Origin of the sequence: Nocardia puris (assembly GCF_003315035.1) — a bacterium.
Lineage (GTDB): Bacteria > Actinomycetota > Actinomycetes > Mycobacteriales > Mycobacteriaceae > Nocardia > Nocardia puris.
This window is the reverse complement of the sequence record NZ_QNRE01000002.1, coordinates 395677-451777: the sequence shown is the minus strand read 5'-3', so window position 1 is coordinate 451777 and position 56101 is coordinate 395677. Positions and strand designations below refer to the sequence as shown.

The following is a 56101-nucleotide window of genomic DNA, read 5'->3' as shown; positions in this document are numbered from 1 at the left end:
ATAGATGCTGGCGAACATGATGAACGCGCCGGTGGGATGCAGGCTGAACGTGACGGGCAGCAGCAGCGCCACCGCCATGGCCGACCCGAGTCCGGGCAGCACGCCCACGGCGGTGCCGAGGACCGCGCCGATCACCAGCAGCGTCAGGTTCATCGGGGTGAGCACCCCGGCGAACCCCTCCATGAGCAGGGTCAGCTGGTCCATGACAGCGCTCCCGCGAAGATCCCGGCGGGCAGGGTGAGCCCGAGCGCCGCCGAGAAGGCCAACTGGATCACCGAGGCGACCAGCGCGGCGACGGCCAGATCGAAGACCGGCCTGCGGCTGCCGAAGACGTAGCAGATCGCCCAGAACAGGAAGGTGGCCGAGATCAGCCAGCCCGCCGGCACCAGGATCAGCACGAACACCACCAGTGCGCCCAGCGTCAGGCCGACGGTGCGCAGATCGGGCTCGGCGTCCGCGGCGGGTTGCGGAGCCGGCTCCTCGGCCCGGACGACGCGCATCTCACCGGTGTCGTCGAGGTGGCCCATGTCCTCCAGCATCAACGTCGACACCTCGGCCGACCCGTGTTCGCGGTCCGCGTGCTCGGGGTGGCGCAGCACCTGGACGGTGAGCAGCACCGCCAGGACATACAGGAATCCGGCGACCAGGATCGGGAAGAATCGCGGTCCCGGCGTCCCGGCTCCGTCGGGCACCTCCATCCGGATGGTCTCGACCGTCAGGAAGACGGCCAGTGCCAGCACGCCGGCGACGACGATCAGCTCGCTGTGCCTGCGCAGCCAGCCGGGGCGCGGGGGTGGCCCGACCCGGTCGGCCACGGCGGTGGTGGTCATAATCCCAGCTCCTCGATAATGGTGCGGATCCGGTCGGACTCCGTGGCGAGGAACGCCTCGAACTCGTCACCGGACATGTATTCGTCGGTCCAGTTGTTGCGCCGCAACGTGTCTCGCCATTCGTCGGTGTCCCGGTACTCCTCGACGATCGCGATCAGCTCGGCCCTGGTCTCGGCGTCGATGCCCGGCGGGGCGACCAGTCCGCGCCAGTTCGACATGGCGACGTCGGTGCCCGCCTGCCGGAACGTCGGGATGTCGACGTCGGGCAGGGGTTCGGCGGCGGAGAGGGCCAGCGCCCGCAACGCACCCGCCTCGATCTGATCGCGGAAGTCGTTGTAGCCGGAGATCCCCGCCACCGCGGTGTGCGAGAGCAGCGAGGTCACGGCCTCGCCGCCGCCGGCGTAGGCGAGGTAGTTGACGGCCTGCGGGTCGATGTTGGAGGACTGGGCGAGCAGACCGGTGAGCAGGTGGTCGATGCTGCCCAGCGAACCGCCCGCGATGGCGTGCCCACCCGGATCGCGCGCCCAGGCGGCCAGGAAATCGCCCAGCGACTGGAACGGCGAGTCGGCGGGCACCACGAGCACGTTGTAGTCGTCGGCGAGGCGGGCGATCGGCGTGGTGTCGGCGAGGGTGTCGCCCGAGCCGGACAGGATGGTGCCGCCGATCATCACGCTGCCGGTCACCAGCATCACGTCGTGGCGGTCGTGCATGCGGACGACCTGGCTGAGCCCGATGGTGCCCGCGGCGCCGGGCGCGTTCACCACCTGGACCATGTTGACCACGCCGTTGTCCCGCATCGCGTGCTGGGATTCGCGGGCGAACGAGTCCCAGCCACCACCGGGCGCGGCGGGCGCCACCAGAGTGAGCTTGGTTCTCGGGTTCGCCACCGTCCCGGCGCGGCTCGCGTCGAGGGCGGCCGAGGCGAACAGGGCCACGGTCACGACACCGAGGGCGACCGCGAGGATGCGGCGGTTCATCGGAGCCTCCTTTCCTGCCGTCGCGCGGGGCGGGTGCTGTCGGCGTCGAGCGGCGCTCATTACGATGACAGCGAAGAATGTGATGCAGAGCACGTCCGCTGTTTGTGCTCATAAGTGCACACGGCGAGCGGTCCGCCCGGTGCCGAGGAGGTGGGTGTCATGCCTCTGGCAGACAGGGTGCGCTCGCCGCGACTGCGCGGCGCGCTGATCCTGCTCGTGCAGTGCGGTGTGGTGCTCGCCTGCGTGGCGGCCACGACGCTGGCCGCGTCGGCGGTGCAGGAGCGCCACATCCGCACGGCCACCGAGGAACGCGTGCTGGCGGTGTCGCGCAGCCTCGCCGAACTCGATCAGGTGCGCGCCGCCCTCGGCTCCCCCGCCGCCGCGGCGGAACTGCAACCGCTGGCCGAGTTGATCCGGCAGGCGTCGCGGGTCGACTACGTGGTGGTCACCGACGCCGAGGGCATCCGGCTCACCCACCCCGATCCGGCCGAGCGCGGACGGCCCGTCTCCACGGACCCGTCGGCCGTGCTCGCGGGCGAGACGTTCCTCGGCACCGAGTCGGGCACCCTGGGGCCGACGCTGCGCGCCAAAGTGCCCGTATACCAATCCGATTCGCCGGGAGCCCCGGTAATCGGCATCGCGTCGGTGGGCATCCTGGAGTCCGAGATCGCGGCGGATCACGAGGAGAGCTTGTTCGCGCTGGTGCCATGGATCCTCGCCGCGCTCGCCGTCGGCTGCCTGGCCGCGGGGCTGCTGGCCCACCTGGTGAACCGCCGCGTGCGCCGCCTCGAGGACGAGGTGGTGGAGCTTTCGGTGCAGCGGCGGATCGCGCGGGCGCTGCGGGATCAGACCCACGAGTTCCGCACCCGCCTGCACATCATCTACGGACTGGTCGAGAGCGACGACGCCGCGGGCGCGCTCGCCTACATCGCCGACCTGGCGCCCGTCGCCCACACCGACGGCACCGGACCGGAGCTCGACGACGCCCGCGTGCGCGCGCTGCTCGACGCGGCCGCCGCCGAATTCGCCGAGCAGGGTGGACGTTTGGAGATCGACCCGCTCTCGGAGGTGGACCGGACCGGCATCGACGCCGACGACCTGACGGTGCTGTCCAACCTGGTGCGCAACGCCGTGGAGGCCGCCGGCCCGGACGGCATGGTCCGGGTGCGGATCCACGCCGACGGCACGGAGTTCGACCTCGTCGTCTCCGACAGCGGGCCCGGCATCCCCGACGACGCCATGCCCAGACTGTTCCGGCACGGGTTCACCACCAAACACCCCACCGACGAGGTGTCGTCGCGCGGCGTGGGGCTCGCACTCGTGCTGCGGATCGTCCGCCGCCGGGGCGGGCATATCGACGTCGGTTCGAGTGATCTGGGCGGGGCGCGGTTCGAGGTGCGGATGCCGGCCGGTGGAGCGCGGGACGCTGTGGAGTCGGCCGCGACGAAGGTGAGCACATGAGTGCGTGGGCGGGGTCAGCCGGTGGTTCGCGAGCGAGCGGCAGCCGCGCGGTTCGTGCCGGGGGGCGCGGCGCGGGCGGTGGAAAGGTGTGAGATGAGCGAGCGCTCGGTGCGTCGGCCCATGGTCGTCGAAGGGGAGCCTCCCGCCGAGTCGGACAGGCCCGTCTCGAGGCTCGGCGCGGGCGGCGGAAAGGTGTGGGCATGAACGACCAGCCGATCAGGACGCTGATCGTGGACGACGATCCGGCGGCGTGCCGCCTGCACGCCCGCTACGTCCAGGAGGAGCCGGGATTCACGGTGAGCGGGGCCGTGCACAGCGGTCCGGCGGCGATGGACGCGGTCTCCCGGGTCCCCGTCGATCTCGTGCTGCTCGACATCCACCTGCCCGAGTTCAGCGGGATCGAGGTGCTGCACCGGTTGCGCGCGGCGGCGGGCACGCCGATCGACGTCATCGTCATCTCCTCGGCCCGCGACCGGGTGACGGTGCGTCAGGCGCTGTCCGCCCAGGTCGCCGGGTATCTGGTGAAGCCGTTCAGCCGGGCGGTGTTCGCGGAGCGGTTGCGCGCCTACCGAGCCCAGCGTGCCCCGTTGGCGGCGACCAACGAGGACGCCTTCGGACAGCACGAGATCGACTCGCTGTGGAGCGGCCGGGCCACACCGCAGCGGACCGCCGAGGCCGCCCGAACCGAGACGCTGCCCAAAGGCCTGTCGGCGCCGACGATGGAGTTGATCGTCTCCGCCCTGCGCACCGCCCGGACGGCGACCGCCGCCGAAATCGCTTCGGCGGCGGGCACTTCCAGGGCGACGGCACGCCGCTACCTGGACTACTTGAATCAGCGCGGCACGGTCGACCTCTCCCACCGCTACGGCCGTCGCGGACGACCCGAACTCATCTACCGGCTCGCACCGCCCAGTTGAGCGATCACTCCTCGGGCGTCCGCCGGGCCGTGAGCCTGCGCAGCGCCGCCCGCAGCCCGGCCGACTCCTCCGGGCTGATCCGGTCGACGAAGTGGCTCAACACCAGATCCGATCGCCCCCCGGACCCCAGCGCTTCCAGCATCAGCCGGGCACTGTGTTCCTCGCGGGTGAGCGTCGGCCAGTAGCGGTATGCCTTGCCCGCCCGTTCGCGGGCGAGCCAGCCTTTGCGATGCAGGTTGTCCATGGTCGACATCACCGTGGTGTAGGCGATGTCGCGCTGGGCGGAGAGCTCCTCGAAAATCTCTCGCACCGTGGTGAACTCCGTGTCCCTGTCCCAGATGCGGTCCATGATGACCGCCTCCAGGTCTCCGAATCCACGCACCGCACCGACTCCCTCATCGTCGTCCGATCAACTGGGAAACCAGCGTACCGACAACCTTTTGTTCTACGTATCAGAACAGTAGATTCGGGGAACCGGCCCGGATGGCGGAGGAGTTCGCCGACCCATCACTTTGATCAACGCCCCGAGAGACGCCCCTCTTCACACCGGGACGGGTTCGTTCGCGCGCAGGAAGCGGCAGATGCGCGGGACCACCAGGTCGGCGCGGTGGAAGAACACCTCATGTCCCGTACCCGGATAGATCTCCACCTCCGCCCGCGGGACAAGCTCCAGCGCGCGATCGCGGCACTTCACCGGATCGCCCAGCACGGTGTCGGCCCCGAACACCGCGAGCATCGGCACCCGGATCGCGCCCAGTTCCTCATCGGTGAGCGGACGGGGCCACGGCAGGACCCGCTTGTACGGCACGGCCGCGAGCGCGGTGCGGCGCTCGTCCTCGGTGGGCGGACGATTCGGTGTCGCCCATTCGCCGAACTTGCGCATGTTCTTCTCGGTGGGCCGGATCCCGACGCGCATGATCCGCCACAGCACACCCATGCTCACTTTGCCGAAGCTCACCGCGGATTCGACCAGCGTCAGGCTCGCCAGGCGCGAGCTGCTGACGCCCGCCACCGACGCCTGCCAGCCGCCGTCGGAGTAGCCGAGCAGGTGCGCCCGCTCCACCCCGAGCCCTTCCAGCAGCTGGTCCACCCACTTCCCGAAGTCCGCCGCCTCGGTCAACGGCGCGGTCTGCACGCTCAAACCCGGCGTGCCGATCGTGTCGGGCGTGTAGACCACGCGATCGGCGGCGAGCCCCTCGATCACCGGCAACCAGCACGCCCCGTTCCCGCCCATCGGATGCAGCATCACCACGGGCGCCCCCGGCCCGCCCCCGGACTTGCGCACATGCGTCGGCCCATACGCCGTCGACACATCCATCTCCGTCGACTCCACCGGCCATTGCCGCGCCATCGCCTCGTACGCGTCGAGATACGCCCGCCGCTCCGCCTCGTTGCGGAACCCGCCCACCTTCGCCATGTTTCCTCCCTCACTTCTCTTGATGATATGAACGTACCACAAAAACTTCCGGCGAATAGACCCCGGCACCCACGGGATATTTCGCGTGAGCGCCGCATCGACACCCATCACGCCGATGCGCGCCCCACTTGTCGGACCTCGATGCGAACATATGTTCGTGTCCGATATCCGCCCCTCGCCCCGTCCGCGGATCGAGGCGCGCGCGGAGGCGTCGATCCTGCACGCGGATCTCGACTCGTTCTACGCGTCCGTCGAGCAGCGCGACGACCCCCGCCTGCGCGGGAAGCCCGTGATCGTGGGTGGCGGCGTGGTGCTCGCGGCCTCGTACGAGGCGAAGGCGTTCGGGGTGCGCACGCCGATGAACGGCAGGCAGGCGCGGCTCCTGTGCCCGCACGCGATCGTGGTGCCGCCGCGGATGGACGCCTACTCCGAGGCGAGCAAGGCGGTGTTCGAGATCTTCCGCGACACCACGCCGGTCGTGGAGGGCATCTCGATCGACGAGGCGTTCCTGGACGTCGGCGGATTGCGCCGTATCGCGGGCGAGCCGACGGAAATAGCCAAACGTTTGCGTGCCCGCGTACGACACGAGGCCGGATTACCCATCTCGGTCGGCATCGCCCGCACCAAGTTCCTGGCGAAGGTCGCCAGCGCGGTCGCCAAACCCGACGGCCTGCGCCTCGTCCCACCCGACGGCGAACTCGAGTTCCTGCACCCGTTGCCGGTCGAAAGACTCTGGGGCGTAGGCGAAGTCACGGCCGCGAAGCTGCACGAGTACGGCATCGCCCGGGTGGGCGAACTGGCCGCACTCGGCGAATCCGGGTTACGCGGCATCCTCGGACAGTCCGCGGCCCGCCATCTGCACGCCTTGTCCATGGCGCGCGACCCGCGCCGCGTCGAGACCGGGCGCCGACGCCGTTCGATCGGCGCGCAACGCGCACTCGGGCGCCGCCCCCACCCCGACGACGAACTCGAGGCCTACCTGCACGGCCTCATCGACCGCTTGGCCCGCCGGCTCCGCACCGCCGACCGCGTCTGCCGAACGGTGGTGCTGCGCTTGCGTTTCGACGATTTCACCCGCGCCACCCGCTCCCACACCCTGCCCGACGCCACCGACCACACCGACACCCTTCTCCGCACCGCCCGCCGCCTGCTCACCGACGCCCTCCCTCTCATCCACACCCGCGGCATCACCCTGATCGGCCTGTCCCTGACCAACCTCGCCGACACCGACCCCTACCAACTCACCCTCCCCCTCGACCGCCCCACCGACACCCTCGACACCACCCTCGACGACCTCCGCCGCCGCTTCGGCTCCACCGCCGTCACCCGCGCCACCCTCCTCCACCGCGGCGAAGGCCTCTCCGTCCCCCTCCTCCCGGATTGAGGCCATGACCAGCCGTTTCGCGGAGGCACGCCGGTACCGCGGGGCGTCGCGCTATGATGCTGCCGGGTTGCCAGGCGGGGGGATGCGCTCGTCTTCGGGAAACCGCGGGTGGCCCCGGTGCGATGGCGCCGCCCGTTCCGAGGAGGAATTGATGCCCTACGCCGTGCTCGGCCTGCTCACCCTGGCGCTGTGGGTGTACTGCCTGGTCGACATCATCACCTGCCCCGATGCGGGAATCCGGCACCTGCCGAAGATGGGGTGGATCGTGGTGGTCGTGTTGATCCCGACCGTCGGCGCCCTCCTGTGGTTGTTCGCGGGCCGTCCGCTGCGCGAGTCGCCCCCGAGCAATACCCGGTTCTCCGAGTACGACCGCCCCGGCCGCCACGTCGCCCAGAGCCCGGACGACGACGAAGCGTTCCTGCGCGGCCTGCGCGAACGCGCCGAACAGCAGCGCCGCGAAGCTCGCCGCCAGGAAGAGGAACGCCGCCGCGCGGAGGATGCACGCCGCGAGTCCGACGAAAACTGATCTCGCCGAGCGGCTGCGCCGCACTGGCCCGCGTTCCCGCACCGGGCGGCGGCTGAACCGGGCTCACTGCCCGTAAGACAGCCGCAGATCACCGAACAGCAGCGTGGTCATGCGCTTCGAGAATCACCGGCTCGATCCCATCCTCGAGCAGCACCAACCACGGACGGGCTCCGGCGCGCCTCGGGTACGCCAGCGACTCCCACACCACGCGAGGCGGAGCGGGCAACGTCCCCGCGCGCGAACCGAGTTCGATCAGGCCGGGATCCCCATCCCCTCGGCCAGCAGCGGCCACGACTTGTGCAGCGCCTCTTCCCAATACGGCCAGTAGTGCGTGCCGACGGGGTTGAACTGGTAGGTCGCGGGGATGTCGAGAGAGTCGAGGCGGTTCTTCAAGTTGGTGGTGCAGCCGTTCACGATCGCTTCGATGATCACGCCGAGGGCGAGGCTGGTGGGCCCGTCGCTGCCGGGGTAGGTGCCCAGGTAGTACTGGACGTCCTCGAGCAGCGGGATGCCGCTGCCCGTCGAGATGTAGAGCAGGGTGCCGCGCAGCTTCTCCGCGTTGATGACCGGATCGTTCTCCGCCCACACCGGGCTGTCCGGCGGACCGTACATATTCACGGTGTTGCCGCCCGCGCGCTGCTCGACCACCAGTTTCACGAACTGCTGGCCGAGCGGATCGGCGATCTGCGCGCAACCGCTGTACGCGCCGACGGCCTTGAAGAGTCCCGGTTTGGCCTCGGCCAGTTGCAGCACCGACGTGCCCGAGGTGGACAGACCGCTCAGCGCGTTGCGGCCGGTGGATCCCAGCTCGCGGTCCAGCAGGGGCGGAAGTTCCTCGGTGAAGAACGTCCGCCACTTGTTCACGCCGAGCACCGGGTCGGGCTGCAACCAGTCGGTGTAGTAGCTGGCGTAGCCGCCGATCGGCTGGACGACGTTGACGTGCTTGCCCGCCAGGAACTCCAACGCGTCGGTCTGCGCCGCCCAGCTCGCGTCGCTGAGACCGCCGTCGAGACCGTTGAGCAGGTAGAGATTCGGCGCCGGCGTCGACTCGTCGGCCGGACGCTGGATGTCGACATCGATCTCCTTGTCCATCGCCGCCGAGTACACCTTCAGGTGCCAGGTGCGCCCATCCTTGTCGATCGAGGTGATCTCGGACGCCTGCCGCGGCTGCGCCGCCGTGGTCCCGCCGACCAACATCATCGACAGTGCGGCGGTGAGTGCGATGGCAGCGACCCGGACAGGCCGGCCACGGCGCGCGGTGAGTTTCATCGGTCAAGCTCTCCCATCAGCGGGCCGTCCCCGGCCCCAGCTATCGGTACACACTCCATCGACCCCTCGAACCCTATGTCATCGACCATGAAGAATCCGTTACCCACCCCCGCGTAGGCTCGGCGGGTATGTCGGTGATGGCGGGGGCCGGCTACTCCGGGGCGACAGTGCGTTCCGCACCTTCTTTCTGGGTCGGCTGGTCTCGTCGACCGGGTCGGCCGTCGCGCCGATCGCGCAGTCCTTCGCGGTGCTCGAACTGACGCGATCCGCCACCTGGTTCGGCGTGGTGCTGGCGGTCGGCTTCCTGCCGCAGGTCCTGTTCGTGGTGGTCGGCGGGGTGGTGGCGGACCGGTTCCGGCGCGGCACCGTGATGGTGTGGTCGAACGCCGTATCCGCCTGCACGCAAGCACTTCTCGCGATACTGGTACTCACCGGGACCGCCCAGATCTGGCATATCGCCGCCGTGGCGGGTGTCGCGGGAACCGCAGCCGCGTTCTTCGGCCCGGCCGCCAACGGCGTGATCCCGCAACCTGTCGACCACCGCGACCTCCACGACGCGAACGCCTTGCTCCGGCTGAGCATGAATCTGGCCAAAGTGCTCGGACCCGGCATCGGCGGTGTCGCGGTCGCAGTCTTCGGTTCCGGATGGGTGATCGGCTGGGACGCACTCACTTTCGCCATCGCCGCACCCGCCGAGGACAAACCACGCACCGCCCTCGAACCGCACACAACTTCAGGCCCGCGAATCGATCAACGCACCCAGCCTGATCACCAACCCCCGAACCCACTCTTCAGGTAAGCCATCGCTCACGTTCGAAGGTCTCCCCGTGTCCTCGCAGTCCCTCCTCCCTCCGGCCTCGCCCGGATCCGACGAGTACGCGGGCGCCCTCCGCCGTCGACCACTACACAGCGCACGACCTCTGATCGCGCTGTCGCTCCTGCTGGCCGTGTCGACACTCTTCGCGATCGGCCTCGGCCCCTCCTCGGTGGCACCGTCCGACACCGTGCGCTATCTGTGGGCGGCGGTCACGGGCGGCAGTTTGCCGGTGGAGGAGGTGTCCCGCTACCAGATCATCTGGCAGATCCGAACTCCCCGAGTGCTTTTGGCGGCGGTGGTCGGTGCGGGGTTGAGCGCGGTCGGGGTGGCGATCCAGGCGCTCGTCCGCAATCCCCTCGCCGACCCCTACATTCTCGGGGTGTCGTCCGGTGGCGCGGTCGGCGCGGTAGCGGTGTCGCTGTTCGGGGCCCTCGCGGGGTTGGGCATCTACGCGGTCTCGGTCGGCGCGTTTCTCGGGGCGCTGGGCGCGACCGCGCTCGTCTACGCCGCCGCCTACGGCAGGACCGGGGTGACGCCCTTGCGGTTGGTGTTGACCGGCGTCGCCCTGGCGTTCGGGTTCCAGGCGGTCATGAGCGTGATGATCTATTTCGCGCCGCGTCGGTGCGATCCTGATGGTGTGGGTGGACCTGCTCGCCCGCACCCTGGTCGCACCGCGTGAACTGCCGCTCGGAGTGCTCACGGCCTTGCTCGGCGTTCCGGTGTTCATCGTGCTGATGCGCCGCCGCGGCTACGTCTTCGGCGGCATCTGATGGGGCGCGACGAGAAGGCCTCGAGCCTGTCGATCTCGGAGTTATCGGTGGTGCTCCAGGGCCGCCGTATCATCACCGACCTCGACCTCGACGTGCGCGCCGGCGAGATCATCGGCCTCGTCGGACCGAACGGCTCCGGCAAGTCCACGGTCCTGCGCTGCGTGTACCGGGCGCTCGAACCTTCCGGCGGGGTCGTGAGGGTCGGCAAGGACAACCTGCTCGACTTGTCACTGCGTGACTCGGCGCAACGCGTCGCCGCGCTGACCCAGCAGACCGGAACGGATTTCGACTTCACCGTCGGCGAAGTCGTCGCGCTGGGCCGCGCGCCGCACAAGCGCGGCAACGAACCTCTCACCACCCGCGAGCGCGAACTGTGCCGCAGCGCCATGGACTTGCTCGACATCGGCCACCTCGCCGACCGCGGCATCCTCGGCCTCTCGGGCGGGGAGCGCCAACGCGTGCTCATCGCCCGCGCCCTGGTCCAGGAGCCACAGGTGCTCATCCTCGACGAGCCCACCAACCACCTCGACATCCGCCATCAGATCGAACTGCTCGGCTTCCTGCGCACGACCGGCCTGACGGTGCTGATCGTTTTGCATGACCTGAATCTCGCCGCGGCCGTGTGTGATTCGCGAATTCCGTGCGGGCCGATGATGTTTCGACGGAAGGTCCAGCGCGGATGACGGTGTCGCGTCCACCCACCGGCAAACAACCGCTACCCGACCGGCGGATCATCGCAGCCCAGGGGCCGCTGCTGCTCGCGGCGGTCCTCGGGCTGTTTCCCTTCACGGTCTATTCGACCTATCTCGTGCCGATTTCCGACACCGTGGGCGCGGGCGAAGCGGCCGTCGGATTTCTGCGCGGCCTCGGCGGCATCACGGAGCTGTTCGTCGGCGTCGCCGCGGCCCCGCTGCTGGCCCGGTGGCCGAAAAGGCGCGTGAGCGCACTCGCGCTGATCACGCTCGCAATATCCGGCCTCGTCGCCACCACCGGCGTCTTCGCGGCGCTGATCGTGTTCTGCGCCGGTGTCGGACTGTCCACCGCCCTGCTGACCCCGGCGTTGCTCACGCAGGCGACCGAGTCCTACGACGATCCCGCGAACGCCGGCCGCACGGCCACCCTGGTGACCGCCACCCAATCGCTGGCGGCGGTGGCGGCCGGACCGGTGATCGGCATGCTGGGGCTCTGGCGCGGATGGCAGGGCACGCTCTGGATCACCGCCGCTCTCGCCGTAGTGCTCGCTACCTGGTTTCTCCGCGCCACTCCCCCGCCCACACCGCCAGCGACGAAGCAGTTGGGCTACCTGGAGGCATTCGACCGGCTCCGCGCGAGACCAGATCTCTTGGCGATCATCGCCATTGCCGCACTACGGACCACCTCGTTCATGGGCTATCTCGCCTTCCTCGCCGCCTTCTATCACGACCGATTCGACTTGAGCGCCCAAGCGTTCACGCTGATCTGGACGGTGAGCGGCAGCGCGTTCTTCGCGGGGAACTACCTCGCGGGCCGATGGTGCCGCGCGGGCGAAGCGCTCGGCGACCGCCCACGCGCCGTCCTCACCACCGGACTGCTCACCGCACTCCTCGCCGTCCTGGCCATCTTCCACATCACCGCCCTACCCGCCGCCGCGTTGGGCACGGCACTCCTCGGCTTCGCGCACGCGATCGTCGCCGCCCAGCTCACGACCCTCCTCGCGCATCGCGGCGGCGACCTCACCACCGTCGCCTTCGCCGTCAACACCGCCGGGATGAGCCTCGGAGTGTTCGTGGGTGCGGCGCTCGGCGGGGTCGGACTGGCGCTCGGCGGGCACACCGGGATCGCGATCGCGTTGGCCGTTCCGGTGGTGGTCGCGGTGGGATTGGTCGGTCGAGGGGTTCGGTCGGCGGAGTAGCGCTCCGTCCTGATGGCAGGCTGAGCCCGCCGAGGCCGACATCTTCACCCCGGTAGGAACGCGTCGGAACCGACTTCGGCCGGGTCCATGATGTGCGCCAGGAAGAGCCGCGTCGTCGGGGTGGGCGTGCTAGTGGTGATGGCGTGCCAGGGCCGCGCGAGGGGCGTTCCGGGAACCGGGATCACTTCGAGGGCGCCCGAGTCGAGATGGTCGGCGACAGCGTCGCTGTGGATCAACGTGACGCCCAATCCCTCTCGCGCAGCGGCGATTACGGCACCGTGCGAGCCGAGAGTCAGGGTCGGCGGGGTGATGTTGAGAGTGTCGAGCAGTGTGAGCGTCGCTTCGCGCGTGCCGGACCCGCGCCCCCGCAAGAGCCAGGTGGTGTGCAGCGGGTCGACGTGACGGTGCGGCGAACCGACGACCACGAGGTCGCTCGGTCGGCGCGCGCGGGTGACCAACCCTGCGTCGCGCGGTGGCCGCCCCGCGATGACGAGATCCGTTTCATGGTGCAGCAATTCGGCGAACAGCGTGTCGCGGGGGTGCACCGAGAGGCTGAGTTCCACGTCGGGGAACCGATTGCGGAACTTGGCGAGGGGACGCAGCAGCACCGACTCCCCCGCCGTCGCGACGACCCCGATGCGCAGCCGCCCGATCTCGGCCTGCCGCACGGCCGCTCGCGCCTCCTGCATGAGCCCGAGGATGCGACGGCAGTAGTCCGCGTAGACGCGCCCCGCCTCGGTGAGCGTGATCCCCCGGCCCGCCTTCGCGACCAGTTTCGCGCCGAGCTGTTTCTCCACGTGCGACACGGCCGCCGACACCGCGGCCTCGGTGATGTGCAGCTGGGTGGCGGCGCGCCGGATACTGCTGTGGCGGGCGACGGCCAGGAATGTTTCCATCCGCGACGCGCTCACCATACCCATCCGTCGACGGTAACAAACTTCGACATTCGGTTGAGCATTACCAGGAACAATCAAATTGTTTGTGGTCGCGGGCCCCGTCATCCTGGAATTCGCAAGGCGCACAACGCTCCAGGAGGAACGATGGCCGAAGAATCCGAACGGGACCGGTGGGATCCGGGCGTGCAGTCGTACGCGTCGATGGGGTACTACAACCCGGACTACGTGCCGTCGGACACCGATGTGCTCGCCGTGTTCCGGGTGACGCCCCAGCGCGGTGTCGACCCCATCGAGGCGGCGGCGGCCGTGGCGGGCGAATCCTCCACTGCCACATGGACGGTCGTGTGGACCGACCGCCTCACCGCGCACTCGAAGTACCAGGCCAAGTGCTACCGGGTGGACGAGGTGCCGGGCCGGCCCGGTGAGTATTTCGCCTACGTCGCCTACGACCTCGACCTGTTCGAGGAAGGGTCGATCACCAATCTCACCTCGTCGGTGATCGGAAATGTGTTCGGATTCAAACCGCTGCTCGCCTTGCGGCTGGAGGATATGCGCATTCCGGTGGCGTATGTCAAGACCTTCCAGGGTCCGCCGCACGGCACGGTGATGGAGCGCGAATACCTGAACAAGTACGGCAGGCCGCTGCTCGGCGCGACGGTGAAACCGAAACTCGGTCTCTCCGCCCGCAATTACGGCCGGGTGATCTACGAGGCGTGCAAGGGCGGCCTCGATTTCACCAAGGACGACGAGAACATCAACTCGCAACCGTTCATGCGCTGGCGCGACCGCTACCTGTTCGCGATGGAGGGCGTGAATCGCGCCACCGCCGAGACCGGCGAGATCAAGGGCCACTACCTCAACGTCACCGCCGCGACCATGGAGGACATGTACGAGCGGGCCGAGTTCGCCAAGGAACTCGGCAGCGTGGTGATCATGATGGACCTCACCGTCGGCTACACGGCGATGCAGTCCATGTCGCATTGGGCGCGCCGCAACGGCGTGCTGCTGCACCTGCACCGCGCCGGCCATTCGACGTTCACGCGCCAGAAGACGCACGGCGTGAGCTTCCGTGTGCTGGCCAAGTGGTGCCGGCTCATCGGTGTGGACCACCTGCACGCCGGCACGGTCGTCGGCAAGCTCGAGGGCGACCCCGCCACCACCAAGGGCTTCTATGACACGTTGCGGGAGCACCACATTCGTACCGAGCCCGCCAACGGCATCTTCTTCGATCAGGACTGGGCCAGCCTGCCCGGCGTGATGCCGGTGGCCTCCGGCGGCATCCACGCCGGGCAGATGCACCAGCTGCTCGACCTGTTCGGCGACGACGTGGTGTTGCAGTTCGGCGGCGGCACGATCGGCCACCCGCAGGGGATCGCGGCGGGCGCCGAGGCGAACCGGGTGGCGCTCGAGGCCGTGGTGCAGGCGCGCAACGAGGGCCGCGACCTGCTGAAGGAAGGCCCGGACGTGTTGCGCAAGGCCGCCGAGTTCTGCCGTCCGCTCGAGGTGGCGCTGTCCACGTGGGGCGACGTGACCTTCGACTACACCTCCACCGACGCGCCCGACGCGGTGCCGACGGCGAGCCGGTGAAAGGGGCCGAGATGTATCTGCGCCACGGAACGTTCTCCTACCTGCCCGAATTCACCGACGACGAGATCGCCGCCCAAGTGCGGTACGCGCTGCTCAACGGGTGGCCGGTCTCGATCGAGTACACCGACGACCCGCATCCGCGCAACGCGTACTGGGAGATGTGGGGGCTGCCGCTGTTCGATCTGGACGAACCCGACGGCGTGCTGGCCGAGATCAACGCCTGCCGAGCGACATTCCCGCGCCACTACGTGCGGGTGCTCGCCTACGACGCCAGCTACGGCAGGCAGACCACGGCGCTGAGCTTCCTGGTTCAACGCCCGCCCGAGGAGCCGGGTTTCGCGCTCACCCGCACCGAAGGACCGGACCGCCGGCAGACCTACGGCCTGCGCCCCTATGCCACCGATCGCCCACAGGGGCTGCGGTATGGCGGCTGAGGCCAACGGATTCCGTCTGCACCGGCCGGGAGGCGACTCCCGGCCGGTGCGGCCCTCCGCGCCCGAAAGCGCCACGGAGGAAACGATTCTCGGTGACGACGCGGTGCTCGACCTCTCCACCGACATCGCGCGACACGACGTGGAGGACACCCTCGCGCGCCTGGACGCCGAGCTGGTGGGCCTGGCGAATGTGAAACTGCGGGTGCGCGAGATCGCCGCGCTGCTGCTGATCGACCGCGCCCGCCAGCGTTTCGGGCTCAGCTCGACGCGACCCACCATGCACATGAGCTTCACCGGCGGGCCCGGCACCGGCAAGACCACGGTGGCGCTGCGCATGGCGCAGATGCTGCACGCGCTCGGCTACATCCGCAAACCCAAGGTGCACACCGTCACCCGCGACGATCTGGTGGGCCAGTTCATCGGCCATACCGCGCCGAAAACCAAAGAGGCGCTGGCGAAAGCGGCGGGCGGTGTGTTGTTCATCGATGAGGCGTACTACCTGTTCCGCCCGGAGAACGAGCGCGACTACGGGCAGGAGGTGATCGAGATCCTCTTGCAGGAGATGGAGAACGACCGCGCGAGCCTCGTCGTCATCTTCGCCGGCTACCCGGATCGCATGGAGACGTTCTTCTCGGCGAATCCGGGACTCTCCTCGCGCGTGGCGCACCATCTCGAATTCGCCGACTACACCCACGGCGAACTCATGGAGATCGCCGAATTGATGGTGGCGGGCGAGAATTTCCGGTTCGACGAGTCCGCCCGCGGCGCGTTCGCCGACTACCTCACGCTGCGTATGCAGCGGCCCCGGTTATCCAACGCGCGCAGCGTGCGGAACGCCTTGGACCGCTGCCGGTTACGGCAGGCCAAGCGCCTGCTGGAACTGGACCGCCCGCTCACCAAAGCGGACCTGATCACGCTGGTCGACCGGGATGTGTTCGGCAGCAGCGTATTCGAGACCTCCCAGCCGGACGGGCCGACCGAGAGAGCCCCCGCATGACCGGATGAGTTGAGTTATGCCCGAAGGATTGAAGACCCTCACCCGCTACACGATCGAAGAGGAGCACCGCCACCCCGGCTCGTCCGGGGAGTTCTCCGCGCTGGTGAATGTGGTGGCCACGGCGACGAAGATCGTGGCCAATCAGGTCACGCGCGGCGCGATCGCGGGGTCGCTGGGCACCATGTCGGAGCCGGACAACCTGCCGCCCACCGTGCACCGCCGGTTGGACGCCATCACCAACGACATCGTGGTCGCGGAAACCCAATGGACGGGTCATCTTTCGGCGCTGCTCTCGGAGCAGATGCCCAAGGTGCGGGCGGTGCCGCGGACCCATCGGCGCGGGAAGTACCTGCTGGCGTTCGACGCGCTGGACGGGTCGAGCAATATCGACGTGAACTTGCCGGTGGGGACGATCTTCAGCGTGCTGCGCGCGCCGGAGGAGTTGCTCGCAGAGGACGCGCGCGAGCCGGCGCCCCTGGACTTCCTGCAACCCGGCACCGAGCAGGTGTGTGCCGGATTCACCCTGTATGGGCCCGCGACGATGCTGGTGCTCACCACCGGCGACGGCGTGGACGGGTTCACGCTCGACCGCGAGATCGGCGCGTTCGTGCTCACCCACCCGAGGATGCGAATCCCCGAGGACACTTCGGGTTTCGCGATCAACGCCGCCAACGACCGGTTCTGGGAACGGCCGGTGCGCCGCTATGTGCACGAATGCCTCGACGGCGTGAACGGCCCGCGCGGACGGTATTTCAACATGCGCTGGGTGGCCTCGCTCGTCGCCGACACGTTCCACATCCTCACGCGCGGAGGGGTCTACCTCTATCCGCGCGATACCCGCCCGCCGGCACGTGCCGGGCGGGTATCGCTGCTCTACGGGGCGAATCCGATCGCGTTCATCGTCGAACAGGCCGGTGGCGCCGCCATCACCGGCAGCGAGCGCGTGCTCGAGCTGAAACCGGAAGACGTGCACCAGCGCGTGCCGCTGATCTTCGGCTCCCGCAACGAGGTCGAACGCATCGAGCGCTATCACCGGGAACCCGACGAAGGTCCCAGCTTCGACAGGTCCCTGTTCGGCACCCGGTCGCTGTTCCGGCCGGGCGGCCACTGAATTCCGTTGTCCGACAAGTGAGGAGGTGCGATGTCGGTCAAACACCCCGTGGTCGCGATCACCGGTTCGTCCGGTGCGGGCACGACCAGCGTCACCCGGACCTTTCAGGAGATCTTCCGCCGCGAAGGTATCAACGCCGCGATCGTCGAGGGGGATTCGTTCCATCGCTACGACCGCGACGAGATGAAACTCGCGATGGCCGAGGCGGAGCAGAACCGTAATTTCCGGTTCTCGCATTTCGGTGAGGAAGCGAATCTGCTGAAGGAATTGGAGACGCTGTTCCGCGACTACGGGGAAACCGGCGTCGGTATGGTGCGCCGTTACCTCCACAACGATCGCGAGGCGAAACCCTATGGACAGCCGGCGGGGACGTTCACCCCGTGGGAGGAACTGTCGCCGGGCAGCGACCTGCTGTTCTACGAGGGGCTGCACGGCGCGGCCGTGACGTCCACCGTGAACATCGCCGAGCACGCGGATCTCCTGGTGGGCGTGGTGCCCATCATCAACCTCGAATGGACGCAGAAGGTGATCCGCGACAAGACCGAACGCGGCTACTCCAGCGAGGCCGTCATCGACACCATCCTGCGCCGCATGCCCGACTACGTCACCTACATCTGCCCCCAATTCTCCCGCACCTACGTCAACTTCCAACGCGTGCCCACCGTCGACACCTCCAACCCCTTCATCGCCCGCACCATCCCCACCGCCGACGAAAGTTTCGTCGTCATCCGCTTCGCCGACCCGAAAGTAATCGACTTCCCGTACTTACTATCGATGCTCCACGACTCCTTCATGTCCCGCCCCAATTGCATCGTGGTGCCGGGCGGAAAGATGGAACTGGCCATGCAATTGATCTTCACACCGCTGATCCTGCGGTTGATGGACAAGAGACCCCGACAAGCGCGGTGAGTGTTCAGCACCGCCCGCCGTCCTGATCTTCCGCATCGCGAGCCATCGTGGCCTCCTGCCGGTCCCGCCGCCAGGAGGCCACCACCGCGGCACCGAGGCGGACGGCGCCGAACGGGATGGGGACCGCCGTTGGGTTCAGGCCCGCTGCTGGGCGCGAACCGTTCCACCGCCCGGGTTGGTCGCCGACCCTGCGGTGCGGGGCCAGGTCCAGGCGGACCTGATGATGAAGGCGAGAAGGATAACTTCCAGGACGATGCCGAGGCCGTAGAAGAGCACCCACGACTCGCCCAGCACGTTGAATACCGTGACGGGCACGTAGAGCGCGGCCACGACGAGGTTCGCGAGGCGGGTCACCCCGGCGGGCAGCGTCATCGACAGCACGATCATGAGGATCGGGACGGCCATGAGAATCAGTGCTGTGGTCGAAAAGGTCTGGGAGAGGTCGAATTCGAAGACTTTGCCGTCGAGGATTTCTTGGACGACGCCGGGTGTGAAGAAGTTGAGAATGTCCACGTAGGCGTACAGGAACATGAAGCTCGTCCACGCCGCGGCAATCTTGGCTCGCACCGGGATCGGCTGGTCGTCCAGTGTGGTGGGGTGAGGTGTTCTCATCATGGGCTCCTCGGTTGTGGGTAGGTCCACGATCGCCGAGTGCGGCGGCGGGCACACCGGCCCGGAGGCTGGATTTCTGCCGCCGATGGCATGACTCGCTCTAGTTCTTTCGGTGGGTACGCCGAGGCGCGCCGAACTCTAGGCTGGAGCGGTGGTCACTCTCCGGCGCCCCCTCTGGCATGAGCCGCGGCCCGCGGACGCCCCACCCGTCGGTCGGCTCGACTGGCTGCTGGTGGGCCTGTTCGCGGCCGCCGCCCTGCTCGAAGGAGTCCTTCGACCGGACGTGGAGTGGCGCCTCCTCGTGACCGTGCTCGCCCTCGCGGTGACGCCTGCCTTGCTCTGGCGGCGGGACCGCCCCCTGATGGCCGCCCTGGTCGGGTGGAGCCTCGCCGGGCTGCTCTCGGTCGTGCAGTTGGCCGCGCACACCGGGGACCTCGGCCTCCAGTCCATGATGGCCACCCTGATCCTGCTCTACTCCCTGGTGCGGTGGGGCTCGGGACGGGAAATCATCTTGGGGACGGCGTTCGTGACGGTCGTCACCGCGCTGGGGATGTACGCCGCCTCCTCGGGCTGGACCGACGTTTTCGGCGGGACCGTCCTGTTGCTGTTGTTCGTCGCTCTCGCGGCGGTGTTCCGCTTCCGCGCGGACCTCTGGCAACGTCAGCAGCGCGAGATCCGCAATCACGAGCGCGTGGCGCTGGCGCGCGAGCTGCACGACATCGTGGCCCACCACGTCTCGGCCATCGCGGTGCAGGCGCAGGCCGGTGGCGTGGTCGCCGGCACCCAGCCCGAGAAGGCCGCCGAGGTGCTGTCGGCGATCGAATCGGAGGCGTCGCGAACACTGGCGGAGATGAGGTCCATGGTGCGGGTGCTGCGTGCGGACGAAGGCGTCGACTACTCACCTCCCCCGGGTGTCGCGGACCTGCCCGCTCTGGCGCGCGCCGACGCGGCACCCACCGTCGAAGTCTCACTGGACAATTCGCTGACCCGGCTCGCGCGACCCGTCGACGCCGCGCTCTACCGGCTCGCGCAGGAATCGCTGACCAACGCCGTCCGTCACGCCCGGAGCGCGACTCGCGTCGCGATCGACGTGCGCCGCGAGGGCGACGCCGTCAGACTGCGTGTCATCGATGACGGGCAGACCGAACCGGGGCCTGCCCCCGAGCCCGGGTTCGGCCTGCTGGGCATGGCCGAACGCGCCCAGCTCCTCGGCGGATCACTCTCCGCGGGGCCGGGGCCCGAAGGTGGCTGGGTGGTCGAGGCCGTGCTGCCCGCGGAGGCACCGGCATGAGCATCCGCGTGGTCGTTGCCGACGATCAGGACTTGGTCCGGACCGGGCTGGTGATGATTCTCAGCGCGCAACCTGGAATCGAGGTCGTGGGCGAAGCGGCGGACGGGCTCGCGGCGCTCGACCTGGCGACCCGGCTGCGTCCCGATGTCCTGCTCGTCGACATTCGGATGCCCGGGCTCGACGGCGTAGAGGTGACGCGGCGGCTGGCCGGACCGGACGTGCTGGACCCAATGGCGGTCGTGGTGATAACCACCTTCGACCTCGATGAATACATCCTGGGCGCCCTGCGCGCCGGCGCCCGCGGGTTCCTGCTCAAAGACGCCGGACCGGAGCTGCTCGTGCAGGCCATCCACGCGGCGACCGACGGGGACGCCCTGATCGCCCCCAACGTCACCCGCCGACTACTGGCGACCTTCGCCGACCAAGCCCCGGCGGTACCGGTCCAGCCCATCGACCCACTCACCGAGCGCGAGGAGGAGGTACTCGCCCTGGTGGCCCGAGGCCGGACCAACGCCGAGATCGCCACCGAGCTCTTCGTCGGCCTGAGCACGGTCAAGTCCCACGTCGCCTCCCTGATGACCAAGCTCGGCGCCCGCAACCGCGTCGAGATCGCGATGTGGGCGCACGACACCCGCCGCGTACGAGCCGATTAGCGGGTGGCCCGTCTTCTACCCCGAACACGGCCGCCATTCGACATCGGCCGCTGCTTCTCAGCGACCGTGAGGCGAAGCCGTCGCCACCAACCCAGCTTCCCCGGCAGAAACCGAACACCTCCTCACGGTCTGCACCCGCGCCGCCAACCACCCGTCACTCACTCCCGATGTGGGACAACGGCTTACAACCTGGTGCGTTGATCACGCCACCACTCTCATGCCGGCCGCAATCCGGATCGCAACCCAGGTGGAATCCCCCGCCCCGCTGCTATCAGCAATCGAACACCTCGCCACCCACCTCGATTCCAGTACCGAAACCCTGACGAGGTTGCACGACGACATCCCGTACCCGACACAAGTACTCGCACCTGTCGCCGCCACCCTCACACAGGCGCTTGTTCAGCGATACCGGCGTCCACCCAAGGAGGTCAGCGCCTCAACAATCTCGCGGTCCGGTTGGGTGAGCTGGAACGCCGGGAGGACGGATCGGCCGCCGCCGAGGAAGCCCTCAGCATCTACCGCTCACTGGCCGAAAGACGGCCAGTGGTGTTCACAACCCATGTCGAGCGAGTCCAGCGAATCGTCGACTGGCTTAGCTCAAACCAAGATTGACCCCCACCACGCGATCTCACCGAACATGCCGCGCAGGGGGTGGGGGCGGACGTACCATCCCACCGTGGCTGACTCAACGCGCTCCACCGCCCTGCGGGTGCTGGTCTACAGCAACGACGCCGACACGCGGCAGCAAGTGATGGCCGCGTTGGGGAGGAACCCGCACCCCGAGCTCCCCTCTCTCGAGTACCTCGAGGTGGCGACCGCGCCGGTTGTCATCGAGCAGATGGATGCCGGGGCGATCGATCTCGCCATCTTGGATGGGGAGTCGGCGCCGGCCGGGGGGCTCGGGATCGCGAAGCAGTTGAAGGACGAGATCGCGGAGTGCCCGCCGATTCTGGTGCTCACCGGGCGGCCGGATGACGCGTGGCTGGCGTCGTGGTCGCGGGCCGAGGCGGCGGTGGCGCATCCGATCGATCCGATCCGGTTGACCGAGGCCGTCGTGACGCTGCTGCGCAGCCGTAGCGCCGCCTGATTCATAGCTTTCGCTCATCACCGAGAACAATGCGGCCACCGCCGCCAGCAGAGCGACCGATGAGCAAATCTCACCAACGCGCGGAATCCCCCGCCGCGCACACTCACGCGCGCCCAGCCGCCCGCACGACACGCGCCGGCAACTCATCGGTGACTCAGATACCCAGCGGTAACAACACCGCATAGCAGAACTCCAGCACAGCCCACGAATACGTCACGTGACACCGAAGCCCGATTAGCCCACTTCGGTCATGAATCGTAGTTCCGAATTCGATCAAACATCCGATCTCAAAGGCATCGGCGGCCCCGGCAACGGTTGTAATCTGTGCCGTAGCTCACACCGGCGCGTGTGCGACATCAGCCCGTCGCACCAGGCCGACGGGCCTGGCCGAGGCCACCGTCCACGCCGCCGCCACGGAGCTCCGTGCCCCAAGGAGGGGGAAGTGCTGTCGTGAACCTGGAATCGCCGACCCTGGTACTCGGCGCGATCGCCGCGGCGTTCGCGGTGTTCTCGCTCGTCATGGCCGCCCTGATCGGCCCCAAACGCTACAACCGCGCCAAACTCGAACCCTACGAATGCGGCATCGAGCCCACCCCGCACGCCGTCGCGGGCGGGCCGGGAAGTGTTACCGGACAGCGCTTTCCGGTGAAGTACTACCTCACGGCGATGTTGTTCATCATCTTCGACATCGAGATCGTGTTCCTCTACCCGTGGGCCGTGCACTTCGACGCGCTGGGGCTGTTCGGGCTCGCCGCCATGGCGCTGTTCATCTTCAACGTCTCCGTCGCCTACGCCTACGAGTGGCGCCGCGGCGGGCTCAGCTGGGACTGATCGCAATGAAACGCAGTCCGCGTCACGGGAGTTGGTCGTAATGGGTCTCGAGGAGAAACTGCCCAGCGGGTTCCTGCTGAGCACGGTGGAGGATTTCGCCGGCTACCTGCGCAAGGGGTCGCTGTGGCCGGCCACCTTCGGCCTGGCCTGCTGCGCGATCGAGATGATGGCCACCGGCGGTGGGCGTTTCGATATCGCGCGCTTCGGCATGGAGGCGTTCCGCGCGTCCCCGCGCCAGGCCGATCTGATGATCGTCGCCGGACGCGTGAGCCAGAAGATGGCGCCGGTGCTGCGGCAGGTCTACGACCAGATGACCGAGCCCAAATGGGTGCTGGCCATGGGGGTCTGCGCGTCCTCGGGCGGGATGTTCAACAACTACGCCATCGTGCAGGGCGTCGATCACGTGGTGCCGGTGGACATCTACTTGCCCGGCTGCCCGCCCCGCCCGGAGATGCTGCTGAACGCGATTCTGGCGCTGCACGCCAAGATTCAGGAGATGCCGCTCGGCGTGAACCGCGAGGAGGCCATCCGCGCCGCCGAGCAGGCCGCGCTCGACACCACCCCCACCATCCGGATGGAGGGTCTGCTGCGATGAGCGCCGACGCGAAAGACCAGGCCGCGACCGCGGGCCCGGAAGGCACCCCGCCCGAGACCGGCGGTGAGCTGATCGGCGTGCGGCGCGGCATGTTCGGCATCTCCGGCACCGGCGACACGTCCGGCTACGGCCGCCTGGTCCGCCCGGTCACGTTGCCGGGCAGCTCCCCCGAACCGTATGGCGGGTACTTCGACGAGGTCGTCGACGCGCTGCGCACGGCGCTGGCGGGCGCGGACACCGCGTTCGAGACCGCTCTGGAGAAGGTCGTGGTGTTCCGCGGCGAACTCACCCTGCACGTGCGGCGCGACCACCTCCAGGCGGTGGCGCGCGCGTTGCGTGACGACGCCGCACTGCGTTTCGAGCTCTGCCTCGGCGTGAACGGCGTGCACTACCCCGACGACACCGGCCGCGAACTGCACGCCGTCTACCACCTCATGTCGATCACGCACGGCCGCCGGGTGCGCGTGGAAGTGGCCGCGCCCGACGACGATCCGCACATCCCGTCGCTGTTCGACGTGTATCCGACCACCGACTGGCACGAACGCGAGACCTACGACTTCTTCGGCATCCTCTTCGACGGTCACCCGTCGCTGACCCGCATCACCATGCCGGACGACTGGCGCGGGCACCCCCAGCGCAAGGACTACCCGCTCGGCGGGATCCCGGTCGAATACAAGGGCGCGCGCATCCCGCCGCCCGACGAGCGGAGGGCGTACAGCTAGTGAACGACATCGACACCCAGCCCGGCGCGCGCACCACCGGCGCCGGGCCCGACCCCGCCATGACCGACTCGCGGGAGCCCGCCATGAACAGCTTCGAACCCACCGTCGTCACCGTCGGCGGTCAGGACTGGGACGCGGTCACCGAAACCCTCGGCACCGTCGGCGAAGAGCGCATCGTCGTCAACATGGGTCCGCAGCACCCGTCCACGCACGGCGTGCTGCGCCTCATCCTGGAGATCGAGGGCGAGACCGTCACCGAGGCCCGCTGCGGCATCGGCTACCTGCACACCGGCATCGAGAAGAACCTCGAGTTCCGCAACTGGACCCAGGGCGTCACGTTCGTGACCCGCATGGACTACCTGTCCCCGTTCTTCAACGAGACGGCGTTCTGCCTGGGCGTGGAGCGGCTGCTCGACATCACGGACCGGATTCCGGAGCGCGCCACCGTGATTCGCGTGATGCTGATGGAACTCAATCGCATCTCCTCGCATCTGGTGGCGCTGGCCACCGGCGGCATGGAACTGGGCGCGCTCACCCCGATGCTGTTCGGGTTCCGTGAACGCGAACTCATCCTCGACGTCTTCGAGACCATCACCGGTCTGCGCATGAACCACGCCTACGTCCGGCCGGGCGGTGTGGCGCAGGACCTGCCCGACGACGGCGTGCAGAAGGTGCGCGACCTGCTGGCACTGATGCCGAAACGCCTGCGGGACATGGAACATCTGCTCACCCAGAACCCCATCTGGAAGGCGCGCACCCAGGATATCGGCTACCTCGACCTCACCGGCTGCATGGCGCTCGGCATCACCGGCCCGGTGCTGCGCTCGGCGGGGCTGCCGCACGATCTGCGCAAGGCCCAGCCGTATTGCGGTTACGAGACCTACGAATTCGACATCCCCACCACCACGGGCTGCGACTGCTACGGCCGCTACCTGATCCGGGTGGAGGAGATGAAGGAGTCGCTCAAGATCGTCGAGCAGTGCCTGGACCGGTTGCGGCCGGGCCCGGTGATGATCGAGGACAAGAAGCTCGCCTGGCCCGCCGACCTGCAACTGGGCAAGGACGGCCTGGGCAACTCCCCCGCCCATATCGGACGCATCATGGGCACCTCGATGGAGGGGCTGATCCACCACTTCAAGCTCGTCACCGAGGGCATCCGCGTCCCGGCGGGGCAGGTGTATTCGGCGGTGGAGTCGCCGCGCGGCGAGCTGGGCGTGCACATGGTCAGCGACGGCGGCACCCGGCCCTACCGGGTGCACTTCCGCGATCCCTCGTTCACGAATCTGCAAGCGGTGGCGGCGATGTGCGAGGGCGGCATGGTCGCCGACGTCATCGCCTCCGTCGCGAGCATCGACCCGGTGATGGGTGGTGTGGACCGATGACGACAGCGGCACGCAGCGATACCACGGGCAACGGCGGCGGATCCCCGATCCTGCTGCGGCTGTCCACCCGGCCGGAACCGTATCCGCCGTTCGTGCGCGACCGGCTCGAGGCCGACGCACAGGAGATCATCGCCCGCTACCCGCACCCGCGCTCGGCGCTGCTGCCGCTGCTGCACCTGGTGCAGTCCGAAGAGGGGTTCGTCTCCGGCACCGGAATCGACTTCTGTGCCGAGCAATTGGGCCTCACCGGCGCGGAAGTCACGGCGGTGGCGACGTTCTACTCGATGTTCCGCCGCGCCCCCACCGGCGACTACCACGTGGGCGTCTGCACGAACACGCTGTGCGCGGTGATGGGCGGTGACGCGATTCTGCGGGCGCTGGAACAGTATCTGGGCATCCACCACGGCGAGACGACCGCCGACGGCGCGATCACCCTCGAGCACATCGAGTGCAACGCGGCCTGTGACTACGCCCCCGTGGTGATGGTCAATTGGGAGTTCTTCGACAACCAGACCCCTGATTCGGTGCGTGCCTTGGTCGACGCGCTGCGCGCCGGACAGCGGGTCACGCCCACGCGCGGCGCGCCGCTGTGCACGTTCCGGGAGACGGCGCGCATCCTCGCGGGCTTCCCCGACCCGCGCCCCGGCGCTCTCGACGGCGCGCCCGGCCCCGCCACGCTCGCCGGCCTCGAGGTCGCCAAGGAGCTCGATATGCGAGCGCCGCAACCGGATTCGGAGGGCCTGTGATGACCACCCTCACCCCGGTGCTGTCCCGCCACTGGGACGACCCCACGGCGTGGACCCTCGACACCTATCGCCGCAACGACGGCTACGAGGGCTTGCGCAAAGCGTTGCGCATGGACCCGGACCAGGTGATCCAGACCGTCAAGGACGCCGGGCTGCGCGGTCGCGGCGGCGCGGGCTTCCCGACCGGCATGAAGTGGGGGTTCATCCCGCAGGGTCCCGGCCCCGACGGCGCGGTGAAGCCGCACTACCTCGTGGTGAACGCCGACGAGTCCGAACCCGGTACGTGCAAAGACATTCCGCTCATGATGGCCACCCCGCACACACTGATCGAGGGGGTGATCATCGCCGCCTACGCGATCCGCGCGGCCACCGCGTTCATCTACGTGCGCGGTGAGGTGGTGCCGGTGCTGCGCCGCCTGCACGCGGCGGTCGCCGAGGCCTACGCGGCCGGATTCCTCGGCCGCGACATCCTCGGCTCCGGCTTCGATCTGGAACTCATCGTGCACGCCGGCGCGGGCGCCTACATCTGCGGTGAGGAGACGGCGCTGCTCGACTCGCTCGAGGGCCGCCGCGGCCAGCCCCGCCTGCGCCCACCGTTCCCCGCCGTCGCCGGCCTCTACGCCTGCCCGACGGTGGTGAACAACGTGGAGTCCATCGCGAGCGTGCCCGCGATCCTGCACCGCGGCACCGAGTGGTTCCGGTCCATGGGTAGCGAGAAATCACCCGGGTTCACGCTGTATTCGCTCTCGGGACACGTCGCCCGGCCGGGACAGTACGAGGCGCCGCTCGGCATCACGCTGCGCGAACTCCTGGGCTATGCGGGCGGAGTTCGCGCCGGGCACCGGGTGAAGTTCTGGACGCCGGGCGGGTCCTCCACACCGCTGTTCACCGAGGAGCACCTCGACGTGCCGCTGGACTACGAGGGCGTCGCGGGCGCGGGCTCCATGCTCGGCACCAAGGCGTTGCAGATCTTCGACGAGACCACCTGTGTGGTGCGCGCCGTGCTGCGCTGGACCGAGTTCTACGCCCACGAATCGTGCGGCAAATGCACGCCGTGCCGGGAGGGCACGTACTGGCTCGTGCAGTTGCTGAAGCGGGTCGAGCAGGGCCGGGGCACCGAATCGGATCTGGACAAGCTGCTCGACGTGAGCGACAGCATCAACGGCAAGTCGTTCTGCGCGCTGGGTGACGGTGCGGCGAGCCCGATTCTCTCCTCGCTGAAGCACTTCCGCGAGGAATACATCGACCATGTGCGCGGCGGAGGGTGTCCCTTCGATCACTCGCGCTCGACGGTCTGGGCCGAGGCAGGAGGGGTGCAGTGACCACGTCATCGCGCAACGAGCCCGTCGGGGTCACCGGAGGCTCGAAGGAACCCGCCCCCGTCGACATGGTGTCGCTCACCATCGACGGCGTCGCCGTCAGCGTGCCCGCCGGGACGCTGGTCATCCGCGCCGCCGAACTGATCGGCGTGCAGATCCCCCGCTTCTGCGACCACCCGCTGCTCGACCCGGTCGGCGCCTGCCGCCAGTGCCTGGTCGACGTGGAGGGCCAGCGCAAACCGGTCGCCTCCTGCACGCAGACCGTCGCCGAGGGCATGGTGGTGCGCACGCAGCTCACCTCTCCCATCGCCGAACGCGCGCAAGAGGGCGTGATGGAGCTGCTGCTCATCAATCACCCCCTCGACTGCCCGGTGTGTGACAAGGGCGGCGAGTGCCCGCTCCAGAACCAGGCCATGTCCACCGGTCGCCCCGAAACGCGTTTCGAGGGTGAGAAACGCAAGTACCCCAAGCCGATTCCGCTGTCGAGCGCCGTGCTGCTGGACCGCGAACGCTGCGTGCTGTGCGCGCGCTGCACGCGATTCTCCCAGCAGGTGGCCGGTGATCCGTTCATCGAGCTGATGGATCGCGGTGCGCTGGAACAGGTCGGCACCGCGCAGGCCGAGCCGTTCGACTCCTATTTCTCCGGCAACGCGGTGCAGATCTGCCCGGTGGGCGCGCTCACCGGCACCAGCTACCGGTTCCGCGCGCGCCCGTTCGATCTGGTGTCGAGTCCGAGCGTGTGCGAGCACTGCGCGTCGGGCTGCGCGCAGCGCACCGACCACCGGCGCGGCAAGGTCCTGCGCCGCCTCGCGGGCGACGACCCGCAGGTCAACGAGGAGTGGAACTGCGACAAGGGCCGCTGGGCGTTCACCTACGCCACCGAACGCGACCGCCTCGCCACCCCGCTGGTGCGCGGCTGGGACGGCGAACTGCACGCCGCGTCCTGGTCGGAGGCGCTGGCCGCGGCGGCCGAGGGCCTGGCGTCGGCATACGGCAGCGCGGGCGTGCTGGTCGGCGGACGGGTCACCGAGGAAGACGCCTACGCCTACGCGAAGTTCGCCCGAATCGCCCTGGGCAGCAACGACATCGACTTCCGCGTCCGGCCCCACTCCGCCGAGGAGGCCGACTTCCTGGCCTCCTGGGTCGCGGGACACGGCGTCACCGTCGACTACGACACGCTCGAGCGCGCGCCGATCGTACTGCTCGCCGGCCTGGAGCCGGAAGAGGAATCGCCGATCATCTACCTGCGGTTGCGCAAAGCCGCCCGCAAACGCGGCTTGCCCGTGTTCTCCCTCGCTCCCTACGCCTCGCGCGGGCTGGACCGCATGGCGGGCACGCTGCTCGCCGGCGCGCCCGGCGCGGAACCGCACCTCCTGGACGCGCTGCGCTCCGGCGAACCGGCCGACGACGAGTTCACCAAGGTGGGGCGACTGCTGCGCGAACCGGGTGCGGTGATCCTGGTCGGTGAGCGGATGGCGGGTGTGCCCGGCGCGCTGTCGGCCGCTGTCCGGCTCGCGGCCGACACCGGCGCGTCCCTCGCCTGGGTGCCGCGCCGGGCCGGTGAGCGTGGCGCGGTGGAGGCGGGTGCGCTCCCGGGCCTGCTTCCCGGTGGCCGCCCGGTCACCGATCCCCTTGCGCGACACCAGGTTCGCGAGGTGTGGAACGTCGACGACCTGCCCGCCGCGCCCGGACGCGACACCGCCGCGATCCTCGACGCGGCCCCCTCGCTCGGCGCGCTGGTCGTCGGCGGCGTCGACCTCGCCGATCTGCCCGATCCCGCCGCCGCCCTGGCCGCCGTCGACGCCGCCCGCTTCGTGGTGAGCCTGGAACTGCGCGAGAGCGCGGTCACCGCGCGCGCCGACGTGGTGTTCCCGGTGGCGAGCGCGATGGAGAAGTCCGGCACGTTCCGCACGTGGGAGGGCAGGCCGCGCCGTTTCGACGCCGCACTCGGCGCGTCCACGGTCCGCCGCCAAGCCGCCCCGCTCGCGGATCACCGTGTGCTGCACGCCATTGCCGACGAGATGCGAGTGCGCCTCGACCTCCCCGACGCCGCCGCCGCGCGTGCAGAGATGGCCGAACTCGGCGTGTGGGACGGGCAGCCCGTCGCCCCGCCCGCGCACCGCGCGCATCCGCTCACCCAGCCGCCGCCCGGCACCGCCGTGCTGGCCGGCTGGCGGATGCTGCTCGACAACGGCCGCATGCAGGACGGTGAACCCAACCTCGCCGGCATCGCCCGACCCCCGGTGGTGCGGCTGTCCCCCGCCACCGCCGCCGAAATCGGCGCCGCCACCGACGATCCCGTCACCGTGTCCTCCGAACGCGGCCAGATCACGCTGCCGCTGCTGATCACGGACATGCCCGACCGGGTGGTGTGGCTGCCGCTGAACTCGCCCGGCAGTTCGGTGCCCGAACAGCTCGCCACCCAGCCGGGCGGCGTCGTGCACGTGCGCCGCGCCGACGAGAGGATGAAGGAGCACCGCCATGAGTGATCCGGCTCTGTTCATCGCGCAGACCGCCGACCCCGACGGTCTCGCGCTCTTCGGGCACGACCCGTTCTGGCTGGTGCTGGTCAAGGCGCTCGCGGTGTTCGTGTTCCTGCTGATGATCCCGCTGTTCGCGGTGCTCATCGAACGAAAAGTCGTGGCGCGCATGCAGATGCGCATCGGCCCCAACCGGGTCGGGCCGTTCGGCATCCTCCAGAGCGTCGCCGACGGCGTGAAGATGGCGCTCAAAGAGGACATCGTCCCGGCCATCGTCGACAAGCCGATCTACATTCTCGCGCCGATCATCTCGGTGATCCCGGCGTTCATGGCGTTCGCGGTGATGCCGTTCGGCGGTGAGGTGTCGATCTTCGGGCACACCACCGCGCTGCAACTCACCGACCTGCCGGTCGCGGTGCTCTACATCCTGGCCATCACCTCCATCGGCGTGTACGGAATCGTGTTGGCGGGCTGGGCTTCCGGCTCCACCTACCCGCTGCTGGGCGGCCTGCGCTCCACGGCACAGGTGATCTCCTACGAGATCGCCATGGCGCTGTGCTTCGCGGCGGTGTTCCTGCACGCGGGCACCATGGCCACCTCGGGCATCGTGTCCGCGCAGGACCGCACGTGGTTCGTGTTCCTGCTGCTGCCCTCGTTCCTGATCTACTGCGTGTCGATGGTCGGCGAGACCAACCGCGCGCCGTTCGATCTGCCCGAGGCCGAGGGCGAACTCGTCGGCGGCTTCCACACCGAGTACTCGTCGCTGAAGTTCGCGATGTTCATGCTCGCCGAGTACGTCAACATGGCGACCGTGTCGGCGCTGGCCACCACGCTGTTCCTCGGCGGGTGGAGCGCGCCGTGGCCGTTCAACATGATTCCCGGCGCGGACGCCGGCTGGTGGGGCCTGTTCTGGTTCACCGCCAAGGTGTGGACGTTCCTGTTCGTGTTCATCTGGTTGCGCGGCACGCTGCCCCGCCTGCGCTACGACCAGTTCATGAATCTGGGCTGGAAGCTGTTGATCCCGGTATCGCTGCTGTGGGTGATGCTGGTGGCCACCGCGCGCCTGCTGCGCCAGGAGGGCTACGAGTGGGCCACCGGTGCGCAGATCGTGGCCGGCGCGGTGATCACCGCGCTCATGATCGGCATGTTCCTGCGCGCGGGCCGCCGCAAGGGCGCGCCCCCGCCACCGGAGGAACCGGCGCCCAAGGGCGTGTTCCTCGGCTTCCCGACGCCGCCGATCCCCGCCGACGCGCATCGCGTCGACAGTTCGAGTGGCAATCCGCTGGAACCGCTTTCGGGGTTCGCGGTCACCGCGGCGACGATGTTCAAGAAGCCCAACACCGAGTTCTATCCGGAGCAGAAGGTCCCCACCGCGCCCCGCTACCACGGCCGCCACCAGCTCAACCGCTACCCGGACGGGCTGGAGAAGTGCATCGGCTGCGAGCTGTGCGCGTGGGCGTGCCCGGCCGACGCCATCTTCGTGGAGGGCGCCGACAACACCGAGGAGGAACGCTTCTCCCCCGGTGAGCGGTATGGACGGGTCTACCAGATCAACTACCTGCGCTGCATCGGCTGCGGCCTGTGCATCGAGGCGTGCCCGACCCGCGCGCTCACCATGACCAACGAGTACGAGCTCGCCGACGACAACCGCGCCGACCTCATCTACGAGAAGGACCGGCTGCTCGCGCCGCTCGAGCCGGGCATGACCGCCCCGCCGCACGCCATGTATCCCGGCGCGACCGAGACGAACTACTACCTGGGTGAGATTCCGGACGGCGACGAGAGGCGCACCGCCGCGGCGGGCGCGGAAGGAGGTGCGCGGTGATGACCCTGCTGCTGGCCGCCGAACCGCTCACCACGACCTCCACCGCCGAGGCCGTGCAGTTCTGGGTGCTCGCCCCGTTGGCGGTGCTGGGTGCGCTCGGCATGGTGTTCTCCGCCAAGGCCGTGCATTCGGCACTGTGCCTGGCCGCCACCATGATCGCGCTCGCCGTGTTCTACATCGCCCAGGACGCGCTGTTCCTCGGCGTGGTGCAGATCGTGGTGTACACGGGCGCGGTGATGATGCTGTTCCTGTTCGTGCTCATGCTGGTCGGCGTCGACTCCGCCGAATCGCTGAAGGAGACCATCCGCGGCCAGCGCTTCGCGGCCGCGGCGGTGGGGCTCGGGTTCGGGCTGCTGTTCGTAGCCGGGATCGCGACGGGCGTGCGCAACTCCGGAATCGTCTTCCCCGCTTCGGGTTTCGCCGGACGCGACGTGATCGGCGAACTCGCGGAGCTGATCTTCGTGCAGTACGTGTGGGCGTTCGAACTCACCGGCGCGCTGCTGATCACCGCGACCATCGGCGCGATGATCCTCGCGCACCGCGAGCCGTTCGCCCCCCGCCCGACCCAGCGGGAACTCTCGCACCGCCGGTTCCGCGACGGCAACAGCCGCGCCACCCCGCTGCCCACCCCGGGCGTCTACGCCCGCCACAACGCGGTCGACGCGCCGGCCCGGCTGCCCGACGGCTCGTTCGAGGAGCACTCGGTGAGCACGATCCTGCGGCACCGCCGCACCCGGGCGCTCGAGGAGGCGGCCGTGCTCTCGGTCGGCTCCGGCGAGACCAACGGTCACGAGCCCGTCGACGAGGAAGGAAGCCGGTGAACCCCGAGAACTACCTGTTCCTCTCCGCGCTGCTGTTCACCATCGGCGCGGCCGGAGTGTTGTTGCGGCGCAACGCGATCGTGGTGTTCATGTGCGTGGAGCTGATGCTCAACGCGGTGAACCTCGCGTTCGTCACCTTCGCCAGGATGCACGCGAACCTCGACGGTCAGGTGTTCGCGTTCTTCACGATGGTGGTGGCCGCCGCCGAAGTCGTCGTCGGCCTGGCCATCATCATGACCATCTTCCGCGCCCGCCGCTCGACCTCGGTCGACGACGCCAACCTGCTGAAGTTCTGACGTGGATACGGCCATCCTCACCCTGCTGCCCGCCCTGCCGCTCGCCGGGGCGCTCGTCCTGCTGCTCACCGGCCGCTACGCCGACCGGTGGGGTCATCTGCTCGGCTGCGCCACCGCCCTGGCCTCCTTCGGCGTGGCGGTGTGGGCGTTCGCGGAGATGCTGGGCCGCGCCGGCGCCGACCGCGCCGTGCACGCCGACCTGTTCAGCTGGGTGCCCGTCGCCGGGCTCCAGGTCGACTTCGGACTCCAGCTCGACCAGCTGTCGATGTGTTTCGCGCTGCTGATCACCGGTGTCGGCTCGCTGATCCACATCTACTCGATCGGCTACATGAGCGACGACCCCGATCGCCGCCGGTTCTTCGCCTACCTCAACCTGTTCCTCGCGGCCATGCTGCTGCTGGTCCTGGCGAACAACTACCTGGTGCTCTACCTGGGGTGGGAGGGCGTCGGCCTGGCGTCGTACCTGCTGATCGGGTTCTGGTACCAAAAGCCTTCCGCCGCAACGGCGGCCAAGAAGGCGTTCGTGGTCAACCGCGTCGGCGACATGGGTCTGGCGATCGCCATGATGATGATGTTCGCCGCGTTCGGCACCGTCGGCTTCGGGGCCGTGTTCGCCGCCGCGCCGGGCGCGAGCGAAGGCACGCTCACCGCGATCGGCCTGTTCCTGCTGCTGGCCGCGTGCGGCAAGTCGGCGCAGGTGCCGTTGCAATCCTGGCTCGGGGACGCGATGGAAGGCCCCACACCCGTGTCGGCGCTCATCCACGCGGCCACCATGGTCACCGCGGGTGTCTACCTGATCGCCCGCTCGGGCGCGATCTTCGACCTCGCGCCCACCGCCCAGCTGGCCGTGGTGCTCGTCGGCGCGGTGACGCTGCTGTTCGGCGCGATCATCGGCTGCGCGAAGGACGACATCAAGAAGGCGCTGGCCGCGTCCACCATGAGCCAGATCGGCTACATGGTGCTCGCCGCGGGCCTCGGTCCCGCCGGTTACGCGTTCGCGATCATGCACCTGCTCACCCACGGCTTCTTCAAGGCCGGCCTGTTCCTCGGCGCGGGTTCGGTGATGCACGCGATGAACGACGAGACCGATATGCGCCGCTACGGCGGCCTGCGCACGCTCTTGCCGATCACCTACGTGACGTTCGGGCTCGGTTACCTCGCGATCATCGGCGTGCCGCCGTTCGCCGGGTTCTTCTCCAAGGACAAGATCATCGAGGTGGCCTTCAACGAGGGCGGCGTCGGCGGCTTCGCGCTCGGTTCGGCCGCCCTGCTCGGCGCGGGCCTCACCGCCTTCTACATGACGCGGGTCATGCTCATGACGTTCTTCGGCGACCGGCGCTGGCAGCCCGACACCCATCCGCACGAATCGCCCGCCGTGATGACAGGGCCGATGGTCCTGCTGGCCATCGGATCGGTGGCCTCGGGTGCGCTGTTCGTGATCGGGAACTCGCTCCAGAACTGGCTGGAGCCGGTGGTGGGCGCGCATCACGGCGAACACGTGGTGCCGGCGGCCGTGGTCACCGCGCTCGCGCTGAGCGTGGTCGCGGTGGGCGTCGGGATCGCCTACTACCAATACGCGCAACGCCGCATCCCCGAGACCGCGCCGCAGGACGTGTCGGCGCTGACCGTCGCCGCCCGCAACGACCTCTACGGCGACGCCGTCAACGAGGGCGTGTTCATGCGGCCCGGTCAGCACCTGACGCGCTCGCTGGTGTTCGTCGACAACCGCGGCATCGACGGGCTGGTCAACACCGTCGCCGCGGCCATCGGCGGGTTGTCGGCGCGCGCCCGGCGCGTGCAGACCGGATTCGTCCGGTCCTACGCCCTGTCCATGTTCACCGGCGCGGCGCTGGTCGCCGCCGCACTCTTGGCGGTGAGGATCTGGTGAGCGGATACGCGCAGTCCTTCGGCGCCTGCCGGTGGTACGGGGTTCCGGCCGAACATCGTTTCGGGGCACCGCAACCCGGGGCGCACCTCGTCGGGGTGGCCGGGATCGCTCCCCCGAATCCCGCCACGACCCGCGGGCGACGCCTGCGTGACGCCGTGGCGCGCCACCGCCCGGCCCGCGTGCGGAAAGTGTCCATGTTCACCGGCGCGGCCCTGGTGGTCGCGGCCCTGCTGGTGGTGAGGATGTCGTGAGCTCATACCCCTGGTTGACCACGCTGTGGCTGCTGCCCGTCGTCGGCGCGGTGGCCGTGCTCGCGGTGCCCGCCGCGCACAAGACGGTGGCGCGCGGGCTCGCGCTCACCGTGTCGGCGGCGGTACTGGCGCTCGGACTGGTGATCGCGACGCGGTTCGATCCGGGCGGCGCGCAATTCCAGCTCGTCGAATCCCACGAGTGGATCCCCGCTTTCGGCGCCGGGTACACCCTCGGTGTAGACGGCATCGCCATGGTGCTGGTGCTGCTCACCGCCGCGCTGGTACCGCTGCTGATCCTGGCGGGCTGGCACGACGACCGCGAGGTCGGCACCGGCAAGCGCGTCGCGCACACCTACATGGCGCTGATCCTGCTGGTCGAGGCCATGGTGCTGATGTCGTTCCTCGCGCTCGACATCCTGCTGTTCTACGTGTTCTTCGAGGCGATGCTCATCCCGATGTATTTCCTCATCGGCGGATTCGGGCCGCGCACGGTGGACGCGCAAGTGCGCCAACAACGTTCGCGGGCCGCGGTGAAGTTCCTGCTGTACAACCTGTTCGGCGGCCTGATCATGCTCGCCGCCGTGATCGGTCTGTACGTGATCACCGCGCGCGACGGACTCGGCACCGACGGGGCGGGCACCTTCGACTTCCGGACCGTCGTCGCGGCCGCCAACGCGGGCGAGCTGGGTGCGACACCGGCGGTGCTCAACGCGCTGTTCCTCGGATTCATGTTCGCGTTCGCGGTGAAAGCGCCGCTGTGGCCGCTGCATACCTGGCTGCCCGACGCGGCCGTGGCCGCCACCCCGTCGAGCGCGGTGCTGATGATGGCGGTGGTCGACAAGGTCGGCACCTTCGCCATGCTGCGTTACTGCCTGCTGCTGTTTCCCGACGCGTCGTCCACCTACGCGCCGCTGGTGGTGACGCTCGCCGTCATCGGCATCATCTACGGCGCGCTGCTCGCGATCGGCCAGACCGACGTGATGCGCCTGATCGCCTACACCTCGATCTCGCACTTCGGGTTCATCATCCTCGGCATCTTCGCAATGACCAGCCAGGGCCAGTCCGGCGCCACGCTCTACATGGTGAACCACGGAATCTCCACGGCCGCACTGTTCTTGGTCGCCGGATTCCTGGTGTCGCGGCGCGGCACCCGGGTGATCGCCGAATACGGCGGCGTGCAGAAGGTGGCGCCCGTGCTGGCGGGCACGTTCTTCATCGCGGGTCTGGCGACGCTCTCGCTGCCCGGCCTCGCGCCGTTCGTCAGTGAATTCCTGGTGCTGGTCGGTACGTTCAGCCGCTACCAGGTGGCCGCGATCGTCGCGACGGCCGCGCTGGTGCTGGCCGCGGTCTACGTGCTGTGGCTGTATCAGCGGATGATGACCGGTCCGGTGAAGAAGGGCAGCGAGCACATCTACGACCTGGTGCCACGCGAGATGGTGGTGGTCGCTCCCCTCATCGCGGCGCTGCTGTTCTTCGGCGTGTATCCGAAACCGGTGCTGGACTTCATCAATCCCGCCGTGGACCAGACGCTGACCACCATCGGCGTCGAGGACCCGGCTCCCACGGTGCCCGCTCCCGAAGCGGGCGCGGCCGACCTCCAGGAAGGAGGGCACAAGTGAGCGCCACCTCGCTTCCGCTCGCCGCGACGGTGCCCGCGCCGAGCATCGAGTACGGGATGCTCTCGCCGATGCTGATCGTGTTCGGCGTGGGTGTGGCCGGTGTGCTGGTGGAGGCGTTCGTCGCCCGCCGCCACCGCTACGGCACCCAGGTCGTGCTGAGCCTGGTCGGTCTCGGCGCCGCGCTGGCCGCCGTGATCGCCTTGGCCGGAACCGAATCCACCGCCATCTCCGGGGCGGTATCGATCGACGGCGTCACACTGTTCCTCCAGGGCACGATCCTCGTGGTGTCGATTCTCGGGGTGCTGTTCATCGCCGAGCGCGGCGCGGTGCCGCCGGTGCGGTCCGGGCCCGGCACCTGGAGTGTCGCGGCGGCGACCGTGGGCCGGGGTGTCGACGCGTTCACGCCGCAGGCGTCGGCGGTGCCGGGCAGCGCCGATGAGGCGGCCGCCTCGCGGGCGGGGATCGTCACGACGGAGGTGTATCCGCTCACGCTGCTCGCGGTCGGCGGCATGATGCTGTTCCCCGCGTCGAATGACCTGCTGACGATGTTCATCGCGCTGGAAGTGCTGTCGCTGCCGCTGTACCTGCTGTGCGGATTGGCGCGGCGCAAGCGGCTGCTCTCGCAGGAGGCGGCGCTGAAATACTTCCTGCTGGGCGCGTTTTCATCCGCGTTCTTCCTCTACGGTGTCGCACTGCTTTACGGGCAGGCCGGCACGGTGCGGTTGTCCGGGATCGCCGACGCCATCGCCCGGCAGCCCGGCGACGCCACCCTGGCGCTGCTCGGCATCGCGATGCTCGCGGTCGGGCTGCTGTTCAAGATCGGCGCGGTGCCGTTCCAGGCGTGGGTGCCCGACGTGTATCAGGGCGCGCCGACGCCGATCACGGCGTTCATGGCGGCGGCCACCAAGATCGCGGCGATCGGTGCGCTGTTGCGCATCCTGCACGTCGCCGTGCCGGGACTGTCCGACGACTGGCGGCCCGTCCTCGCCGCGATCGCCATCGCCACCATGGGTGTGGGCGCGGTGCTCGCCATCACCCAGACCGATGTGAAGCGCATGCTCGCGTATTCGTCGGTGGCGCACGCGGGTTTCCTGCTCGTCGGCCTGGTCGCGGCCAACGACGAGGGCGTCTCCGCGACGCTGTTCTATTTGGCCGCTTACGGTCTCGGCACGATCGGTGCCTTCGCCGTGGTGAGCCTGATCCGCGATGCCGATGGTGACGAGGCCACCGCGCTCCCTCGCTGGGCCGGGCTCGGCCGCCGATCCCCTTGGCTCGCCACGGTTTTCGCGCTCTTCCTGCTCTCCTTCGCGGGGTTGCCGCTGACCAGCGGGTTCGTCGCCAAGTTCGCCGTGTTCGGCGCGGCGGCCGCGGGTGATGCGACGTTCCTGGTGATCATCGGCGTTGTTTGCAGTGCCATCGCCGCGTTCTTCTATCTGCGGGTGATCGTGCTGATGTTCTTCACCGATCCGCCCGAGGATCCGCCGGTGATCGTCGCGCCGCCGTTGACGGGGGCGTTGGTGCTGTTGACAGCCGCGGCGACTGTGGTTTTGGGTGTGTTTCCGCAGCCTGTTCTCGATTTGGCCAATCAGGCGGCGAGTTTCGTGAGCTGAGTGGGATCGGCGCGGTGTTCTGTTTCTTCGGGCCGATTCACGTCGGTGAGAAGGATTCTCGGGACGATCACCGATGACCTGCCAGGTGGTGATCAGATCACCCACCGCGGTGAGGTCGATCGCGTCCATGCGCCTGCGCAGCTCCTCGACGCTCTCGTCTTCCCACACGTCCTTGTCGAGCACGACGCGCGGATGGAAATCCCCTTCGAAACCCACGCCGGCGGCTTTGTCCCGGACATCGGCCCGCTGCTGGTTGTACTCGCCTTGCACATCGCCGGGGCGCGTGCCCGGATCCAGCTCCTCGCCGGCGATCGCGTCGGTCAGGTTCCGCAGCATGGCCGAGCCGAGATCGCCGACGCTCCAGCCGAACATGCCACCGGTCGGACCGGTCATTGCTGATCCCCCACAGCATCGATGATGGCGTTGACGGACTCCGCGGTGGAGTAGTCCGGGCCGGTGAGGCGCGCGATCGAGATGGCCATGATCTCGCGCATATCGCGGACTACTTGCTTGTCTTTCTCGATGATCCTCGGCCTCGTGCTCCAGGTAACTCCGTGTGAGGTTCTTGAAGAACACCCCGACGACCGCCACCATCAACCCGCGCATCTCCGCGGTCAGCGTCAGCCGCGCACGATCCTCGCCGAGAGGATCAACCCGATGCCCCGCCACACTGGTGACTCCCCCACTCTTCTGCGCCAACTCGAACGAGACCGGCATGTCCCACGCGGCGACCGACCACACCCCTTCCGGGAGCTTGGGCTGCCGCAGTCGCACGCTGCTCCCGACGCCGAGAGGCGGCGGCGTCAACACCTCGGCCTCCTCCACCGTCTCGACAATCCCCGCCTACCCCTCGATATCGCTCAACACTTCCCACACCCGCTGCGCCGACGCCTCGACCTCCACTGACTTCTCGAACCGCATCCCGAACCTCCTCGGCCGTGAACCACGCACCCCTGAGTGCACCGACTGTACTGCGCCACCACTCCCAACTCGCCGCTCCGCGCACCTCGTCGTTCCAGCCCGGCGATCTCCGCCGACACCACGCGGGCGACGCGCCGGTGCGGTCGAATTTGCCTCGAGTTCTATGGTGGGCTGGGCTCGGGCTCGCATGCGGACCGTGCAGAGCGGCCCCCACGCAGAAGGGATGCCCGAGCCGATGGGCGCGCACTCCCCGGCAATAGGGCGAAGTGTGGACCTGGCTCGGATTGCCCTGGCGAAACTCGCTCGCGCCGCATAATGGGCCCATGAAGTACGTGCTGCTGATCTGTGACGACGAGCAGGTCTCACCGACCAACGAAGAGTTGGCGGCCGACCCCGGCATCCGCGCGTACGAGGCGGAACTGGCGCGGCGGGGCGCGACCCTCGTGGGCGGGGCACGGCTGCGGCCGGTCGCGGATGCCACCACGGTGCGGGTTCGGGGTGGGGAGACGCTGATCTCCGACGGTCCGTTCGCGGAGACGAAGGATTTCGTCGGCGGCATCGACATCATCGACTGCGCGGATCTGGACGAGGCGATCGCCCTCGCGGCCGCGCACCCCTACGCGGGCTGGGGTTCCATCGAGGTCCGCCCCGTGTGGGAGTGACCACGCCGGACGCTGTGCGCACCGCCGTCGACCGCGCCTACCGCGACGAGTGGGGGCAGGTGGTCGCGACGCTGATCGGGCTCACCGGTGACTGGGATCTGGCGGAGGACTGCGCACAGGACGCCTTCGCCACCGCACTGGTGACGTGGCCGCGCGACGGCGTCCCGCCCCGTCCGGGCGCCTGGCTCATGACGACCGCGCGCAACCGCGCAACCGACAAACTGCGCCGCGATACGGCGGGCAAGGCGAAGTTGCGCCAGCTCGCGGTGCTCGCGCGGGATCCGGAACCGCCACGGGCACAAGAGATTCCCGACGAGCGATTGCAGTTGATCTTCACGTGCTGCCATCCCGCACTGCCCTTTCCGGCGCGGGTAGCCCTCACGCTGCGTACGCTGGCGGGGCTGACCACTGCCGAGATCGCCAAGGCGTTCCTGACCGGCGAGGCCACGATGGCGCAGCGCCTGGTGCGCGCCAAACGCAAGATCGTGGAGGCCGGCATCCCCTTCCGTGTTCCTCCTGCGGAGCTGCTGCCGGAACGCCTGGCCGCGGTCCTCGCGGTGCTCTACCTGATCTTCAATGAGGGGTACGACGAGCAAGGCGAACGCCGCGGACTCTCGGCCGAGGCGATCTATCTGGCCCGCGTGCTGGTCCGGCTGCTGCCGGGTGAGCCCGAGGCGCGCGGACTGTTGGCGTTACTGCTGTTGCTGGAGGCCCGCCGGAGCACCCGTACTGAAGACGGCGTGCTGGTCACACTGGAGAACCAGGACCGTTCCCGGTGGGATCGCGCGCTGATCGCCGAAGGGGTGGAGGTGCTCGACACCGCGCTGGCCGAGCGGCGTGCCGGGCCGTATCAGGTGCAGGCCGCCATCGCCGCCTGTCACGCGACCGCACCCGACGCCGCCGGGACCGACTGGCGCCAGATCGCCGCCCTCTACACCGAATTGGCGCGCCTGACGCCCTCGCCGGTGGTCGAGCTCAACCGCGCGGTGGCGGTGGCGATGGCCGACGGCATCCCCGCCGGCCTCGCCCTGGTCGAGGAACTCGCCGCGTCGGGCCGTCTCGACGGCTACTACCTGCTGCCCGCGACTCGCGCCGATCTCCTCCGCCGCGCCGATCGCCGCACCGAAGCCAGGGCGGCCTACGAGGAGGCCCTGGCGTCGGCCCCGACCGAGGCCGAACGCCGCTACCTGACCAGCCGCCTCCACGAGCTCTGAGAAATTTCTCCGCCCGATGTCGATTCGGGGCGGGCTCCTTCGTAGGTGGAGTGAATTCACCCGACAGAAGGAGACGAGAACCATGTCGCACACCGACTACCTGACCGCCACGATGTCCGTCGACCGGTCCCCCGAGGAGGTCTTCGCCGCCGTCACCGACGTGCGCGGATGGTGGAACGAGAACATCATCGGCGACACCGCCGCCCTGCACGACGAGTTCGTCTTCACCGACGACAGCGCGTACGCGGGCGAGGCCGCCCACACCAAGGACGGCATCCGCTTCTGCCGCTTCCGGATCACCGAGGTCGTGCCGGGCGAGCGGATGGTCTGGCACGTCGTCGATGCCGACCTCACCTTCATCGCCGACCACGACGAATGGACCGGCACCGACGTCGTCTTCGACCTCACCCCCACCGCCGACGGCACCACCCTCCGCCTCACGCACGAAGGTCTGACCGCCTCCGCATCGGAGTGCTTCGACGCCTGCTCCAAGGGCTGGACCTTCTACGTCACCAAGAGCCTCCCTCAACTGATCACCACCGGCACCGGCCAGCCGATCCAGGGCTACCGGCGCTGACGTCACTCACGTCCGGATTCCGACGGATCGGTTCGCACCTCACGCGGTGAGACGCCGAACCGGTCCCGGAATGCTGTGCTGAACGCGCTCGCCGAGCGGAATCCGACGTCATGGGCGAGGTCGGAGATGGGGCGGTGGGCGTACGCGGGATGGCGAAGGCGGGTGTGCGCGAGCTGTAGTCGTTCCTCACGGATCAGTTCGCGCGGCGTGGTTCCCGCATGATGGAGCACGAGCTGGATCTGTCGCAGCGACCAGCCCAGCGCGTGCGCGATGGTGGTTCCGTTCAGATCCGGTGCGCCCGCGTTGGCCCGAACGTATTGCCGGATGGCGGATTCCACTTCGGTCAGGTGCCCGGGTGCGGTCGGTCGATCGTCTCCGGTCACCAGCAGGCAGAGCAATTCGACGGCGCGCTGCGCGACGGCGTCGAATTGCCGATGGGTGAGATGGCAACGCTCGCGGAACAGTCCCGCGACGAGATCGCCGACCACCCTCCCGAGCCCCACGGTCAGGTCGACGGAGTGCACGGCGGGCGCGGAACCCATTCCGCAGCGGTCGAACTCGGCCCGCGGCACAGTCAGCACCAAGGCGCGGGTGCCGTGGTTCTGACCGAACACGAACGGGGTGTCCATCGTCATCACGCAGCCGGCTCCCGGCCGGACGGTGATCGGATCAGCATGCCCGCGCAGGGTGACCTGGCCCTCCGCGACCAACAGCAGCCGGTAGTCGGGGTCGGAATCGGCTCGGACGTGTCCCGGGGTGCGGCGGTAGGTGACGGCGTCGGATTGCCAGCCCACCAGCTGGTAGGCGCCCGTGCGCCGTCGCGCCGTGCGCCCGTGGAAATCGCCCTGCCGGTCGAAACCGAAATCCATCCGGCGGTGATAGGAGCTCACCAGCTCGCTCCAGTACTCGGTGCGTTCCTCGGGAGCGACGTCGGACGTGCTCACCGACTCGACGACAACGGCCGCTCGCTCCACTGTCACTTCTCCCACCTGCCGCGTCAAAGGTCATCCGGGTTCAGCCTAGATCCGTTCGGCGTCGCGAGCGCACCCCTTTCGGTACAGCCGCAGACATCTCTGCGCGTTCCGCGAAGTTTCCTGCGCGTGGGCGAAACCGCGGCACCCCGCGCGTCACTAGCTTCGCTGGTAGTCACGCCGGAGCGGCGGGACGGCCGAAGGAGGACAGTGGTGAACCTGACGATGTCGTGCGCTCTCAACACCTCGCTGGAGAGCCCGGAACACGCGCGGATCGCCGAGGACCTGGGCTATAGCCGTGCTTGGTTCTACGATTCGCCCGCCATCTGTGCCGACGTCTGGATGCAGTTGGCCCGCGCCGCCGACCGCACCGAGCGCATCGGACTGGGCACCGGCGTGCTGGTGCCCGCGCTGCGCCATCCCATGGTGACCGCGACCGCCATCGCCGGATTGGTCGCGCAAGTGGGAACCGAGCGTGTCACCGTCGGTTTCGGCACCGGTTTCACCGGGCGGCTCACCCTCGGTCAACGGCCGAGTCGCTGGGCGTATGTCGCCCACTATGCCGAAGTGGTCAAGCGCCTGCTGCGCGGCGAGACCGTCGAGTGGGAAGGCGCGCCGATCCAGATGCTGCACCACGACGGGTTCGCCGCCGTGCGCCCGATCGAGGTGCCGTGGGTGGCCGCCGCGATCGGGCCGAAAGGGTTGGCGGTGGCGCGGGAACAGGACGGTGTCTTCAGCGTTCCGGACCCACTGCCCGGATTCGACTGGTGCGTGAATCTCACGCTGGGCACCGTTTTGGACGACGGCGAGGACCCCGGCAGCGACCGCGCGATCGCCGCGGCCGGGCACGCGGCGAGCCTGTGGTTCCACTTCGCGATGGAGTTCGGCGGCCTCGACAACGTTCCCGACGGCGAACGGTGGGCCGCCGCCTACGCCGAGGTGCCGGCCGAGACCCGCCATCTGGAGCTGCACGACGGACACCTGTGGTCGGTCAGCGAACGGGATCGCCCGTTCGTCGACGGCAGGGTCCTCGCCGCGAGCGGAGCGGCCATGAGTGCGGCCGCTTGGCGCGATCGGCTGGCGGAGCTGGCGAGCAACGGCGCCACCGAGATCGCCTACCAGCCCGCCGGGCCCGATGTTCCTCGTGAACTCGAGGCGTTCGCCACGGCGATGCGCGGCTGACCATCCGGCACGGACCACGACGAAGGAGTCGGCAATGCGAAGAATAGTCATGGGGCACAACGGTTCCGGTCGCGCCACCGTCCTCGCGGACGGCATCGTCGACCCGATCACGGTGGCGATGCTGCCCGGCGTCCAGGTGCATCGGATGTGGGAGCTGGACGAGGCGCCCACGCTTCCGGTGGACAGCCCTCCCGGCCCGCCCACCGGCACGTTCTTCCCCGGGAACGGTGGCATTCGGTTCGGGTTCATCACTATTCCGCCCGGCCTCAGCTACGAGATGCCCGCCGACCTGCCCGCGGAGGCGGTCGAGGCCGCGCTGGCCGAGGCGGAGGCCGAGCTGCCCGGTATGGCCGCGACGTTCGACCCGGACCGTCCCGGTGTCCACACCACACGCACGGTGGACTACGTGGTCGCGATATCCGGGACCGGACGGATGCGCACCGATGACGATGTCGATGTCGTGCTGGGCCCGGGTGACTGTTTGATCCAGAACGGGACCGCGCACGCCTGGTTCAACGACGGGGATGTGCCTCTCGTCCTCGCCTACACCCTCTACGGTGCGCGATGAACCACGCGGGTACCGGGCCGGCGGCGGTGATCGAGATCTCGGAGGCTGCGAACACCGTGCCGAAACTTGTTGCCCACCAAGTGGAGAAGTACGGGGAGCGGACGGCGTTGCGGTGGCGCTCCGAAGACCTCTGGTGCGCTTGGACATGGCGTGACTACGCCGACCACGCGTCCCGCCTGGCCGCGGTGCTGGCTGCGCGAGGCATCCATCGCGGCGACACCGTGGCGATGATGATGCGCAATGGGGCCGAGTTCCACGCCGCCGACCTCGGCGTGCTGCTGGTCGGCGCGACTCCGTTCTCGGTGTACAACACGTCATCGGTCGAGCAGATCGTCTATCTGCTCGGGCACGCCGGGGCCCGGATCGCGATCGTCGCGAACGAGTTCGCCGAGCGTGTGCGCGCGGCGCGCGCCGCGTTGCCCGCGCTCGAGGAAGTTCTCGTGGTGGCCGACGAACCGCACGGCGTGTCGGGACTCCATGCCCTGACAAGTGCCGTCGAACCGGTCGACTTCCGGCATGCCGCACAGACCGCCGAACCCGGCGATCTGGTGACTCTCGTCTACACGTCGGGCACCACCGGGCCACCGAAAGGTGTCGCGCTGACCCATGGCAACGTCTGCTGGATGGTGGAGTCGCTCGCCACCGTGATCGGCGAGCTGCCCCCGGGGACGCGCATGGTCTCGTATCTGCCGATGGCGCACATGCTCGAGCGCATGCTCACCCACTATCTGGCGGCGCGCATCGGCGCGGACGTCACTTGCTGCCCGGACGCGGCGGCGGTGGCCGAGTATCTCCCGCTGGTGCGCCCGGAACTGTTCGTCGCCCCGCCGAGAGTATGGGAGAAACTGCGTTCGGCCTTGCTCGCCGACGCCGTCGCACCCGGGCGGGCCGCAGCCACCATCGGATTGGACGCGTGCCGGGTGGGGCTGGTCGGTTCCGCGCCCACGCCACCGGGCCTGATCGACTTCTTCCGCGGGATCGGGGTGCCGCTGACCGAGGCCTACGGAATGACCGAGACGAGTGGATTGCTCACCGCGGAGACGGCGCGTCCGCGCCCGGGGTCGGTCGGCCGGGCGGCCCCGGGGTGCGAGATCAAAGTCCTTCAAGACGGTGAGATCTGCTGTCGCGGCGGCAACGTCTTCTCCGGCTACCTGCGTGATCCGGAACGGACCGCGGAGACGTTCGACAGCGAAGGGTGGCTGCGTACCGGTGATATCGGGGCTCTCGACGAGGACGGCTACCTGTGGTTGCTCGACCGCAAGAAGGAGTTGATCATCACCGCCTCGGGGAAGAACATATCCCCCGCCAACATCGAGGCCGCGCTCAAAGAGATCCCGCTCGTGGGGCAGGCGTGCGTGATCGGTGAAGGGCGTCCCTACTTGACGGCGCTCCTGGTGCTCGACGCACCCGCCTGCCGCGCCTGGGCGGAGGAAAACGACTGCGCCGCAATGACGGCCGACGAGCTCGCCGAGTACCCGGCCGTGCGCGAGAGCGTGGCCGCCGGGTTGGCGGAAGTGAACTCGCGCCTGTCCCATCCCGAGCAGATCAAGAAGTTCCACCTGATCGGCACCGAATGGCTACCGGATTCGGAGTGCCTGACGCCGAAGATGTCCCTCAAACGCCGCGGGGTGCACCAGCGTTACGCCGGCGAGATCGCGACGCTGTACGGCGAGCCGGTGGGCGGGTCTCGATGAGCCTGCTGGACAGCTTCCGCCTGGATGGTTCGGTCGCCATCGTGACCGGGGCGTCGTCGGGTCTCGGTGTCGACATCGCGCGCGGACTCGCCGAGGCGGGCGCCGATGTCGCGCTCGGTGCGCGCCGCGCCGAGCGGCTCGCCGACACGGCGGCGCTGATCGAAGAGGTCGGGCGAACGGCGGTGTGTGTCGCCACCGATGTGACCGACCCTGGCCAGTGCCGGCGCTTGGCCGCCGCCGCCGGCGAACTGGGGCAGGTGCGCGTCCTCGTCAATAACGCGGGCGTCGCGTCCGCGGTGCCCGCATCCCGCGAGACCCCCGACCAGTTCCGCTCCCTCGTCGAGGTCAATTTGCTGGGTGCGTACTGGATGAGTCAGGCGGCTGCGGCCGTCATGTCCGGCGGTGGTGCCATCGTCAATGTGTCGAGCGTGCTCGCCCTGGTCACCGCCGGGCTACCCCAGGCCGCTTACGCTTCCTCCAAAGCGGGCCTGCTCGGCCTCACCCGCGACCTCGCAGCGCAGTGGAGCGGCCGCAAAGGCATTCGCGTGAATGCCGTTGCGCCGGGCTACTTCCCTACCGACATGGGTACGGCATATCCACCGGGATACGTGGACCGTCTCCTCTCCGACCGCCCACTCCCCCGCCCCGGCACCGGACCCGAACTCGCCGCCGCCGTCTTGTTCCTGGCCTCCCCCGCCTCCGGATATGTGACCGGTGTGACACTGCCGGTCGACGGCGGATTGACGATCAGCTGAATCCGGCCGCCAGCAGCAAACTGGTCGGCATTCATCGTGCGTGGCAAGGTGCCCGCACCGGTTCGGGCCTGTACTCCTGCGCGCCGGCTGGTGCGGGCAGGTCGCTGCGTGCCTTGACTGTGTCGCTACGGCACAGTTGAGACTGGGGTGGGTGGCGTGGATGCGTCGCCGGTGCGAGGAGGTTGTCATGGCGTGGAGTACCCGTCAGCTCGCCGAGCTCGCGGGCACCAGTCTGCGGACGGTGCGGCACTATCACGAGGTCGGGCTGTTGCCCGAGCCGGAGCGGTCGTCCAACGGATACAAGAAGTATGGCGTGGCGCACCTGGTGCGGCTGCTGCGGATCAAGCGGTTGACAGATCTCGGGTTCTCGCTGGGGCAGATCGCCGAGATGGGTGATGCGGACGAGCATCCGCATGCCGCGCTGCGGACTCTGGATGCCGAGCTCGCCGCGACGATCGAGCGTTTGCAGCGGGCGCGGGCCGAGCTGGCGGTGATTCTGCGGCACTCGGCCCCGACCGATCTGCCGCCCGATCTGGCGTCCGCCGTCACCGCGTCCGGAGCCTCCGAGAACGATCGCCGGTTCATGGTGGTGCTGTCGCGGGTGATGACCGCGTCGGCGATCGACGCGTACGCCGAGGCGATGCGGAACACCGGCTTCCTGCCGTCCAGCGCCGATTTCGACAGGCTGCCCGCCGATGCGGACGAACGTACCCGCGCCGCACTCGCCGCCCGCCTCCTTCCCGAAGTCCTCGAGCTCTACGCCGATTACCCCGCGCTCGCGAACGCCGCTTCGGCACTGGACCCGGAACGCACCGCCCAGGCCATCGGCACCGCCGTGACCGAGCTCTACAACCCCGCCCAGATCGACGTGATGCGCCGGCTGGGCGAGGCCTACCACCGAGCACGGACCGGAACCGACGCCGACCCGGCGTAAGCAACCCGCTCTCGCGCCGGCTCACGCAATTGCGGGCCGACAGCTGGGTCTCCGCGCACCGCGGAAGCCACCACCGCCCATTCGCCGACACCAGCCGCCGGAGTGACTGCCGAGCATAGAGAACGGCGAAGTATGACGGTGCGCGCGACCAGGCGCGTCGAACACACCGCCTCGGCGGGCGGCAACCTGTGCAGCCGCACTACTGACAGCGATCCGGACCAGCAGCGGCTCAGGAAATCCCCGGCACCACCTCGGCCAGCGAACGCTCCCCTCGCGCTACCGCGATCGCACCGCCCAGATCGAGGTGGAGTTCCGGGGCCGGGTCGGGTGCGGGACCGTCGTGGTGGGTGATCCCGTTCTCGTCGACGACCACGTGGAAGACGGTGTCGCCGATGCGCACGGTCACCGTCGCCTTGTCGTAGTGCTCGGCGATGGCGCGGCCGAGCGGTAGCGCGAACCAATGGGCGCGCACGGCGTCGGTGGGGCGGCGCTCGCCCAAATATGTCGTCCCCCAAGCCGACAGCGCCTCGAGCACGGGCCGCAGCGCCGCACCTTCCGGGGTGAGTTCGTAGGCCGTGGTGGTGGCGCGCGGCCCGGTGCGGTGACGGGTGAGGATGCCGTCGCGCTCCAGATCCTTGAGCCTGCTCGCCAGCACATCGGTGCTGATGCCGGGCAGATCGGCGAACAGATCGCTGTATCGGCGCGGGCCCGAACACAATTCGCGCACCACCAGCAGGCTCCACCGGTCCCCGACGACGTCGAGGGCCCGGCTGGCGGCGCAGTAGTGGTCGTAGCTTCGGCGTGGCACGTCCCCCACTGTAGGCGAACGCTTGGAAATTCCAAGTGCAAACTTGGAAAAACCAAGTAGAGTGGTCCGCATTCGCCGTGAGAAGGGACGTTCATGCAGGTCAAGCAGTCGAGCAAGCTGGCGGGTGTGTCGTACGAGATCCGCGGGCCGGTCGCCGAGCACGCGGCCCGGCTGGAGGCCGAGGGGCATCACGTGGTGAAGCTCAACACCGGCAACCCGCTGCTGTTCGGGTTCGAGGCGCCGCCGGAGATTCTGCAGGACATCGTCCGCAACCTGCCGCAGTCGAGCGGGTACTCCTCGTCCAAGGGCCTGCTGTCGGCGCGGCGCGCGGTGGTGCAGTACTACGAGACGCTCGGCGTCGCCGATCTCGACGTCGAGCGCGTCTTCCTCGGCAACGGCGTCTCCGAACTGGTCATGATGGCGATCACCGCCCTGCTGGAGAACGGTGACGAAATCCTGGTCCCCGCACCGGATTTCCCGCTGTGGACCGCCGCCACCGCGCTCAACGGCGGCCGCCCGGTGCACTACCTCTGCGACGAGGCGGCGGGCTGGTACCCGGACCTGGCCGATATCGAGGCCAAGATCACCGACCGCACGCGCGGCTTGGTGATCATCAACCCGAACAACCCGACCGGCGCCGTCTATCCGCCGGAGGTCCTGCGCGAACTGCTCGAGATCGCGCGCCGCCACAATCTTGTGGTGTTCTCCGACGAGATCTACGACAAGATCCGCTACGACGACTCCGAGCACGTCGCGACGGCCTCGCTCGCCCCCGACGTGCTGTGCCTGACGTTCTCGGGCCTGTCGAAGTCCTACCGCAGCGCGGGTTTCCGTTCCGGCTGGCTCGCGGTGTCGGGCCCGACGCAGCACGCCGAGAACTACCTCGAGGGCCTGACCATGCTCGCCGGCCTGCGCCTGTGCGCGAATGTGCCCGCGCAGCAAGCGATTCAGGCCGCGCTCGGCGGGCACCAGAGCATCTACGATCTCACCCTGCCGGGCGGGCGCTTGCGTGAACAGCGCGACCGGGCGTGGGACGCACTCAACGCGATTCCCGGCGTCTCCTGCGTGAAGCCGGAGGGTGCGCTCTACGCGTTCCCGAAGATCGATCTGGACATGTATCCGATCCACGACGACGAACAGTTCGTGCTCGACCTGCTGCTCCAGGAGAAGCTGCACATCGTGCAGGGCACCGGATTCAACTGGCCGCGCCCCGACCACTTCCGCATCGTCACCCTCCCGCACGCCGACGAGCTGGAGGCGATCATCGAGCGCATCGGCCGGTTCCTGGCGACGTACAAGCAGTAGCCGATGAATTCCGGGCGCTCGCCGGGTCTGCACCGGTAACGACCCTGGAGGAGCGCCATGACGATCGACACCATCAACCTCGACCACTACGGGCAGCCGCCGCTGCCCTGGGAGCGGGCGCGCGCGGCGCTGGAGGGTTTCGCCGCCGCACCGGACAAGCCCTCCTACCTCAGCACCGGTGATCCCGACGGCCGCCCGCACACCACCGGCATCGGGGCGTTCTGGGGTGACGGCGGCATCTACTTCACCAGCGGCCTCTCCACCCGCAAGTCCCGCAACCTCGCCGCCAACCCCTTCTGCACGATCGCCATCCCGCTGAGCGGCATCGATCTCGTGCTCGAGGGCACGGCCGCGGTGGTGACCGATCCGGAGCGCCTCGAGCACATCGCGGCTACGGCCCGGGCGGGCGGCTGGCCCGCGGAGGTGACCGGTGACGCGCTGACCGCGCCGTTCAGCGCGCCGAGCGCCGGCCCACCGCCGTGGCACCTGTACTTCGTGACGCTCGAATCCGCCGTGGGCGTCGCGACCGAGCCGCCGGACGGGGCCACCCGCTGGCGCTTCCACTGAGAAACGCCGCGAGACCCGGACAGCCGGCCGCCCGGGTCCGCGTGGTTCACCCGATGGCGACGGCTCCGGACACGATGTCCTGCTTCACCTTCTCCATCACGGCGGTGATCTCCGGGGTGGTCTCGCACAGGACGATGTCGGTGGCTCCGGTGGGCGAGGCGAGCCCGAACGGCACCTGCGCCGCCTCGAAGGTGCCGTCGATCACCGCGCGCACGGCGTATTCGAGTTCGGCGCCGGTGTCGCTCTTGACGTAGCCGACATAGCCGGGCTCGGATCCGCACGGCTTCACCAGCGGACCGCCGACCAGCGTGGCGTTGCCTTCCCTGGCGGCCTGGGCCAAGCCCTGTTTGCCGAGGTTGAGCTGCTGGCCGAACGATCCCGCGCCCGCGCCGATATCGGCCTGGGTGGCCTGTTTGGCCTTGGCGACGTCGTTGAAATCGCCCACGTACTGCGGGGCCAGCACGGTCACCTCGGGCCGGACGTGTTTGGCACCTTGTTCGAAGGCCTTGGCGGTCTTGACGATCGCGGGCAGTTCCATGCCACCGATGAAGCCGACCTTGCCGGTGCCGGTGACCAGGGCGGCGTAGGCGCCGGCGAGGAACCCGCCGTCGGCCTGGACCGGGTCATAGTAGGCGAGATTGGGCAGCGGGACGGCGTCGGCGGGGCCGCCGATCTCGACGAACTTCACGTCGGGGAACGAGGGCGCCACCTGGCGCAGCACCGAATCGGTCTGGCCGCCGAAGGAGACCACCAGATCCGAGCCGGTGGCCAGGCGGGTCAGCACCTGCTGGTAGTCGGCGGCGGGGACCTGCTCCACCTTCGTGAGCGCGACCTCGTCGGCGAGGTCGCGTTCGATGCGCTGGTAGCCCTCGTAGCCGGATTGCATGAATCCGTCGTCGGAGAGCGAGCCGGGGAACATGACGCCGACCCTGATCTTGCCATCGGCGTCGGCATCGGAGCCTCCGCAGGCGGTGAGCAGGCCGGCCGCGAGGCTGAGCAGAGCGGCGGCAGCGAGTTTCTTCATGGGTATTCCTTGTCGAACGGGAGGGATAAGGGGGGCCAAGGGATTTCAGGCGGATATCACGGCGCGACCACCTTTCCGGCGTGCATCACCAGCGCGCGCTCGCCGCAGGTGACCACCGATTCGGCCGCGGTCGCGCCCGGCACGGCGACGAGGTCGGCGACGTCGCCTTCGCGCAGTCCGTAGCCGGAGTGACCGAGCGCGATCGCGCCGCCGAAAGTAGCCGCGCGCAGGGCGACTTCGATCTCATCGTCGGCGTGGCAGTCGGCGCGATACGCGAGTTGCCTGGCGCGCGTGAGCATGTCGCCGTCGCCGTAGGGCGACCAGAGGTCGCGGATGCCGTCGCTGCCGGCGGCGAGGTTCGCGCCCGCCGCGCCCATGGCGTGCAAGGGCGGCAGCGGGTCGCTGTGGGCGGCGCAGGTGGCGATACTGATGCCCGCTTCGGCGAGTCCGGCGACCAGGTCGGCCTGGCGGGCGGGCTCGACGTCGCCGAGGGCGTAGGCGTGGCCGACGGTGACGCGCCCGTGCATGCCGGTCGCGCGGGTGCGCTCGATGATCAGCTCGAGCTGCCAGGCGCCGAGGGTTCCTCGGTCGTGCAGGTGCAGGTCGACGGGGGCGGCGTGGGTGGTGGCGAGGCCGAACACGGCGTCGAGGTGGCGCACCGGGTCGCGGTCCACGCCCGCCGGGTCGATCCCACCGACCACCTGCGCCAGACCGGTGCGCAGTGCGCGGTCCATCAGCTCGAGCGTTCCGGGGTTCGTGAGGAGACCGAATTGCGGAAAGGCGGCCTGCTGCACGGTGATTCGGTCGGCGACCTGTTCGGCGGCCTCGCGAACCGCGTGGCAGCCGTCGAGGCCGAGGTGGGGCGCCACGTCGGTATGGGTGCGCACGCGGGTGGTGCCGCGCGAGGACATGTGGCGCAGGAGTGCCGCGACGCGATCGGCGGACGGCACGCCGAACTCGACGCCTCGGCGCCGGACGTAGTCTATCTTGTCGGCCAGGCGCGGCCCGGCGGTGTTGGGCACCCAACGCGCGCCCCAGAGGGTCTTGTCGAGGTGGCAGTGCGCGTCGATCAGTCCCGGGAAGACCTGCGCGCCCGCCAGATCGATCACCCGGTCCGGCTCCCCCGCCGCGACGAATCGCCCGTTACGGATGTAGAGGTCGGTCGGTGTGCCTGTGCCCCAAGGGTTTCCGTCGCGCAACAGGGTGAGTTCGCCCATCTCACGCCCCCAGATCTATCTCGGTGCCGATCCCCTGTTTCCGCGCGGCGTCGACGAGCAGCCGGGCCGCCGCGAGGTCCTGCAGCCCGACGCCGAGGGAGTTGTAGAGGGTGATCTGGTCGGCGCCGGTGCGACCGGGTTTCGTGCCGGCGACGACCTCACCGATCTCGGTGTCGATATCGGCGTGCGCGATCGCGCCCTCCCGCAAGGGGATCAGCACGTCCCCGGATTCGCTCAGCGCCGTCAGCCTGCTGTCGACCACGACCTTCGCCCGCCGGATGCCCTCGGTGTCGATTTCGCGATGATCCGGCCGAGGCGGCGCGCCCACCGCGTTCACGTGCAGGCCGAGCTCGAACCACTTCCCTTGCACCACAGGTTCTTTCGCCGGGGTGAGCGTGCACAGCACGTCGGCGGTGCGGACCACCTGTTCCACGGAGTCCGCGACGTCGACGCCGGTGCCGGTCGCGAAGGCCCGCGCGGTCACCGTGCTGCGACTCCACACCAACACCTTGTCGAAATCGTGCACCGCGCGCAGCGCCTCGAGGTGGGTGTGGGCCAGCGCGCCGGCACCGACCAGGCCGAGCACCCGACTGTCGGGACGCGCGAGTTCGGCGGTGGCGACCGCCGAGGCGGCGGCGGTGCGGAACCGGGTGACGGCCGCGCCGTCGATGAGCGCGTCGCAGGACCCGTCGTCGGTGGCGACGGTGAGGATCGCGGAACGCTGTGCGGGCAGGCCGTATTCGCGGTTGCCCGGCATATCGGCGAGCAGTTTCACCGCGGCGAGCCCGGCGCGGCGGGACAGCGCGGCCATGGCCAGGAAGCGGGAATCCGTGCCGGTCAGCCGCATCGCCGGCGGGGCGGGCAGCACCGCGTCGCCGCGTGCCAGGTCGGCGTGCGCGTGCCGCACCGCGTCGATCACCTCGGGCAGCACGAGCAGGGCGAGCACCTCGGAGCGGGTGAGGATCAGGGTCATCGGGCCTTGGCCTCTCGGAGGAAGGGGACGGTGAGGGTGGCGGGGGCACGGCTCGCGCCAACCAGACCGCTCACGGCGAGCACCGCCAGCAGGTAGGGGGACATGACCAGTACGGCCGTCGGCAGGTGCAGTCCGAACGACGGCGCGGCGAACTGCAAGGCCTGGGCCAGCCCGAAGAACAGCGCGGCGGCCAGCGTGGGCCAGGAGCGCCACCGGCCGGCGATCACCGCGACCACGGCGAGGTAGCCCGCGCCCGCGGTGAGGTTGTCGGTGAACGCGTGCACGTCGGCCAGCGCCAGGTGCGCGCCCGCCAGGCCGGCGGTGAGGCCGGTGAGCAGGACGACGCCGTAGCGGATCATCCGCACGGGCAAGCCGGAGCGGTCGGCGGTGAGGGCGTCCTCACCGACGGCGCTCACCGCCAGCCCGAGCCCGGTGCGGTGGCTGAACAGCACCGCGAGCAGCACGGTGACGGCGATGGCGAGGTAGCCGAGCGCGGTCTGGCCGAACAGGGCCGGGCCGAGCAGCGGAATGTCGTGCAGGAGTGGGATTTCCAGTTTGTCGAAGCCGGGAACGCCACGGCCTTCGGTGAAGTAGAGGCGCGCGCCGTAGGTGGTCGCGCCGAGGGCCAAAGCGTTGGCGGCGATGCCGGTGACGATCTGGTCGGCGCGCAGGGTCACGCTCAGCACCGCCTGCAACACCGCGACCAGTAGCGCCGCCGCGGCCGCGCACAGCACCCCGCCCGCCGCGCTGCCGCTGGTGTGCGCGCCGATGGCCCCGGCGAACGCCCCGGTGAGCATCATCGCTTCGACGCTCAGGTTCAGGACGCCGGCGCGTTCGCTGATCAGTTCGCCCGCCGAGGCCAGAGCCAGCGGGATGGCCAGCCGCACACCGCCGTCGAGGAGTTCGCCGAGCGCGCTCATCGGGTGCCCTCCCCGCGCAGCAGGATCGCCGCGCCGGCGACCAGGATGATGAGCAGGCTCTGCACCACCTGCACGCTCGACGCCGGAACTCCCGCCGCCAGTTGCAGATTGATCCCGCCCGAGGACAGCAGGCCGAAGGCGAGGGCGACACCGCAGACGGCCGTGAGCGATCCACGTGCCAGCAGTCCGACGACGAGCCCGGCGAAGCCGTATCCCGAGGTGAAGTGCTCGGCCAGGATGAAGGGCACGGTCGCGACCAGGCCCGCCCCCGCGACGCCGGCCAGCCCGCCCGCGACGGACAGCGACCCGAACCGCAGCTTCCCGACCGGTAGGCCGAGCCGGGCCGCGGCCGGTTCCGAGTGCCCGACGGCGGTGAGGCGCGTGCCGGTTGCTGTGCGCCGCAACACGATCGCGGTGATCACCGCCGCGGCCACCGCGACGATCACCGCGACGGTCGCGGGCGATCCGGGTGTGCCGAGCAGTGGCAACCGAGCGCCTTCGACCAAAGGCGGTGACTGCGGGAGAGTTTCGGCCGAGGTGACCGGCTGGCGTAGCAGCCCTTCCTCGTGCACGACCAGCAGGACCAGGCCGAGTCCGACGAAATTGAGCAGCAGCGTGGTGATCACCTCGCTGGTGCCCCGCCACACGGTGAGCCAAGCCGCGATCCCCGCCCACGCCGCGCCCGCCGCGAACCCGGCGAGCAACACCATCGGCACCCCGACAGCGGTGGGGGTGTTCGCGGGCAGGTGGATGCCGACGGCGGTGGCGGCGATACCGCCCAGTGCCAGTTGGCCTTCCGCGCCGACATTCACCAGTCCGGCGCGCTTGGCGATGGTGAAGCCGGTGCCGATGAGGGCGAGCACGGCGGCCGCGTTGAGCGCGCTGCCGAATCCGTAGGGGGAGCCGAACATCCCCGCCCACAGCGCGTCGGCGGCGGTGACAGGGTCCGCGCCGCTGAGCACTACGAGCCCGAGTCCGGCCAGCAGGGCTATGAGCACCGCGCCGCCGTAGACGGCGAGGTCGCGCAGGGTGCCGGGGGAAGGTGTGCGGCGGAGGTCGAGCCGTGGCGCGGTGCGTGGCGGGTCGGTGGTGAGGGTGGTGGTCATGATCGGGTTCCGAACGTGTCAGGGCGTACTGGGGTGTCTGCGGGAGGTGTCTCGCTGGATGGCAATTGGCCGGAGCGCCACAGGAATTCGTGGTACTTCGGGTCGAGGGCTGAGCACGCCGAGGCGGTGGAGATCCCGCGCGAGCTGAGCGGTGGGCGCGCGCCGGCGGAGTGGACCGAGCGCTTCGCCACCCTGGCCGGGTTGTGGGCGCCGGATTCCCAGTAGGTGCTCGCCGACGCCCAGACCGAGGCGATGCCCTCTAGCGGCGGGGATGGATCGTCCGCCGGGTATGCGCGGGCCTGTGTGGCACGGCTGGACGGCCGCCGCATCTGGAGACCCCTGCCCGGTGTCCGCCGCGCTGTGCTCGCCCGAGCCGCGCGCTCTGTGCTCATGACGCGGTGCCCAGCATGAGGTGGGCGATGATGTCGGGCGCGCCGGGGTCGGTGGGATCGACCGGGCCGTGCAGGCGGCCGCGATAGGCG

59 protein-coding genes and 1 pseudogene (2 of these 60 running past the window's edge) are annotated in these 56101 nt (G+C 69.2%); 44 read left to right on the top strand and 16 right to left on the bottom strand.

Going from position 1 to position 56101, the window contains the following annotated elements; translation table 11 throughout:
• The 3 genes in view from DFR74_RS07655 to DFR74_RS07645 are tightly spaced (each overlapping or abutting the next) and all read right to left on the bottom strand, a layout consistent with a single transcriptional unit that may run on beyond the window.
• Window positions 1-204, bottom strand: the beginning of a protein-coding gene (locus DFR74_RS07655) for a tripartite tricarboxylate transporter permease (protein ID WP_067501609.1). It extends 1326 nt beyond the left edge of the window; only the first 204 of its 1530 coding nucleotides appear in the window; it begins with the start codon at window positions 202-204; its stop codon lies off the left edge, out of view.
• Entirely contained in the window at window positions 192-830 is a 639-nt protein-coding gene (locus DFR74_RS07650) for a tripartite tricarboxylate transporter TctB family protein (RefSeq protein WP_067501620.1), read from the bottom strand. The genes DFR74_RS07655 and DFR74_RS07650 overlap by 13 nt, the downstream gene beginning before the upstream one ends.
• Window positions 827-1807: a Bug family tripartite tricarboxylate transporter substrate binding protein gene (locus DFR74_RS07645; RefSeq protein WP_067501623.1), complete on the bottom strand. Its 981-nt coding sequence runs from the start codon at window positions 1805-1807 to the stop codon at window positions 827-829. Before DFR74_RS07645 ends, DFR74_RS07650 begins: the two co-directional genes overlap by 4 nt.
• 159 nt (window positions 1808-1966) lie before the next feature.
• Here DFR74_RS07645 and DFR74_RS07640 point away from each other — a divergent pair, with 159 nt between their 5' ends.
• Entirely contained in the window at window positions 1967-3268 is a 1302-nt protein-coding gene (locus DFR74_RS07640) for a sensor histidine kinase (protein WP_084537246.1), read from the top strand.
• A gap of 200 nt (window positions 3269-3468) precedes the next feature.
• Window positions 3469-4185 (top strand): response regulator, encoded by a 717-nt coding sequence (locus tag DFR74_RS07635; RefSeq protein ID WP_067501629.1) that lies wholly within the window; start codon window positions 3469-3471, stop codon window positions 4183-4185.
• 4 nt (window positions 4186-4189) lie between these two features.
• Here DFR74_RS07635 and DFR74_RS07630 read toward each other — a convergent pair whose 3' ends face one another.
• Entirely contained in the window at window positions 4190-4567 is a 378-nt protein-coding gene (locus tag DFR74_RS07630; protein WP_084537198.1) for a BlaI/MecI/CopY family transcriptional regulator, read from the bottom strand.
• A 159-nt stretch (window positions 4568-4726) separates the two neighbouring features.
• On the bottom strand, window positions 4727-5602 hold the full coding sequence (locus DFR74_RS07625) for an alpha/beta fold hydrolase (protein ID WP_067501633.1): 876 nt from the start codon (window positions 5600-5602) through the stop codon (window positions 4727-4729).
• A gap of 151 nt (window positions 5603-5753) precedes the next feature.
• Between DFR74_RS07625 and dinB the strand changes: the two genes are divergently transcribed.
• Window positions 5754-6986, top strand: a complete 1233-nt coding sequence (dinB, locus tag DFR74_RS07620) for a DNA polymerase IV (RefSeq protein ID WP_067501636.1) — start codon at window positions 5754-5756, stop codon at window positions 6984-6986.
• Between the two features lie 151 nt (window positions 6987-7137).
• Window positions 7138-7512 (top strand): PLD nuclease N-terminal domain-containing protein, encoded by a 375-nt coding sequence (locus DFR74_RS07615; RefSeq protein WP_067501640.1) that lies wholly within the window; start codon window positions 7138-7140, stop codon window positions 7510-7512.
• A gap of 252 nt (window positions 7513-7764) precedes the next feature.
• Here DFR74_RS07615 and DFR74_RS07610 read toward each other — a convergent pair whose 3' ends face one another.
• On the bottom strand, window positions 7765-8781 hold the full coding sequence (locus DFR74_RS07610; protein WP_067501643.1) for an alpha/beta hydrolase: 1017 nt from the start codon (window positions 8779-8781) through the stop codon (window positions 7765-7767).
• 94 nt (window positions 8782-8875) lie between these two features.
• Here DFR74_RS07610 and DFR74_RS07605 point away from each other — a divergent pair, with 94 nt between their 5' ends.
• The 5 genes from DFR74_RS07605 (at window position 8876) to DFR74_RS07590 (ending at window position 12259) form a co-directional block, all read left to right on the top strand.
• On the top strand, window positions 8876-9580 hold the full coding sequence (locus DFR74_RS07605; RefSeq protein WP_084537202.1) for an MFS transporter: 705 nt from the start codon (window positions 8876-8878) through the stop codon (window positions 9578-9580).
• 148 nt (window positions 9581-9728) lie between these two features.
• Entirely contained in the window at window positions 9729-10277 is a 549-nt protein-coding gene (locus DFR74_RS07600; protein WP_232331577.1) for a FecCD family ABC transporter permease, read from the top strand.
• Window positions 10231-10368 (top strand): iron chelate uptake ABC transporter family permease subunit, encoded by a 138-nt coding sequence (locus DFR74_RS37010; protein WP_232331578.1) that lies wholly within the window; start codon window positions 10231-10233, stop codon window positions 10366-10368. The genes DFR74_RS07600 and DFR74_RS37010 overlap by 47 nt, the downstream gene beginning before the upstream one ends.
• Window positions 10368-11051: an ABC transporter ATP-binding protein gene (locus DFR74_RS07595; protein WP_084537203.1), complete on the top strand. Its 684-nt coding sequence runs from the start codon at window positions 10368-10370 to the stop codon at window positions 11049-11051. The genes DFR74_RS37010 and DFR74_RS07595 overlap by 1 nt, the downstream gene beginning before the upstream one ends.
• Window positions 11048-12259, top strand: coding sequence for an MFS transporter (locus DFR74_RS07590; RefSeq protein WP_067501649.1), 1212 nt, complete (start codon window positions 11048-11050; stop codon window positions 12257-12259). The genes DFR74_RS07595 and DFR74_RS07590 overlap by 4 nt, the downstream gene beginning before the upstream one ends.
• Before the next feature lie 44 nt (window positions 12260-12303).
• Here DFR74_RS07590 and DFR74_RS07585 read toward each other — a convergent pair whose 3' ends face one another.
• On the bottom strand, window positions 12304-13179 hold the full coding sequence (locus DFR74_RS07585; RefSeq protein ID WP_232331579.1) for a LysR family transcriptional regulator: 876 nt from the start codon (window positions 13177-13179) through the stop codon (window positions 12304-12306).
• Between the two features lie 120 nt (window positions 13180-13299).
• Between DFR74_RS07585 and DFR74_RS07580 the strand changes: the two genes are divergently transcribed.
• Genes DFR74_RS07580 through DFR74_RS07560 form a run of 5 tightly spaced genes read left to right on the top strand, consistent with a single transcriptional unit; the run spans window position 13300 to window position 18193 of the window.
• A complete protein-coding gene (locus DFR74_RS07580; RefSeq protein WP_067501652.1) occupies window positions 13300-14742 on the top strand; it encodes a form I ribulose bisphosphate carboxylase large subunit in 1443 nt (480 codons plus the stop codon).
• 11 nt (window positions 14743-14753) lie between these two features.
• Window positions 14754-15176: a ribulose bisphosphate carboxylase small subunit gene (locus DFR74_RS07575; protein ID WP_067502124.1), complete on the top strand. Its 423-nt coding sequence runs from the start codon at window positions 14754-14756 to the stop codon at window positions 15174-15176.
• Window positions 15166-16173: an AAA family ATPase gene (locus tag DFR74_RS07570; protein WP_084537205.1), complete on the top strand. Its 1008-nt coding sequence runs from the start codon at window positions 15166-15168 to the stop codon at window positions 16171-16173. The genes DFR74_RS07575 and DFR74_RS07570 overlap by 11 nt, the downstream gene beginning before the upstream one ends.
• A 16-nt stretch (window positions 16174-16189) precedes the next feature.
• The gene (locus tag DFR74_RS07565) at window positions 16190-17284 is read left to right on the top strand and encodes a class 1 fructose-bisphosphatase (RefSeq protein WP_067501655.1); all 1095 of its coding nucleotides are present in this window, start codon (window positions 16190-16192) and stop codon (window positions 17282-17284) included.
• Between the two features lie 30 nt (window positions 17285-17314).
• Window positions 17315-18193, top strand: a complete 879-nt coding sequence (locus DFR74_RS07560; protein ID WP_067501658.1) for a phosphoribulokinase — start codon at window positions 17315-17317, stop codon at window positions 18191-18193.
• 135 nt (window positions 18194-18328) lie between these two features.
• On the opposite strand, the gene DFR74_RS07555 is transcribed toward DFR74_RS07560, so the two are convergent.
• On the bottom strand, window positions 18329-18805 hold the full coding sequence (locus DFR74_RS07555) for a DUF6326 family protein (RefSeq protein ID WP_067502129.1): 477 nt from the start codon (window positions 18803-18805) through the stop codon (window positions 18329-18331).
• A 151-nt stretch (window positions 18806-18956) separates the two neighbouring features.
• Between DFR74_RS07555 and DFR74_RS07550 the strand changes: the two genes are divergently transcribed.
• From DFR74_RS07550 to DFR74_RS07450, 22 genes and pseudogenes are all read left to right on the top strand, one after another.
• On the top strand, window positions 18957-20096 hold the full coding sequence (locus DFR74_RS07550; RefSeq protein ID WP_067501663.1) for a sensor histidine kinase: 1140 nt from the start codon (window positions 18957-18959) through the stop codon (window positions 20094-20096).
• Window positions 20093-20749, top strand: a complete 657-nt coding sequence (locus DFR74_RS07545) for a response regulator (protein WP_067501666.1) — start codon at window positions 20093-20095, stop codon at window positions 20747-20749. Before DFR74_RS07550 ends, DFR74_RS07545 begins: the two co-directional genes overlap by 4 nt.
• 637 nt (window positions 20750-21386) lie before the next feature.
• On the top strand, window positions 21387-21836 hold the full coding sequence (locus DFR74_RS07540) for an Rv3143 family two-component system response regulator (RefSeq protein WP_067501670.1): 450 nt from the start codon (window positions 21387-21389) through the stop codon (window positions 21834-21836).
• Between the two features lie 450 nt (window positions 21837-22286).
• Window positions 22287-22667: an NADH-quinone oxidoreductase subunit A gene (locus DFR74_RS07535; protein ID WP_067501673.1), complete on the top strand. Its 381-nt coding sequence runs from the start codon at window positions 22287-22289 to the stop codon at window positions 22665-22667.
• Window positions 22668-22707: 40 nt separating this feature from the next.
• A complete protein-coding gene (locus tag DFR74_RS07530) occupies window positions 22708-23262 on the top strand; it encodes a NuoB/complex I 20 kDa subunit family protein (RefSeq protein ID WP_067501676.1) in 555 nt (184 codons plus the stop codon).
• Window positions 23259-23984 (top strand): NADH-quinone oxidoreductase subunit C, encoded by a 726-nt coding sequence (locus tag DFR74_RS07525; RefSeq protein ID WP_067501680.1) that lies wholly within the window; start codon window positions 23259-23261, stop codon window positions 23982-23984. The genes DFR74_RS07530 and DFR74_RS07525 overlap by 4 nt, the downstream gene beginning before the upstream one ends.
• A 59-nt stretch (window positions 23985-24043) precedes the next feature.
• Complete coding sequence (locus DFR74_RS07520; RefSeq protein WP_067502132.1) at window positions 24044-25366, top strand: NADH-quinone oxidoreductase subunit D; 1323 nt, start codon at window positions 24044-24046, stop codon at window positions 25364-25366.
• Window positions 25363-26112 carry an NADH-quinone oxidoreductase subunit NuoE gene (gene nuoE, locus DFR74_RS07515; protein ID WP_084537206.1) on the top strand — a complete coding sequence of 250 codons (750 nt, stop codon included), beginning with the start codon at window positions 25363-25365 and terminating at the stop codon, window positions 26110-26112. The genes DFR74_RS07520 and nuoE overlap by 4 nt, the downstream gene beginning before the upstream one ends.
• Window positions 26112-27434 (top strand): NADH-quinone oxidoreductase subunit NuoF, encoded by a 1323-nt coding sequence (gene nuoF / locus DFR74_RS07510; RefSeq protein WP_067501681.1) that lies wholly within the window; start codon window positions 26112-26114, stop codon window positions 27432-27434. The genes nuoE and nuoF overlap by 1 nt, the downstream gene beginning before the upstream one ends.
• 65 nt (window positions 27435-27499) lie before the next feature.
• A complete protein-coding gene (locus tag DFR74_RS07505) occupies window positions 27500-29920 on the top strand; it encodes an NADH-quinone oxidoreductase subunit G (protein ID WP_113975037.1) in 2421 nt (806 codons plus the stop codon).
• Window positions 29913-31157: pseudogene (gene nuoH / locus DFR74_RS07500) on the top strand (NADH-quinone oxidoreductase subunit NuoH); the annotation flags it as partial. The gene DFR74_RS07505 and the pseudogene nuoH, both read left to right, overlap by 8 nt.
• A 75-nt stretch (window positions 31158-31232) precedes the next feature.
• On the top strand, window positions 31233-31736 hold the full coding sequence (gene nuoI, locus DFR74_RS37005; RefSeq protein ID WP_232331587.1) for an NADH-quinone oxidoreductase subunit NuoI: 504 nt from the start codon (window positions 31233-31235) through the stop codon (window positions 31734-31736).
• Window positions 31736-32557: an NADH-quinone oxidoreductase subunit J gene (locus tag DFR74_RS07495; RefSeq protein ID WP_067501685.1), complete on the top strand. Its 822-nt coding sequence runs from the start codon at window positions 31736-31738 to the stop codon at window positions 32555-32557. The genes nuoI and DFR74_RS07495 overlap by 1 nt, the downstream gene beginning before the upstream one ends.
• Window positions 32554-32853, top strand: coding sequence for an NADH-quinone oxidoreductase subunit NuoK (gene nuoK / locus DFR74_RS07490; protein WP_067501688.1), 300 nt, complete (start codon window positions 32554-32556; stop codon window positions 32851-32853). Before DFR74_RS07495 ends, nuoK begins: the two co-directional genes overlap by 4 nt.
• Window position 32854: 1 nt before the next feature.
• Entirely contained in the window at window positions 32855-34741 is a 1887-nt protein-coding gene (gene nuoL, locus DFR74_RS07485) for an NADH-quinone oxidoreductase subunit L (protein WP_067501691.1), read from the top strand.
• A complete protein-coding gene (locus DFR74_RS07480) occupies window positions 34738-34992 on the top strand; it encodes a hypothetical protein (RefSeq protein WP_067501694.1) in 255 nt (84 codons plus the stop codon). The genes nuoL and DFR74_RS07480 overlap by 4 nt, the downstream gene beginning before the upstream one ends.
• Window positions 34989-36611 (top strand): NADH-quinone oxidoreductase subunit M, encoded by a 1623-nt coding sequence (locus DFR74_RS07475; RefSeq protein ID WP_067501697.1) that lies wholly within the window; start codon window positions 34989-34991, stop codon window positions 36609-36611. Before DFR74_RS07480 ends, DFR74_RS07475 begins: the two co-directional genes overlap by 4 nt.
• Window positions 36612-36667: 56 nt before the next feature.
• Window positions 36668-38221, top strand: a complete 1554-nt coding sequence (gene nuoN, locus DFR74_RS07470; protein ID WP_228788604.1) for an NADH-quinone oxidoreductase subunit NuoN — start codon at window positions 36668-36670, stop codon at window positions 38219-38221.
• Between the two features lie 45 nt (window positions 38222-38266).
• Window positions 38267-38620, top strand: a complete 354-nt coding sequence (locus DFR74_RS07465) for a hypothetical protein (protein ID WP_067501703.1) — start codon at window positions 38267-38269, stop codon at window positions 38618-38620.
• A gap of 845 nt (window positions 38621-39465) precedes the next feature.
• Entirely contained in the window at window positions 39466-39804 is a 339-nt protein-coding gene (locus tag DFR74_RS07460) for a YciI family protein (protein ID WP_067501706.1), read from the top strand.
• Window positions 39801-41018, top strand: a complete 1218-nt coding sequence (locus DFR74_RS07455) for an RNA polymerase sigma factor (protein ID WP_067501709.1) — start codon at window positions 39801-39803, stop codon at window positions 41016-41018. Before DFR74_RS07460 ends, DFR74_RS07455 begins: the two co-directional genes overlap by 4 nt.
• An 82-nt stretch (window positions 41019-41100) precedes the next feature.
• On the top strand, window positions 41101-41595 hold the full coding sequence (locus tag DFR74_RS07450) for an SRPBCC family protein (protein ID WP_067501712.1): 495 nt from the start codon (window positions 41101-41103) through the stop codon (window positions 41593-41595).
• A 2-nt stretch (window positions 41596-41597) separates the two neighbouring features.
• On the opposite strand, the gene DFR74_RS07445 is transcribed toward DFR74_RS07450, so the two are convergent.
• Complete coding sequence (locus DFR74_RS07445) at window positions 41598-42575, bottom strand: helix-turn-helix transcriptional regulator (protein WP_084537211.1); 978 nt, start codon at window positions 42573-42575, stop codon at window positions 41598-41600.
• 204 nt (window positions 42576-42779) lie between these two features.
• On the opposite strand from DFR74_RS07445, the gene DFR74_RS07440 reads away from it, so the two are divergent.
• From DFR74_RS07440 to DFR74_RS07420, 5 genes are all read left to right on the top strand, one after another.
• Complete coding sequence (locus DFR74_RS07440) at window positions 42780-43748, top strand: LLM class flavin-dependent oxidoreductase (RefSeq protein ID WP_232331581.1); 969 nt, start codon at window positions 42780-42782, stop codon at window positions 43746-43748.
• Window positions 43749-43782: 34 nt separating this feature from the next.
• On the top strand, window positions 43783-44316 hold the full coding sequence (locus DFR74_RS07435; protein WP_067501718.1) for a cupin domain-containing protein: 534 nt from the start codon (window positions 43783-43785) through the stop codon (window positions 44314-44316).
• On the top strand, window positions 44313-46010 hold the full coding sequence (locus DFR74_RS07430; RefSeq protein WP_084537214.1) for an AMP-dependent synthetase/ligase: 1698 nt from the start codon (window positions 44313-44315) through the stop codon (window positions 46008-46010). The genes DFR74_RS07435 and DFR74_RS07430 overlap by 4 nt, the downstream gene beginning before the upstream one ends.
• Window positions 46007-46765 carry an SDR family NAD(P)-dependent oxidoreductase gene (locus DFR74_RS07425; protein WP_067501722.1) on the top strand — a complete coding sequence of 253 codons (759 nt, stop codon included), beginning with the start codon at window positions 46007-46009 and terminating at the stop codon, window positions 46763-46765. Before DFR74_RS07430 ends, DFR74_RS07425 begins: the two co-directional genes overlap by 4 nt.
• A 187-nt stretch (window positions 46766-46952) precedes the next feature.
• Window positions 46953-47699: a helix-turn-helix domain-containing protein gene (locus DFR74_RS07420; RefSeq protein WP_067501725.1), complete on the top strand. Its 747-nt coding sequence runs from the start codon at window positions 46953-46955 to the stop codon at window positions 47697-47699.
• Between the two features lie 229 nt (window positions 47700-47928).
• On the opposite strand, the gene DFR74_RS07415 is transcribed toward DFR74_RS07420, so the two are convergent.
• A complete protein-coding gene (locus tag DFR74_RS07415) occupies window positions 47929-48507 on the bottom strand; it encodes a winged helix-turn-helix transcriptional regulator (protein ID WP_067501728.1) in 579 nt (192 codons plus the stop codon).
• A gap of 93 nt (window positions 48508-48600) precedes the next feature.
• On the opposite strand from DFR74_RS07415, the gene DFR74_RS07410 reads away from it, so the two are divergent.
• Entirely contained in the window at window positions 48601-49812 is a 1212-nt protein-coding gene (locus DFR74_RS07410; RefSeq protein WP_067501731.1) for a pyridoxal phosphate-dependent aminotransferase, read from the top strand.
• 57 nt (window positions 49813-49869) lie between these two features.
• Window positions 49870-50379, top strand: a complete 510-nt coding sequence (locus tag DFR74_RS07405) for a pyridoxamine 5'-phosphate oxidase family protein (RefSeq protein ID WP_067501734.1) — start codon at window positions 49870-49872, stop codon at window positions 50377-50379.
• A gap of 46 nt (window positions 50380-50425) precedes the next feature.
• Here DFR74_RS07405 and DFR74_RS07400 read toward each other — a convergent pair whose 3' ends face one another.
• From DFR74_RS07400 to DFR74_RS07380, 5 genes are read right to left on the bottom strand one after another with little or no spacing between them, the layout of a single operon-like run.
• Entirely contained in the window at window positions 50426-51403 is a 978-nt protein-coding gene (locus DFR74_RS07400) for a BMP family protein (protein WP_067501737.1), read from the bottom strand.
• A gap of 56 nt (window positions 51404-51459) precedes the next feature.
• Complete coding sequence (locus tag DFR74_RS07395) at window positions 51460-52620, bottom strand: amidohydrolase (protein ID WP_067501740.1); 1161 nt, start codon at window positions 52618-52620, stop codon at window positions 51460-51462.
• Between the two features lies 1 nt (window position 52621).
• Window positions 52622-53593: an ornithine cyclodeaminase family protein gene (locus DFR74_RS07390; protein ID WP_067501743.1), complete on the bottom strand. Its 972-nt coding sequence runs from the start codon at window positions 53591-53593 to the stop codon at window positions 52622-52624.
• Window positions 53590-54513: an ABC transporter permease gene (locus tag DFR74_RS07385; RefSeq protein WP_067501746.1), complete on the bottom strand. Its 924-nt coding sequence runs from the start codon at window positions 54511-54513 to the stop codon at window positions 53590-53592. Before DFR74_RS07385 ends, DFR74_RS07390 begins: the two co-directional genes overlap by 4 nt.
• Window positions 54510-55619: an ABC transporter permease subunit gene (locus DFR74_RS07380; protein WP_067501749.1), complete on the bottom strand. Its 1110-nt coding sequence runs from the start codon at window positions 55617-55619 to the stop codon at window positions 54510-54512. Before DFR74_RS07380 ends, DFR74_RS07385 begins: the two co-directional genes overlap by 4 nt.
• Window positions 55620-55652: 33 nt before the next feature.
• Here DFR74_RS07380 and DFR74_RS07375 point away from each other — a divergent pair, with 33 nt between their 5' ends.
• A complete protein-coding gene (locus DFR74_RS07375; protein WP_067501751.1) occupies window positions 55653-55844 on the top strand; it encodes a hypothetical protein in 192 nt (63 codons plus the stop codon).
• A gap of 163 nt (window positions 55845-56007) precedes the next feature.
• Here DFR74_RS07375 and DFR74_RS07370 read toward each other — a convergent pair whose 3' ends face one another.
• Window positions 56008-56101: the 3' portion of an ABC transporter ATP-binding protein gene (locus DFR74_RS07370; protein ID WP_067502145.1), read on the bottom strand. 1442 nt of this gene lie beyond the right edge of the window; 94 of the gene's 1536 nt are visible here — the last part of the coding sequence; its start codon lies off the right edge, out of view — the gene reads right to left on this strand; it ends in the stop codon at window positions 56008-56010.

Coding starts and splice junctions, on each gene's coding strand:
- DFR74_RS07650 (WP_067501620.1), bottom strand. CDS start 830: ATGACCACCACCGCCGTGGCCGACCGGGTCGGGCCACCCCCGCGCCCC.
- DFR74_RS07645 (WP_067501623.1), bottom strand. CDS start 1,807: ATGAACCGCCGCATCCTCGCGGTCGCCCTCGGTGTCGTGACCGTGGCC.
- DFR74_RS07640 (WP_084537246.1), top strand. CDS start 1,967: ATGCCTCTGGCAGACAGGGTGCGCTCGCCGCGACTGCGCGGCGCGCTG.
- DFR74_RS07635 (WP_067501629.1), top strand. CDS start 3,469: ATGAACGACCAGCCGATCAGGACGCTGATCGTGGACGACGATCCGGCG.
- DFR74_RS07625 (WP_067501633.1), bottom strand. CDS start 5,602: ATGGCGAAGGTGGGCGGGTTCCGCAACGAGGCGGAGCGGCGGGCGTAT.
- dinB (WP_067501636.1), top strand. CDS start 5,754: ATGTTCGTGTCCGATATCCGCCCCTCGCCCCGTCCGCGGATCGAGGCG.
- DFR74_RS07615 (WP_067501640.1), top strand. CDS start 7,138: ATGCCCTACGCCGTGCTCGGCCTGCTCACCCTGGCGCTGTGGGTGTAC.
- DFR74_RS07610 (WP_067501643.1), bottom strand. CDS start 8,781: ATGAAACTCACCGCGCGCCGTGGCCGGCCTGTCCGGGTCGCTGCCATC.
- DFR74_RS37010 (WP_232331578.1), top strand. CDS start 10,231: ATGGTGTGGGTGGACCTGCTCGCCCGCACCCTGGTCGCACCGCGTGAA.
- DFR74_RS07595 (WP_084537203.1), top strand. CDS start 10,368: ATGGGGCGCGACGAGAAGGCCTCGAGCCTGTCGATCTCGGAGTTATCG.
- DFR74_RS07590 (WP_067501649.1), top strand. CDS start 11,048: ATGACGGTGTCGCGTCCACCCACCGGCAAACAACCGCTACCCGACCGG.
- DFR74_RS07585 (WP_232331579.1), bottom strand. CDS start 13,179: ATGGGTATGGTGAGCGCGTCGCGGATGGAAACATTCCTGGCCGTCGCC.
- DFR74_RS07580 (WP_067501652.1), top strand. CDS start 13,300: ATGGCCGAAGAATCCGAACGGGACCGGTGGGATCCGGGCGTGCAGTCG.
- DFR74_RS07575 (WP_067502124.1), top strand. CDS start 14,754: ATGTATCTGCGCCACGGAACGTTCTCCTACCTGCCCGAATTCACCGAC.
- DFR74_RS07570 (WP_084537205.1), top strand. CDS start 15,166: ATGGCGGCTGAGGCCAACGGATTCCGTCTGCACCGGCCGGGAGGCGAC.
- DFR74_RS07565 (WP_067501655.1), top strand. CDS start 16,190: ATGCCCGAAGGATTGAAGACCCTCACCCGCTACACGATCGAAGAGGAG.
- DFR74_RS07560 (WP_067501658.1), top strand. CDS start 17,315: ATGTCGGTCAAACACCCCGTGGTCGCGATCACCGGTTCGTCCGGTGCG.
- DFR74_RS07555 (WP_067502129.1), bottom strand. CDS start 18,805: ATGAGAACACCTCACCCCACCACACTGGACGACCAGCCGATCCCGGTG.
- DFR74_RS07545 (WP_067501666.1), top strand. CDS start 20,093: ATGAGCATCCGCGTGGTCGTTGCCGACGATCAGGACTTGGTCCGGACC.
- DFR74_RS07540 (WP_067501670.1), top strand. CDS start 21,387: ATGCCGCGCAGGGGGTGGGGGCGGACGTACCATCCCACCGTGGCTGAC.
- DFR74_RS07530 (WP_067501676.1), top strand. CDS start 22,708: ATGGGTCTCGAGGAGAAACTGCCCAGCGGGTTCCTGCTGAGCACGGTG.
- DFR74_RS07525 (WP_067501680.1), top strand. CDS start 23,259: ATGAGCGCCGACGCGAAAGACCAGGCCGCGACCGCGGGCCCGGAAGGC.
- DFR74_RS07520 (WP_067502132.1), top strand. CDS start 24,044: ATGACCGACTCGCGGGAGCCCGCCATGAACAGCTTCGAACCCACCGTC.
- nuoE (WP_084537206.1), top strand. CDS start 25,363: ATGACGACAGCGGCACGCAGCGATACCACGGGCAACGGCGGCGGATCC.
- nuoF (WP_067501681.1), top strand. CDS start 26,112: ATGACCACCCTCACCCCGGTGCTGTCCCGCCACTGGGACGACCCCACG.
- DFR74_RS07505 (WP_113975037.1), top strand. CDS start 27,500: ATGGTGTCGCTCACCATCGACGGCGTCGCCGTCAGCGTGCCCGCCGGG.
- nuoI (WP_232331587.1), top strand. CDS start 31,233: ATGTTCAAGAAGCCCAACACCGAGTTCTATCCGGAGCAGAAGGTCCCC.
- DFR74_RS07495 (WP_067501685.1), top strand. CDS start 31,736: ATGACCCTGCTGCTGGCCGCCGAACCGCTCACCACGACCTCCACCGCC.
- nuoN (WP_228788604.1), top strand. CDS start 36,668: ATGCTCTCGCCGATGCTGATCGTGTTCGGCGTGGGTGTGGCCGGTGTG.
- DFR74_RS07460 (WP_067501706.1), top strand. CDS start 39,466: ATGAAGTACGTGCTGCTGATCTGTGACGACGAGCAGGTCTCACCGACC.
- DFR74_RS07450 (WP_067501712.1), top strand. CDS start 41,101: ATGTCGCACACCGACTACCTGACCGCCACGATGTCCGTCGACCGGTCC.
- DFR74_RS07435 (WP_067501718.1), top strand. CDS start 43,783: ATGCGAAGAATAGTCATGGGGCACAACGGTTCCGGTCGCGCCACCGTC.
- DFR74_RS07430 (WP_084537214.1), top strand. CDS start 44,313: ATGAACCACGCGGGTACCGGGCCGGCGGCGGTGATCGAGATCTCGGAG.
- DFR74_RS07425 (WP_067501722.1), top strand. CDS start 46,007: ATGAGCCTGCTGGACAGCTTCCGCCTGGATGGTTCGGTCGCCATCGTG.
- DFR74_RS07420 (WP_067501725.1), top strand. CDS start 46,953: ATGGCGTGGAGTACCCGTCAGCTCGCCGAGCTCGCGGGCACCAGTCTG.
- DFR74_RS07410 (WP_067501731.1), top strand. CDS start 48,601: ATGCAGGTCAAGCAGTCGAGCAAGCTGGCGGGTGTGTCGTACGAGATC.
- DFR74_RS07405 (WP_067501734.1), top strand. CDS start 49,870: ATGACGATCGACACCATCAACCTCGACCACTACGGGCAGCCGCCGCTG.
- DFR74_RS07400 (WP_067501737.1), bottom strand. CDS start 51,403: ATGAAGAAACTCGCTGCCGCCGCTCTGCTCAGCCTCGCGGCCGGCCTG.
- DFR74_RS07395 (WP_067501740.1), bottom strand. CDS start 52,620: ATGGGCGAACTCACCCTGTTGCGCGACGGAAACCCTTGGGGCACAGGC.
- DFR74_RS07390 (WP_067501743.1), bottom strand. CDS start 53,593: ATGACCCTGATCCTCACCCGCTCCGAGGTGCTCGCCCTGCTCGTGCTG.
- DFR74_RS07385 (WP_067501746.1), bottom strand. CDS start 54,513: ATGAGCGCGCTCGGCGAACTCCTCGACGGCGGTGTGCGGCTGGCCATC.
- DFR74_RS07380 (WP_067501749.1), bottom strand. CDS start 55,619: ATGACCACCACCCTCACCACCGACCCGCCACGCACCGCGCCACGGCTC.